The sequence below is a fragment of the Microcoleus sp. PH2017_34_RAT_O_A genome (assembly GCF_020737885.1).
In the GTDB taxonomy this organism is placed as follows: domain Bacteria; phylum Cyanobacteriota; class Cyanobacteriia; order Cyanobacteriales; family Microcoleaceae; genus Microcoleus.
Genome location: NZ_JAEQDD010000061.1, coordinates 1 through 54234, shown reverse-complemented (window position 1 = coordinate 54234; position 54234 = coordinate 1). Strand labels below are relative to the sequence as shown.

Genomic DNA, 54234 nt, shown 5'->3' with positions numbered 1-54234 from the left:
TTGGACTTATTTTATCAAAAATGCTCCCGAACTGGAGGAAATACCGGAAAAATTTGCATCAGTACCCGAAATGCAAACAGCTTTTAATATCGCCAACAGGTCAAGTTTAAACCTTGAGGAATTACAAGCATTAGAAAAACGGGAAATGTTTTTTGAAGACCAACGCGGTGCTGTTATCAAAGGGATGCAAGAAGGTCGCCAAGAAGGCCGTCAAGAAGGTCTAATTGAGGGACAAATAGCATTAATTTTGCGTCAAATCACGCGACGTACTGGTGAAATACCAGCAACAATCCAAACTCGCATCCAGCAGTTATCTTCCCAACAATTAGATGATTTAGGAGAAATTTTGCTAGATTTTACCAGTCAACAGGATTTGATAACTTGGTTGGAATCGATGTCAGCATAAAAGTATGACCCACCCTACAAGTCTAGAGTAGGGTGGGGATCCATCTATAATCTACAAGTTTGTTGAATATCTGGTAGCGACGCACCCTACCAATTATCACCACATAGCTAATCTAACAAGTCTGGTTCTCGGCGCACAATCATGTCATAAAGTGGTTGAAAGCTAAACCATCCCATGCGGTGAGAGCCTACTTGCTGCTGTGTCAAACGAGCACATTCTGGCTTGATGAGAATGGGTTTTCCGGCTGCTTCGGCCATTAACTGCGCCTGACAAGAACGTTCCATTGCAATAAACCACCAAGCTGCTTCATCTACTGTTTCACCTACTGTTAACAGTCCGTGATTTTGTAAAATAATTGCTTTTTTATCTCCTAAAGTTTTGGCGATGCGTTTAGCTTCTTCGATTTCCAAAACAACTCCGGTGTAATCGTCAAATAAAGCGTGATCCTCATAAAAAGAACAAGCATCTTGAGTCAGCGGGTCAAGCAACTTGCCCAAACTCGACCAACTTTTGCCGTAGGGTGAATGGGCGTGGGCTGCTGCGATTACGTCGGGCCGGGCTGCGTGAACTTGCGAATGAATGGCAAATGCTGCTTCGTTTACGGGTTTATTTCCTTCAACAACTTCGCCTTTGTGGTTGACTAAAATTAGGTCGCTGACTCCAATTAAACTAAAGTGCATTCCAAAGGAATTTACCCAGAAATAATCTAGGTGTTCGGGGTCGCGGACGGTGATGTGTCCGGCAATTCCTTCGCTGAATCCGAAACGACCAAATAATCTGAGTGCGGCGGCTAAACGCTGTTTGCGGTGGCGGCGTTCTTCTTCAATTGAGTTGAATGTGGGCGGTTGAAAAGTGACTTTTGGAACTTTTACTGCAATCATATATTTGGGAATTGGGAATTGGGAATTGGGAATTGGGAATTGGGCATTGGTTGTTATTTGTTATTTGTTATTTGAGCCGCGTTTCCTCAGACTTTTGACTGACATCCGTTACCTCCGCTACAGAATCCGTTGCCGAACTTCCTTCGCTCAAGCGCAAACCTACTATGTTTTTGCAGTCGAAAGTGGCGTTATTGCCGGGGCGCCGTTCGATTAATTCGATGATTTGTCCGGCGGGGTTTTGCAGAAACCACTGGGTTAATGAACCGTAGTTTAAAGGTTGATCTGACAGGGGCTTGAAGTTTTTATTTTGCCATATTGTAGCAGCATTCTGCACGTTTTCCACTCGAATCGCGACGTGGTGAACTGCTGCTAATCCTCTTTCTTGCTGGAAGCGGTTTTTTTGGTCGCCGGCTGCGTGGGGCGCATCCAATACTACTAAGCCTCCGGCTGGCATTAATAATGTCATTAAATGCAGCCATAAATCGGAGGGAATGTTAATGTTTTCCGAACAAAAGTTGATTGGGAATAAGTCGGGGCCTTCAACTGTTTTGGCGCCGAAGGGGCGAAAAGATTCGGCGTAGTTTTCGAGTTGAGTGCGACTGGGAAATGTGATGACAAAGTGGTCGATCGCAACTTTTTCGTCGTACAGGTGTGTTTCAAACGTCCAGGTTGTTAAAAATTCGGGAGTGATAAATTTGGGGTTGAATTCCAGTAAGCCGTTGTTTTCGAGGAAAGGTGAGTCAAGGTGGCGATCGAACTTTAGGGTTTGTAGATTCAAGTTTTTCATGTCTCTCACCCGATGTTAAGTACGCAAAACTGCGAATTTTGTCTGCATTCTGAAGTTGACGCACAGTTGATGCGCCTTGATTCAAAAATAACACAAAATTTAATACTGGCAAGCCGATCGCAAGTCCCAAACCTTGATCGACCAATCTCAAAGCCTAAAATAGTATCATTTGCCGATCGCGATTCCAGCCAACCACGCCGTAGTCCACGCACTTTGGAAGTTGAAACCGCCCGTCACGCCGTCGATATCCAAGATTTCGCCAGCAAAGAAAAGTCCGGGACAGCGGCGACTTTCCATTGTCTTGAAATCCACTTCCTTGAGGTTGACACCGCCGCAGGTGACGAATTCTTCCTTAAATGCGCCTTTTCCTGCGATTTGATATTCGCCTTGGACGAGTTCGAGGAGGAGTTTATCGATCGCCTTATTGGATAAGTCAGCCCAGCGTTTTTGTTCGTCAATGCCGATCGAACTTGTCAAACGTTCCCAGAGGCGGCGCGGCATCGGAAACGGACAGCTAGAGACGATTAATCGGTGCGACAACTGCGATTTGACTCCCAGCAGTTGCTGCCGCAAAACCTCTGCATTGTACTGGGGAAGCCAATTAATCAGCACAGATGTTCGATAATGGCGATCGTGCAAAAATCTCGCACCCCAAGCCGAAAGTTTGAGTACAGCAGGGCCACTGACACCCCAGTGAGTGATTAACAAAGGCCCGCTTTGTTCTAATTTTGCTCCCGGCAATTTCACCTTAGCATTCGGAACCGAAACTCCGGCTAAATCTTTGATTCTGTTATCAGCAATATTAAAAGTAAATAGAGAAGGGACTGGCACTTCTACAGTATTACCTAACTCTTTTGCCCATTTGAAACCCGACGGATTGCTACCTGTAGCGAGTAAAATGCGATCGCACTTAAAACTCTCCCCCGACTTCAACTCAACTTCAAATGTAGAGGCAATATCCCCGTGACCGTCTTCTGCGCCATTCCCCATTAACTTCTTTACATAAACGACTGCATCGCCCGTGCGAATTCTCACGCCTGCATCCTCAGCAGCGCGGATCAAACAGTTAACAATTGTCGCCGAATCGTCTGTAATCGGAAACATTCGCCCATCTTCTTCTGTTTTCAATTTCACACCGTGACTGGCAAACCAATCAACAGTATCGCGGGGTTGAAATCGAGTAAAAGCACCGCGCAGAGCTTTTCCACCTCTGGGGTAATTCTGCACTAAAACACCGGGGTCAAAACAAGCATGAGTGACATTGCAGCGTCCGCCGCCAGAAATGCGAACTTTTGCCAGGACTTGGCGGCCTGCTTCTAGTAAAGTGACGCGGGCTTGCGGGTAGGTTTTAGCGCAGGTAATTGCACTAAAAAAACCCGCAGCGCCACCGCCTATGACTGTAATTTTTAACATTCGATCGGACAATTTTTTTCTCGCTTATTCTTCTGGTTCAAAATCGGATTTTGTCACCCCGCAAGTGGGACAAACCCAATCGTCTGGGATATCTTCAAAGGCTGTACCGGGCGCTATGTCTCCGTCGGGGTCGCCTACTTCTGGATCGTAGACATAATTGCAAGTTGTACAAACGTATTTTTGCATTTGCTTCGCTCAATTTTATATTGTTAGCTAGTAAATTGTACATTACAGATCAACTTTGTGCAATACCAGAAAAATTAAATCTTTCACAAGTTACAATTCACAATTATCAAATAGACCTCGGGCAAAAATAAATAGGATGCTGCTCAGAGCATCGTCCCACATTTTTTTGGGTGCAGCGGCTTGTGCAAGCAAATATGTTTGTAGGGGCGAAGCATGACCTCGGTAAATATGGGATTATAACTAATAATTTATATGCGGTCATGCGAGAGTCCTCTTCAAAAACCAGATGCACCCCATAGATTCTGCTTCCAAGCACTCCCACTCAGCATTTTCTGCTGCTATATCCGTGTCGATTTGGTCTTTATTCGCAAAATAGTAGGCTAATGCCCCATGAATTTGTGCTAAAGTCAAGTGCGGTATTTCATCAATGATTTGTTGTGGAGTCATCCCGGCATTAAAATCAATAGCAATGTTTTATACTGTAATTCTAGTTCCTGCAATTCGCGGGCGGCCGCCGCAAGTTCCCGGCGTGCTGACAATTAGCGTTCCAATATCAACGGCAGTTGTCATATTTACCTCGATTGAGTTAAGTTTAATTTATTGTAATGCAGCTTCATTTCTACCCGATCGCACTTTCGCAACATTAACCAATGCCCTTAGCACCTTTGTTTCCTGTCGTTCATCCCATTCTCAAATCGGCTTTTCCCAAATGTCTGTGGACGGGAGATATCAACAGCCGAGAAATTGCCCTAACATTTGACGACGGGCCGCACCGGCTGCACACACCTCAATTGCTAAAAGTTTTAGATAAATACGACATCAAAGCGAGTTTTTTCTGGCTGGGTTTTTGCGTGGACAGGCATCCAGAAACGGCTAAAGAAGTATACGATCGCGGACACTGGATCGGCCTCCACGGCTACCAGCACGTATCGTTTGCCAAACTCAAAACTCACGAACTCAAACTAAGTTTAGCAGACACGCAAAAAGCAATTAGCAAAGCTTGCGATTTAGACCCAAAATTAATCCGCGACGTGCGGCCGCCAAACGGCATTTTTACGCCGCGAACATTAGAGTTATTGCAACAGTGGGAATATCGCCCGGTAATGTGGAGTGTTGTCCCGGAAGATTGGGTGCGGCCGGGGGTGATGAAAGTTACGAGTCGCGTCGTGCAGCAAACAGAAAATGGTTCAATAATTGTACTGCACGACGGTTATTGCGGCGGCGAAGATGTGGCGACTTCTGCTGATAAAATTATTCCATTGCTGTTGTATAAAGGTTACAAGTTTGTAACAATCGATCGCCTTTGGCAACAAATTTCTACCTGATGGCGTCAGTGCGATCGCTCCTGGAAACTCAAAAATCTGGTTTTAAACGGATATTAAGGGTTTCAGCAAGTATTGCGATCGAAAAACCCGGTTTATGTTCAAAAGTTCAATTTAGGAAAGAGGACGCGAAGATGGCACTAAAAGCAGACACTTTTTATAACCCGTCGCGCTTGGTAGGAGACGACACATCGAAAAATGTTACGCTTTTCGTGGGACAACTTGTTAATTTTTCTGGGGGAGGCTGGTTGTTGGGCGGAGAGGATACTGTAACGGGTTCCTCAGATGCAGAATTGATTCTAGGGAATGCTGGTGACGATCACATTTTTGGCAATGATGGCAACGATTCACTTTATGGCGGCAAAGGCGAGGATTTGCTGGTAGGAGAAAATGGCAACGACTTACTCAAAGGCGAAGTAGGCAACGATTCTCTCATCGGTTTGACAGGCGACGACATTTTGCGGGGAGGAAAAGGTAATGATGCACTGTTTGGCGGCTTCGGCAACGATACTCTCAACGGCGATATTGGTGTAGATACTCTCACCGGAGACGAAGGCAATGACGTATTTGTACTCACAAATAAACTCGGCGGTTCTACAGTTGCTCTAGCAGATACTATTACTGATTTTGACAAGGGCGAGGATAAAATTGCCTTAGCAGAAGGGCTTCAGTTTGAAAATCTCAGAATTTTGCCCGACTCTCAAAATCCAAACGATACTGTAATTCAGCAAAATACAGGGGAGTTTTTGGCAGTTTTAAAAGATGTTAGCAGCAGCACTTTAGCTCGATCGGACTTTATTGTTCCCGGCACGTTAGCCTTTAGCACCAATGATTTCATCACCAATGAAAGCAGTGTTTCCAAAACTGTCACCGTGACTCGCACAGACGGCAGTGACGCTGCTGTCAGCGCTACAGTAACGCTGGATTATCCCAATCCATTTGTTGGGGCCAGCCTGCGGCCATCAAACTTAAATGCTGCCTTTTTTCCAGTCAAGTTAGGTACAGTCAATTTTGCCGCTGGAGACACTACACCTAAAACTGTTAATATTCCTTTAGTCGATGATGAAATTCGTCATTATCCTCGATCGGCTTTGCTGACATTGACCGAACCTACGGGCATCACCAATATTAGCACGCAGAATACAGCTACATTAAAAGTTCTAGACGATAGTAACCCACCCTCTCCGATTGAAACCTTCACTTTCGTCAATGCGATCGCAGCCGACGGCGATCGACTGCTCTTCGGAGGCATCGCCCCTTTTGTAAAATCTGCAGGATCTGCTAGCTTGTTGGATACCAATACGGGGAAATACGTGCAGTCTTTTTTTCCGCCGGGGCCGGGATATCCTGTTGTTGTATTTGGCACTCAAGTCGCTCTAGCTAACAACAAAGCCCTGATTGCATCTGACTACAACCAATCATATCTGTTTGATACGAATACAGGTGGCTTACTCCAAAGCTTCAGCACTGACAATACCAAACTTTCTAACTTGGACGCTGCTAGAAAAGTCGCCTTTGTTGGTAACAACGTTCTGATTTCTCCCCCTCCAGACTTACCTTTCAGTTATCAAGAAGTGGCTCCTGCATACGTGTTTGACTCCAATACAGGCGCGCTACTCCAAAGTTTTTTCAGTCCCATCCCGAGAAATCTTTTTCCGATCGAATATGCAAGTGCTGTCGGAAACAAAGTTGCGATCGCAGGCTTAACAGACAAACCGTCCATTAATGCAGCAGTTTATCTGTTCGATAGCATCACCGGTCAACTTCTCCAGACTTTACCAAGCCCAGATCCTGGAGACGGCAGCTTTACTTTCGGCAAGGCGATCGCAGCAGTTGGTAATGATGTTCTCATCGGAGCGCCATTTGCCGATAGCGGTAGGGGTGCAGCGTACCTGTTTGACGGCAATACAGGCTCATTGATCCGAAAATTTTCCAACCCAAACCAACCCGATTTCAACTTATACACAAACGATGGTTTCGGAGGTAGTTTGGCAGTTACAGACAGTGAGATTCTGATTGGAGCCAGCTCTTACGAGTCTCAAGGCGCTGTATATCGCTTTAACAGTACAACAGGGAACTTGATAGAGACTTATTTGGGTACAGTTCCACCAGGAGCAACTTTATCCTTTCCGCCTACAACAGTTCTAAGAGTTAGTTCCTTTGGGGATAACATCGCGATCGCAGGTGACAAAGTTGCTATCACCTATATTATTCCACGCTTCCGTGTATCAGGCGCTACTGCTGCTTTGTTTTAGCAGAGATAGTCAGAAACGAGGGTTTTTTACAATAGGAATTACGCATTCCCACCAAAGAAACCGGGTTTTTCACCTAATTTGAGGGCTACAGCCAAAGATTTTCGTAAAAAAAGCCGGTTTCTTTAATATGAGTGCATAAGTGCTGTAGGTTTTGGTATATTTGCGAATTATGAGGAGGCTGTGGTATGGTTCGATCGCACAAACGTCAAGCTGTCATCGCTTTAGTGGTAGCCCTGGGGATAATCATCGGCAATTTAGTGTTTCCCGGCTTAAATGTAGCGCCAGCATTGGCAGAAGCCAAATTTAAAGATGTTAAAGACCATTGGGCTCAAGCCTGCATAGAAGAATTAGCCGAGAAAAAAATCATCAGCGGCTATTACGAAGACGGCACTTTTCGCCCGAACCGCCCCGTCAGCCGCGCTGAGTTTGCAGCGATGCTGCGGAGGGCTTTTCCTGATGCCAAAACCGTCCGGAATCCGATCGACTTTGCAGATATTCCCACGAATTACTGGGGTTATAAAGCAATTCGAGAAGCATATCAAACGGGTTTTATGTCCGGTTCCAGTGGTAGTATTTTTAACGCGACTTTGAACATTCCCCGCTGGCAGGTTTTGGTCGCCTTAAGCAGCGGCTTGAAATATACGCCTGCTGGTTCAGCGCCTGAGATTTTGAATGCGACTTTTGAAGATGCGCGAGACATTCCCGAATTGGCGAGAAATGCGATCGCCGCCGCCGCCGAAAAACAACTTGTGGTCAACTATCCCGCCGTCAAACAGCTAGAACCGACACGCAATGCTACTCGCGCCGAAGTAGCAACTTTTCTGTGTCAGGCGATCGCCAAACCCGGCAAAACAGCCTTAGTTCCCTCGCAATACATCGCGCAAGTTCCGCCGAATATCGGCCCGCCGAGAACCACAGAAATCTCGGAGTTTGGGAAAGTTAGGGCAGAAGTGTCTTTTGTCAAAGAAGCAGAAAATGCTAAAAATATCCGCATCAAAATTATCCGTGACGGTAAAACGTTACTAGAAGAACCAGTGCTGATTCCCACTCGTTCTCTAGCAGACAATCCCGACAAAAAAGCCAGCGACGAAGTATCCGAAGGGCGTTTGTTATCCGTGCGAATCCGCGATTTGGACGGCGACAAGGAACCGGAAGTGCTGGCAGATTTAGTCTCAATTAAAAGCGGCGTCCGCTGTTGCAATTATTCGTTTATTTACCGCTACGACTCAGCCGCAAAGAAATACACTCACATCAAGCATTTTTGGGGCAATGTGAGTTACGAAATTGTCGATTTTGGCAAAAATGATATCCCGGAGTTCAAGAGTCTGGACGGGCGATTTGCTGAGGCTTTTACCAATTATGCGGATTCTCGCTTACCGCTGCAAATTTGGCAGTACCGGCCAGGTAAAATGGAAGATGTTACGAAGCAATATCCGGTGGAAGTATACACCAATGGTGCTGAGTTGTGGCTGGAATCTCGGAAGCGATCGAGCGAAGATGCAGAGGTAAAAGGCGTGTTGGCGACCTTCATGGCGAGCAAGTATGTCGCGGGCCAGGAGGCAGAAGGTTGGCGGTTGTTGGAGGGAGTTTATCAAGGGCGCGATCGCACTCAATTCTTTGGGAAGTTGCGCGAGTTTTTGGTGAGCACTGGTTATGCGAGTAAGTAGGTTTGGATTTTTTTAACCGCAGATGAACGCGGACAAGCGCGGATAAGATGTAGGGTGCGCTAGGCGCACCTTAACTGGTTAATTATCTCAATCATGGATGCAAATGACACTCTCATGGTGGCTAATTTTTAGGTACGTAGTTGCGCTTCAGCGCTCTTATATATATAATACAAGAGCGCTGAAGCGCAACTACGTACCTTATATTTAATATGACAGTTGCATCTAGGACTTTATTTATTTTGCTTACCATTCAAAGTCTCTCTGCACATATTCCCCTAATTCTCGATTGTGCGGCTGAAAATATTCGTGCAGTCGCTGACAGACAACATCATTCGCCGGCTGATAATTACCACCGTTATATTGTTTGTAGTCGCGGAGTTGATAATCTGGTAAATCTAAAAAATTAAAGACTTGGCTGAGTGTCGCAGCCGGATTCGCATAAAATTCTTCACTCTGCAATATTAAAAACTGTTCCCTGGGAAAAAGATTCATCCACTGTTTGAGACTGCAAACATAAAGACTCTTATAAATATAATGACAATCTTTCCAATAACTTTTATCTGCTAAACTTGTTTCGGTAGCGTCTGCGAGTAATTGTAACTCGGCATCGATCGCCTTTTCAAACGTCCTGGATTCCGTTCCGCGCCTCACCAGCATTTGATAGTGCGACAAAGCGCGATCGACTGGATTTCGCAAAATCACAATCAGCTTAACTTTTGGCAAACATCCGTGCAATCTTGACGCAGCTAGCGGGTGAGTCAGATAAGTCGGAGTTGCTTCTCCTGTCAAAAAATGATGCGCGTCTATTGGCGGCGGAAAGTGCGCTTGATACCAAGCTAATCCTTTGTTGAAATGTTCTGAGAAGAAACAGATTTCTTTATTGGCAGCAGGTAAAATCTGCGGGTGCGAAGTGATATATTTGTAGAGAGAAGTTGTGCCGCACCTCGGAGAACCGATGATGATGAAATCGGGTTCGCGCAATTGGGTTGAATTCCATTTTACTTGCGACAGTTCCGGGCGAGATGCTACAGTTTGCAAGCGGACTGCGGTTTGGAAAAGGGCGATCGACTCCTGGATTTTTCCCTGCTTGCTCAGCGCCACAGCCAAGTTAATGTAGGCTAAGGGAAAATTTGGCAAAATCTCGATAACTTCGCGGTACAGAGCCACCAAACCGTCAATGAGAGGAGAATCTTTGGGGAGGGGCGCGTACATTAACGGGAAGTAAGCGGCGGTAAAGTTTGGTTGCAGGAGAATGGCTTTTTGGTGACAGGCGACGGCTGCGGCAATTTGGCCGTTTTGTTGCAGGGCTTTTCCTAAATCGTAGTAAGCTGAGGGCGAATTGGGATTTTGGACGATCGCATTTTCGTAAAGCGCGATCGACTGTTGCAATTTCCCCTCTTCCTTTAGTGAATCTGCCACAGAACTGTCATCAAAGTTCATACTGGAATCCTGTAATAACCGCGCATCATCACCTTAATATCCAAATGCTTCATATCTGCCGTAGAAGCATCGTGAATCATATTTTCAGTCGGTGCAATATAAGCCTCACCCGGTGCAATTCTCAGCTTCACCACCGGATATTCTGGGTAGCGCTGCATAAACTGATAAGTTAACTGTCGCGTCCAAGGTTTCCCAATATCAGCACCAGAACATCCCAGCATTTGAAAAATGTCCATCTCCGTCAAATTCACAAACAAAAAATAACGGCTGTCCCGCCCTAAATTCACACAAATCCGATTAGTAGCCTCCTGCTTTTTATCCAGCGGCAGATTGTCCCAACTATCAGTATGCAAACCGTTGCGACAACCGCGTTTGTTATCAATTGTCGCCGTACTCAATCCCGGCTGTCGGCCTCCCATACCGCTGATAACTGGCGGCGAATCCGACAGACAAAAAGGCTTAAAATAGTCAATTAGTCGATCGAGTATCTGTCCGCATTTTTTCTGAGACTTAAACTCAGCCACCTGTAGGGGAGTGGTTAGCGAAGCGATAGCAGCATCAGCCAACAAAGCCAAAACATCCGCAGGTAAACGCACAATTCCGACACCCGCATAGTGGGGCGGCGGTTCGTCTGTCCAAAGCAGCGCCGACTCTGCGGGCGTCGGTTCCCTCCAAGGTTCTTTGGGCATAAAAGCACCTTCACAATACTGAAGGCGATCGGGCGAAGTGTCAACAGCTAGCTGCGTACCCGAACTCAGCCACACTCGGGGAATTGTGCACTCTTTTGTAGTTTCTAACTCCCGATTTTGACAGCGATAAATTACTATACTTTGACGGAGATTGCACATTATTTAATATTGCTCAATCGCACTTACTAAAAACCTGTTTGCAGCATCGGACTTTAGTCATATATTCCCTATTTGAAGTTCGTAGTAAGGACTTTAGTCCTATCTTCTAAGTTTCAGGTTCGTAGTAAGGACGGGAGCATCTCACTTTTGCAAAAAAGCAATTTCTTTACAGTGCGAGCGTCCCCGCTCGCGATCTATACTCGCGAGCGGGGACGCTCGCACTGTAAAATCAAAACATCAAAACTGAGATGCTCCCGTAAGGACTTTAGTCCTATCTTCTAAGTTTGTAAAGCAAGGACTGAAGTCCTGACTGCGAACTTTTTAAAGTTGGGAAATCTTGCTTAATGAGTGCAATGAGTGCAGTGAGTGCAGTGAGAACACATCGCCCCAACCTCAAACCCTTCAGCATTCGGGAACTGCCAGAGAGTTTGTGTTAAAGTTGTGCGATCGACATTCTGGCGAGGAACCGAAGAAAAAGTCAAGACGCGGGCTTCATCGTCTGTGCTTTCCACCAAAATTTCGCCCTCAGCAACCTTAATTGCATCTCGGTGCAAAATGCTGATCCCGAACATTCCAGTCATTCCCAATTCTGACAGTTTACCCGCAATTTCATTCAGAAATTCCGAGTTATTGACAACAGCTTCTGACCGTTCAACTGCTGCCAAAACAGCTTCAGTAACGCGGACAAATTCTAAGGGAAACCAAACCCATTCGCCTGATGCTTGATTTTGTTCCACCTTCCACATATAAGGAATAGCATCGCCGTATTCTGCGGTTGGCTTAACATAAGCATTGTTGCCATCAAACTCTTCAACCAACCTCTCGTTATCCGAGAGGTCAAAGTGTTTGTGAAGCAAGCAGATACCAACCTGTTTTTGCAAGCCGTGACTGCGGATGATAGCACCGAGTTCGGTCATGTTGTCTTGGGCTTGTTCCAGCAGGTCTCTTGCCGTGAAAAAATGCTCTAAACTATCGAAAACATCTGGCTTGTAAGATGTCAGCATACAGGTTTAGGTTCCTTCTAAATATTCACTAAGTAGACGATATTTAACTTTTGCTCAAATGTCAACTAATTGCTCGCTATTCGCAGATTAATCTTTCTTATGCGTGAATATACCGGGATTTTATGAAAAATACCAAAACCTGTTGCTGTTTTAGAGCCTAAGCTAAAATAAATATAAAATATCAGATCTAAAATCACTTAAAATGGTATATTCACCTGCTCCTTGGCACCTGCAAGGTTATGCTGTTCAGACTTTGCAATTGGTAGATGTAGCACGAGTGCGCCCCTTGGTTCCCTCTGAGTTAGAAATTGTCTGTTTATTGCCAGGAAAAACGCTAGGTGGCATTTATATATCCTCCTACGGGCTGGGTTCCGTGATGGAGTACAATGAGTTAATTGTAGTTAGCGCGATCGCCAGTTATGCAGGAAAATGGGGCGCTTGGATTTCGCACATCTACGTAGACAACCCTAACTCAGTAGCTGGCGGGCGCGAAATTTGGGGACTTCCTAAAGAATTAGCTCAGTTTAGTTGGGAAGGCAGCGATTCAGTAAAAGCATCACCGCTAGGCTACCGCGTCACAGTTAGCCAAGGAAATCTGCAACTGTGCAGTCTCAATTACAGCAAACAAAGTTTTGGATTTCCCCTACCTTTGAGCGGAAATATTTTTAGCGCCGATCGCACAAATTTGCTAATGTTTAAAGGAGAGTTCCAGTCTCGCATCGGCTTTATCAAAGGCGAAGTAGAAATCTCTGAAGAGAGTCATTTTGCCAATCTAAATTTAGGTCAGCCATTGCTCGCAGTTGGCTGCGAAGAGATGCATTTAATTGCAGGTGCGCCGAAACTTGTAGGGAACATAGCTGCTGAATTCACTTATTAGCTGGAATCGGTAGGTGGGCAATATAAATATATAGCGGCTATCAGAAAGATGAGGTACGTTGTTGGGCTTTAGCCCTCTTTGTCTGGGAGGTTATGTAAGCTGTCAGTCATACCTCATCTTTCTGAGAACCGCTATATAGCCTTTCTTAAAAAGATGAGGTACGTAGTTGGGCTTGGGCCCTCTTCGTTTAGTGGTTATATAAGCTGTCAGTCATACCTCATCTTTCTGAGAACCGCTATATATCTTTTGCAAAATTCCTTTTAATCAAATTTTGGAACGGGCAAGATGCCCGTTCCACAAAAAGAATTTTTTCTGTGGAACGGGCAGAAGAGCCCGTTCCTAGCTATTTTTGCAAAAGGTTTAATGCCCACCTTACTTTACTCAAATTAAATGCCAGCGCCCGGAGCGACTTGGGCACCCATTTCTAAAACTGTACCGCGCAGGAAATCAATTTGCTCTTGAAAGTCCATGCCTTGAATCTTTCCTAATAAAGCTTGTCCAGCTTCGGGAAGTTGATAGTTAGGAGGCACGGGAATAATAGTTCCTTCATCCATTACCACCTTCTAAAGTAGGGTTCGTAGTGAGGACTTCAGTCCTTCTTAATTTTTGCGGACTAAAGTCCTCACTACCAACTTTCTACAGTAAGGTTTGTAGTGAGGACTTCAGTCCTTATTAATTTTTGCGGACTAAAGTCCTCACTACGAACCTTTTTTTACGTAGGAACCGAGATAATAGGATTTCAAAGAAAATAGGCTGGAACACAGCCAGCCTAGAATCAGGAGAACTTTAATGGAAACTTGTGGAAATTCTAGCTAAACAAACCCGAAATACCGCCGACTGCTATTGCTCCAGCCAATGCCGAAACCACCACAGAAGTTAGAGCCGTACCGAACAACCACCAAGCAGCAGTTGCGGCGGCTTCCCGCGCATCTTCTGCTTGCTGTTTGGTCTTGTTCTTGATCTCTTTAATCCGTTTTTTGGCTTCAGTTTGCAGGCGTTCGGCGCGCAATATAACGCTGTCCCGGGCTCCTTCCATTTGGTCAACAATTCGGTGAGCGTCTGTCTCGGAAATATCGGAACGAGAACTCAGTAGCGCTACTAAAGTACCGCGATCGAATTCACCCAAACGCTGTTTAATCGCGTCAAATCCGGCCTGCGGATCGTCAAATACTTTGCGGAAGTCCCGCTTGATTCCTTCGTAATTGAGCTCCGGGCGATCGAGCGAATTGAGGTAATCCCGGATTTTTGAGAAAATACCGTCAATTGTTGACTGGAACTTGTCTTGTACCATTTGAATTTGTTCGACAAACTCGTTGCGGACAGATTCAATACGATCGGCAATTTGGTTCGCTTCCTCTTCGGAAATGTCTTCCCGCTGGGACAGCAAGGCTACCAAAGTACCGCGGTCAAAGTGCTTCAGCCGATCGCCCAAACTTTGCATCCCCGCTCCGGGTTCGTTAAACAGCAACTGCAAATCTCGCTTGATACCGTCAGGATTGAGCTCTTCCTTGTCCGTATTCCGCAAGTAATTTTCCAAACTTCCTTGGAAATCCTTGACAGTTTTTTGAGCGCGAGATGCCAAGCGGCGGGGCGATTTCACGATGCTGCGAATCGAATCTTGCACGCGATCGATCGTCCGATTGATTTGTTCTTCGCTCAAATCTTCGCGCTGCGAAAGCAACTTGACCAAGGTTTCGCGATCGACCTGAGACAGTCTTTCCCGCAGCGCCAAGGCACCTTCTTTCGGATTTTCAAACAATTTGGTCAAATCCCGATTGATGCCTTCAGGATCGAGTTCTTCCAGGTTAGTATGGCGCAGGTACTCGCCAATTTTGGTAGTAACTTCCTCGTACTGCTGCTTAGCTTTGTCTGCAACTATTTGCGGCGCGTGGATAATGTTGTCGCGCACGGATTCGATTTTGTCGATCGCCCCATTTACCTGTTCTTCGCTGAGATCTTGGCGCTGCGACAGCAGTTGCACCAGAGTATCGCGATCGAATTGAGACAAGCGTTCTCTCAGCGCTTTCAAACCAGCTTGCGGGTCGCTTAACAGCGTTTGAAACTCGCGCTCGATCGCTTCAGGATTGAGTTCTTCCTTATTAGTATTGCGGAGATACTCTTCTACCTTTTGGCGCACTTCTTGCGCTTTCGATTTCGCTTGCTCTTGCAATTCTTGTGCTTTGGAAATTACGCGATCGCGCGAACTTTCGAGCCGCCCGATTAACTGATCCGCTTCCTCGGGGCTAAAATCTTCCCGCTGGCCGAGCAATTGTACCAGAGTATCGCGATCGAAGTGTGACAGGCGATCGCGCAAAGCCTCAAAACCAGCATCGCGATCTTCCAACAGCGCTTGGAAGTCCTTCTCGATACCTTCAGGATTCAATTCTTCCTTGCCAGTCGATCGCAAATAATTCTCAATCCGACTACGCAAATCTTGAGACTGTTCCTCACCAGCAGCACCTTGCACAATTTCCAGAACTTCTTGGCGCACGCTTTCAAGCTGTTCAGAAATTTCCGCAGCCTGTTCCGGACTGAAGCCCTCACGGCGCCTCAGAATGCCTGCAAAATACTCAGGATTTAACATCTCTAACTGGCCCAAAACAGCTCCCGGAGAAGCTTCGGCATCGTAAATAACATCCCTAAATTCCTGCTTGATAGTTTCTCGGTTGAGATGCCAAGGTTGAGCATTTAGCAAGTAATTTTCCACATCAGCCTTCGCTGTATTGAAAGGCAGCGCAGGCACTTTGTCGCCCACCTTAGAAGCCAAAGATTTAGCTTGTTCCTTGCCTTTTTCAGTCAATTGCTGCAACTGACCAGAGATTTTTTCCACATCCAAATCCGACAAATCCGTCCGCGACAAAACAGTGCCGACAAGAGCTTCCACACCCAACAGCATCGCGCGCTTCATGCCGCTGCTGGATTCTGATTTGTTTTCCCGAGTTTCCAGAATTTGAGATAGCTTGGCATTGAGTTCATCAGACTTCAGCAAATCTGGAGCCGCAAACTTGAGAAAATCAACCAACTCTAAATTCGGGTCTTTCTTATCTTGCTGCTTGCCGAAAGTTTGCTTCCAAACACCTTCGAGTTGGTCGGCAACTTGATTGATTTCTTCCTTAGAAAAATCGCTGCGGCTGCTAATTAAATCCACAAAAGTCTGGCGGTTAACATTCTTCAGAACATCGCTTCCCGCCAGAGATTTGATATCAGTATCGCCCAGCAACTTTTCAAATTGACCGCGAATTTCCTTAACATCCAGCTTCGGTAACTGCAAAGAACCGACATAATCTTGGATGGTTTCGCGAATGCTATCCGGGTCTACAGCCGAGCCCAACTCGCGGCGGACAGCAGCCACAGACGCCTCTACAGTGTTTACCATTTGGTCGCTAGCCATCTTGCCGCCGATCGCAGAACCAGCAGTACCCATGACACCTTGAATGCCGGAAAAAGCAGTTTTAATCAAGGAACCAATCATCGAACCGACGGCGCTAGAACCGAGCCATACCAGCGTTAAAAAGTACGCCGACCAAATGACCACACCAATAATTGCCGCTCCATCTACCGAGGCAATTGAAGTTAGTTTGACCGCCAGAAAACAAGCTAAGAATAAAGCTAGGTTAACTGTGACTAAAATCCAACCGCCGACTAAGCCTTCGATTTTGCGAACTTTAGTGCCCAAAGTTTCGGACTCATCATCGTCATCGTCGGGTAAAGCCTCGTCCCAGTTGGAGATTTTAGCAGCGATCGAGAAATTTGTTAACAGGAATTGGAAGCCAAAAGCCATGATGACTCCGGCGATTAATGCCACAAAAAACTGAGGGCTCAGAAACATCAGCCCTCCGAGATCGGGGTGGTCAAACGGGACATCTATTTCTATTGGCATTTGAGCAATATTGAATTTGGGGCTGTACAGCGACATTAATAACTCGCTTTCAAACATAAATTACCTCCTAAAGTTTGATGCCGAATTAGGCATATTGAAATCTGCCCCTAACTTTTAAGTAGGGGATTTGCAACTTTTTAGATGGTGGTTTGTTTCGTCAGGCTTTATCTTACAGAAGCCTTGATTCGTGCAATCCGGATGAGTAGTAAATCAGTTCTCTAGCTATGTCATCCTTACTGCTGATTATGGCTCTTGAAGCTGAAGAATAAATCCCTCTAAAGTCAGAAATGGTTTTTTTTGTGAGTGATAGCAGCAGAGTTCGCCCAAAAAAGGCAAATGTTTGTAGGGGCGAAGCATGACCGCAGTGAATATAAGATTATAACTAATAACTTATATGCGGTCATGCTTCGCCCTCTTCAAAAACCAGATGCACCCGGCAAGTTTGAAGCGGGGGCGATCTATAGTAGTAAGGTACGATGCGGCGCACCCTACATATCGTAGAGTGCGCTCTATAGTTAGGATTCCGTTTGATTTTTCCGGGAGAAAACGAGCTAGTAATTCCGGGCGATCGAGCTGCATAATCAGTCGTATGATTTCAAGAGGTTCAAGTTGAATCAAAGGCTCAATTATTGGGGCTAATTCTTCATCGATTTCGCCAAATCTTACTTGTAATATACTCTCAAGAGTCTCGCGTTTACTTTGCTGAATACCTTGCTGAATACCTTGCTGAATACCTTGCTGAGTTGCTTCTTCAAGCCGTTTTAAATAGAGCGGTGACAGTTCCATAATTAACTCCCGATCTTCTCGATCTATGTCTTGGCGGACTTCTCATATCGTTCGCAAGTTGTACAACAATTCTAACGCGTTCAACCGAAACAAATTATCAGACGGTAATTCTCTCAATTCGGTAATAGCTTGCTTTTGCACGTTTCCCTTCCCCAAAACCCTCAGCCACAGCGTTTCGGGAGTGCGGGGGAGTTGGTGAATAGCAATGATTGCTGCTTTCAGAGACACATTCAAAAAATAAACTCCACTTACCCAATTTTCAGGTTCAGAAGTCGCCCCAAATCCAGCTAGCATCGCATCGGAAACAGTCGGCGACAGTATCCAGAGTTGCGGCAAATCAGCCTCTGCAATCCGGGTATTATCTCTAGTGGCGACTCGTTCATATTCGGCATGGACATCAAAGAGTTTACCCAGACAACTGCGAATTTCTCCGGTTTGCACAGGACTGCGGAATGGTTCAATTACAGCGGGTTTTGCTGCAATTTGACCCAGAATGCCGAGGGCTGTGGGTTCTACATCCGGTTCCGCTTTTGGGGCAAAGAAAACGTCAATCTGCCTCACTTCTCCAGCAATGTCATGGCTGGTTGCGACATTACCGAGAGGGGTTAATAGTTCTTTGAGATATTGTTTTGCGAATTGATCGTGAATGAATCTGGTTATGAGAATTATCAGCTATAAACTGTTTAAAAACCTCACGGGCAACTATCAACTAAGAGAGGGTTCTCACGGGGGCACTGCCCCTACCTGTCAACGGGAGCATCTGTGTTTTGCATTTATAGTGCGAGCGTCCCCGCTCGCGTATTGTACAGTACGCGAGCGGGGACGCTCGCACTATGAATAATAAAAAAATGCTTTTTACAAAACTGAGATGCTCCCCCTGTCAACTATCAACTGTCAACCGTCAACTGTCAACTGTCAACTATCAACCGTCAACTGTTTGCAGCATTTCCCCTCACAGTTGCGCCGGCTGCGAATACAGCCGTACTCCTCAAAACGTTCGCTGTGTTTGCGAACAGTAGGATAGGCTACCAGATGTAAAGGAATTCCGATTAATTTGTACAGCAATCGACCAGCAGCATGAAGAATATCCCAAATTTCGCTTAAGTTAGGTTCTCGCACAAATTCTCCAATTTCATCTTGTAATGCAATCCACTGAGATAGGAGAGTAGGATGGTGACAATTATCAAATGCTGCCATACCTTTTTGATAATTTTTCCAAAGTTTATTCATAGATTTCATCAAATCAGGCTGAGTTCTGATAATATCAGAAGTTAATCTGAGATGACAATTATCCGGTATTTTAAGGAAATCAGCCAATGCGACTCTCTCAAATGCTTTTCGTCACCCTGCGGGAAGACCCCGCAGAAGCAGAAATCCCCAGCCACAAACTATTACTCCGTGCTGGATACATCCGACGCATCGGTAGCGGTATTTACGCTTATCTCCCTTTGATGTGGCGAGTTCTTAAAAAAGTATCCCAAATTGTGCGCGAAGAAATGGACGCTACCGGCGCTCAAGAATGTCTCCTCCCGCAACTGCAACCGGCCGATTTGTGGCGGGAATCCGGCCGCTGGGATACCTACACTCAAGCTGAAGGTATCATGTTTGCTATGAAGGATAGGCAGCAGCGAGAAGTGGGACTGGGCCCGACTCACGAAGAGGTAATTACTACAATTGCTAAGGATATGATTCGTTCTTATCGGCAATTACCCGTACATCTCTATCAAATTCAAACTAAGTTTCGTGATGAAATTCGCCCGCGTTTTGGGTTGATGCGCGGTCGCGAATTTATTATGAAAGATGGCTATTCTTTCCACACGAGTGAAGAAAGTTTGAAGAAAACTTATCAGGATATGGCTCAAGCTTACAGCAATATGCTGCGCCGATCGGGCTTGGAATTCCGAGCGGTAGATGCTGATTCTGGTGCGATTGGCGGCTCTGGTTCTCAAGAGTTTATGGTGCTGGCAGAAGCGGGTGAGGATGAAGTTCTATATACTGAAGATGGTCAGTATGCTGCTAATGTGGAGAAGGCTGTGTCGATGCCTGCTGATGCCCAAGCTTCGCCTTTTGCAAGTTTTGAAAAGCGGGAAACGCCGGGAACTGAAACAATTGCTAAACTTTGCAAGTTTTTGAAGTGTTCTCCGACGCAAGTTGTCAAAAATGTGCTTTATCAGGCTGTTTATGATAATGGCATGACTGTCTTGGTGTTGGTAAGCATTCGCGGTGACCAAGATGTGAATCAGGTAAAGTTGCTGAATGAATTGACAAAGTTAGCGGGAAATTATCAAGCTAAAACTGTTTTGTTTTTGACTGTTCCTGATGTGGAAGCTCAGCGGAAATGGGCGGCTAAATCTTTGCCTCTGGGTTATATGGCTCCGGATGTTGCTGATGATTATATCGCTGGAAGTAAGGAGGTAAATTCTAAGTTTTTGCGTTTGATCGATCGCACTGCCGTCGATCTAACAAACTTTGTCACTGGTTCTAACGAGTCAGGATACCACGTGGTCGGCGCCAATTGGGGTAAAGAATTTCCTCTGCCAGCAACGGTTGTGGGCGTCAGAACTGCTAAAAAGGGCGATCGGGCGGTGCACAATCCCGAACAAACTTTGCAAACCGCCAGAGGCATCGAAGTCGGCCACATCTTCCAATTAGGCACCAAATACTCGCAAGCCATGGGCGCCACCTACACCAGCGAACAAGGCGAAGAAATGCCCTTTATCATGGGCTGCTACGGCGTCGGCGTGTCGCGGCTGGCTCAATCTGCGGTAGAACAATCCTACGATAAAGACGGAATAATCTGGCCAGTGGCGATCGCGCCGTATCACGCCATCATTAGCATCCCCAATATTTCCGACGCCCAACAAGTAGAAGTCGCCGAAAAACTCTACAATGAACTCAACCAATCCGGAATTGAAACCTTACTAGATGACCGCGACGAACGAGCAGGAGTTAAATTCAAAGATGCAGATTTAATCGGCATTCCCTATCGCATTGTTCCGGGTCGTTCGGTGAAATTAGGGAAAGTTGAAGTTGTGGAAAGAGCAACTCACAAAGCCCATGAAATTCTGATTGAGGAAGTCAATTCTACTTTAAAACAGTGGATTGATGCTGCCATCAAATAAGTTTTTGTAACGGTAATACCAATTTAATGTGAAGTTGCATATATCTCGATCCCCTAAATTCCCCTGGTGGGAGGGGGGACTTTGACCGGAATCTTGTCCCCCCCTTAATTAAGGGGGGTTAGGGGGGATCGGATTCGGGAGTAGCCTCACAAAAAATTGGTATAAGGTGCTTGCTGCACCTACATTGAGGCTAGCAAGGTGCGCGCAGCGCACCCTACATAAACTTATATAAAACTTAAAACTCGACATGAATCTGAACCTAAATCAGTTTCTTCGATTCCCTCAATCCCGAATAGGGCGCTACTTAGCCCAAGTAACTCTCGTGGCGATCGCTTACGCCGTGGGGGCGAGGCTAGCATTTGCAATTCAAGGTGTCAATCCCTTTGCTTCCTCGGTGTGGCCGCCCGCAGGAATTGCACAAGCCGGACTTTTATTGTTTGGCCCAAAAGCCTGGCCTGCGATTGTTTTGGGTATATTTTTCCTCAATTTAGTTAACCCAAGCGAACAGATATTTGCAATTTGGGTGGGAGGCAACGTAGGAGCAGTTTTGCAAGCTGTTTTTGCAGCCACTGTGCTGCGCTGGCTGGGGTTTCGTCCGTCTCTAGAACGTTTGAAAGATGTAGTTAATTTAATTTTATTGGGCGGTTTAGTTTCTACTCAGATTAGTTGCACTATTGGCGCGTTTTCCATATATTTAGCTGGCAAAGTAGATTGGGCAGAATACTGGTCGCTCCGGTGGAATTGGTGGCTGGGAGATGCAATGGGAGTTTTAATTTTAACTCCTTTGATTTTAATATTTTTGCGTCCTAAGGCAACCGCCGATCGCTTAAAAAGACAAACCGAACTCCCTAAAAATTATTTAATTTGGCGGGGAGTATGGTTAATATTATTAATTGGGGTAAGCTGGCTTGTCTTTGAGTCAAAAAATGAAGCTTCTATTTCTCGCTATCCCCTGGAATATTTGCCGTTTCCTTTGATAATTTGGGCGTCGCTCCAATTCGGTCAGCGGGCCGCTGTCTTAGGATCGTTTCTTGTGTCAAGTATCGCAATTTTTGGCAGTTCTCACGGATCTGGGCCATTTATAGCTAAAGCCGAAAATATTAGTCAGGCTATCTTATTTTTACAAGCTTTTATGGCGGTAGTTACGATTACTTCGTTGTTATTAGCCGCGACGGTAGCCGAACGCGCGGAGGCAGAAAAATCTCTGCGAGTAAGCGAAATTAAATATCGAGAATTGGTGGAAAATGCTAACAGTATTATTGTCAAACTATCTCCCGACGGCACGATTACTTTTTTTAATGAGTTTGCAGAAATATTCTTTGGCTACAATCAGGAAGAAATCCTGGGGAAAAGTGCTGTGGGAACAATCATTCCCATGAGCGACATCGAAGGGAATAACTTAGAGTTGGTTTACAATCAGATTTTACAAAATCCCGATCGCTTTACTAGCTATGAAAATGAAAATATTCGGCGTAACGGATCTCGCGTTTGGGTGTCTTGGGCAAATAAGCCGCTGGTTGATGCAGCAGGAGAACTTTTGGGCATCCTCTGCATCGGGACAGATATCACCGATCGCCGAAAAGCTGAAATAGAGCTGCTTCATCTGAACGAAAAGCTGGAAATCCGAGTTGCAGAGCGGACAAATGCCCTGAAACAAAGCGAACTTCAGCTACAGAAACAGAAATCGGCATTAATTGATTTAGCCAAAAATAAAGCGCTGAATCAAGGCGACTTAACCAAAGCGCTTCAAGAAATCACTGAAACTGCTAGCCGTACTCTGGAAGTTGCGCGATCGAGTATCTGGTTGTACGATCGCCCTAAATCCAAGATGGAGTGCCTGGATTTGTTCGATCGCGCCCTCAACCAGCACTCAGAGGGTATGGAATTAGCAGAAGCAGACTATCCTGTCTATTTTCAAGCACTCCGAGAAGAGCGCGCAATTGCTGCCTTTGACGCCCAAAAAGATTTTAGAACTAGAGAATTTGTGGAAGCTTACCTAATTCCGTTAGGCATCACTTCCATGCTAGATACGCCGATTCAGATAGGCGGAGAAACAGCAGGAGTCCTCTGTTTGGAACACGTAGGAATGCCGCGTTATTGGACTATCGAAGAACAAAGTTTCGCTGTTTCTCTAACAGACTCTGTAACTTTTGCAGTGGAAGCGCGAGAACGCCAGCGCGCTGAAGCAGCCCTGCGACAAGCTGAGGCAAAATACCGCAGCATATTTGAAAATGCGATCGTCGGCATCTTTCAAACTACTCCAGATGGAGAATATCTTAGCGTTAACCCAGCTTTAATTCGCATTTATGGTTACAGTTCCTGTGAGGAAATGCTGGAAAAGTTAACTGATATCAACCGCCAGCTATATGTAGACCCGGAACGCCGCGCCGAAGTCATCCACTTAATGCGAACAAACGGCAAAGTATCGGATTTTGAATCTCAAGTTTACCGCCAAGATGGCAGTATAATTTGGATTTCCGAAAATGCTTATACTGTCTGCGACATACATGGAAATTTGCTTTATTACGAAGGTACTGTCGAAGATATCACAACTCGCAAAGAAGCTGAAGCAGCTTTGCGCTTAGAACAAGAAAAATCTGACCGTCTCCTCCTCAACGTTTTGCCGCAAGCGATCGCCGAAAGACTCAAACAAGACCAAAGCATCATCGCCGATACTTTTGCCGAAGTCACAGTATTGTTTGCAGATATAGTCGGTTTTACTCAAATTAGCTCCCAAATTTCTCCGCCGGAATTAGTTTCCTTGCTTAACGAGATTTTTTCGACATTCGATCGCCTAGCCCAAAAGCACGGATTGGAAAAAATCAAAACCATTGGTGACGCTTATATGGTAGTTGGAGGGCTGCCGATGCCCCGCAGCGATCACGCAGAGGCGATCGCCCAAATGGCCCTGGATATGCAGCAGGCAATTATTGACTTCAGCAATACCAACAATCAAGATTTCAGCATCAGAATCGGCATCAACAGCGGCCCGGTTGTCGCCGGAGTCATCGGCATCAAAAAATTTATCTACGATTTGTGGGGAGACACAGTTAACACCGCTTCCCGTATGGAATCTCACGGCTTACCCGGTCAAATTCAAGTTACATCTGCAACTTACGAGCGATTGCAGGACAAGTATTTATTAGAAAGTCGCGGCACCATTGAAGTCAAAGGCAAAGGCGAGATGAACACTTATTTTCTCACAGGAATCAAGTTATAAAATAAGGAAGATGAAAGAGGCAAAAAGGAAGAAGTAATAGTAGTTGTAGGGTGTGTCGCTAGTGAAAAAACCTCAATTTAAATCAATTTTTTGAGTAGCAACGCACCTGTGCTTAGCCCGTACAAACAAAGCCAACAATTCTATTTAAATAATTAAAAATTCCCTAATAGTTTTGACGGTTGGTATAGTTAGTTAAAAATATAAAAGTCACTATGAACCAAAACAAAAATCAATTTATGCGATTTATTCAATCTATAAATTGGCAATATTTAGGAAAAATAGCTGTCATTGCCTTTGCTTACGCTTTAGGAGCTAAAATAGCATCTTCAATCCCCGGCGTGAATAAATTAGCTACCTGCGTCTGGCCGCCCGCAGGAATTGCCCAAGCAGCAGTTTTATTATTTGGTCGGCGCCTTTGGCCGGGAATAGCTTTAGGCGTATTTTTTTACGAGACTCTCAACCTCAAAATATCCTTAATAAATGCAACAATTAGTGCTTTTTGCGGTTGTTTGCAAGCTTTATGTGCATTTACTTTGCTGCAACAGTTCAAGTTTCGCCCCTCACTGGATCGACTAATTGATGTAGTCAGTTTAATCTTTTGCGGTGCTGTAGTTGCCACTCAAATCAACTGCACTCTCGGCACGCTGCGGCTGTGTTTGACTGGTCTTATTGACTGGAGCGAATATTGGGAAATTCGGTGGAATTGGTATCTTGGAGACACCTTAGGAGTTTTGATTTTTACTCCTATGCTGCTAATCTTTTACCAAAAGATAGCGACACGCAATCAACAAAAAATTAAGATTAAAACACTTGTAAATATAATTTTATGCGCCATATGTTTGCTACTATTAATAATAGTCAGTTGGCTAGTATACACATCAAAAACTGATAGTAATCTATCCGGCTATCCCCTAGAATACTTGCCATTTCCGTTGGTGATTTGGGCAACCATTCAATTCGGTCAGCGCGGAGCTGTTTTAGCATATTTTATTGTATCCAGTATTGCCATTTGGGGAGGCTCTCAGGGATCTGGCCCGTTTATTACCAAAGCCATAAATATTAATCAAGCAATCTTATTTTTGCAGGCTTTCATGAGCGTAATTGTAATTACTTCGCTGCTGTTAGCTGCCACAGTAGCAGAACGCGCATCAGCAGAGGATTTGCTGCGGCAAAGCGAAGTTAAGTATCGGGAATTGGTCGAAAATGCTAACAGCATTATTTTAAAACTAGATACAGAAGGTAATATTACTTTTTTTAACGAGTTTGCACAGAATTTTTTTGGTTACAGAGAAGAAGAAATACTGGGAAAACACGCAGTTGGCACAATTCTACCCCAGACAGATACAGGGGGAAACGACCTGGCCGTGTTATTGAGCAATATTTTAAATAACCCGGAACAGTATACAACAAATGAAAATGAAAGTATGCGGCGCAGTGGATCTCGCGTTTGCGTATCCTGGGCAAATAAACCGCTGTTTGATGCGGCCGGAAAGTTCGCGGGGCTGCTGGCAATCGGTACGGATGTCACAGACCGCAGGCGGGCTGAAATTGCGCTTTGCAAGCTGAATGAAGAGTTAGAATCTAGAGTTGAAGAACGAACTAATGCTCTCAATGAAACTTTAAATGCACTGCGAGTTCAACAAGCACAGTCAGAACGGTTGTTGTTGAATATTTTGCCTGAAGAAATAGCAAATCGGTTGAAGCGGGGAGATAGCACGATCGCAGATACTTTTGCTGATGTTACTGTATTATTTGCGGACATCGTAGGTTTTACTCAATTGAGTGCGCGAGTTTCTCCAACAGAATTAGTTGCGTTGCTGAATGATATTTTTTCGACTTTTGACAACTTAGCAGAAAGGCACGGTTTGGAAAAAATTAAGACGATTGGCGATGCTTACATGGTAGTGGGAGGGCTGCCAATTACTCGCCCAGATCACGCAGAGGCGATCGCAGAAATGGCCCTGGATATGCAGCAGGCAATTATTGAATTCAGCAATACCCACAATCAAGATTTTAGTATCAGAATCGGGATCAATACCGGCCCGGTTGTCGCTGGAGTCATCGGCATTAAAAAATTTATTTACGATTTGTGGGGAGACACCGTTAACACAGCTTCCCGCATGGAATCTCACGGTTCGCCTGGGTGCATTCAGGTGACAGTGGCAACTTATCAGCAATTGCGAGAAAAGTATTTTTTTGAAAGCCGCGGTGCGATCGAAGTTAAAGGTAAGGGGAGGATGACTACTTATTTACTGAAATGCCGAAAATTCCTCTAATCCAGGTTTTTCTCTAAAAGTTAAAATTTCCTGGACGCATCAATGCCCAAGAAACCGGGTTTTTTATCTAAATTTAAGGTTATGATGCAGTGTTTATCTAAAAAAACCCGGTTTCTGCCTCAACTTTTTCAGTATATAAAAGTAAGGGCGATCGCACTTTTAATGTATACGATCGCCCTTTGCTCAACTAACAAGATTATTTAAAGCTTGTAAAGATTAATTCCAGCTTCCTTAGCCATAATTTCCAAACCCTTGTGCTCCAAGGTTTTAATCGCCTTCGTAGAAAGGTGTAACTTGACCCAACGCTTCTCCTGCGGCCACCAAATCCGCTTCCACTGCAAATTAGCGCCTTGCAACTTGTGAGTGCGGTGGTGCGAGTGAGAAACCGCAAAACCGTTGTTCGCCTTCTTGCCCGTTAGCTGACATTTCCGTGACATATTGCCCTCCAGACTACTTTTTTTTGATGCAGCCTTTTATTATATATCAACTGCGTAGAACCCCCCTAGCCCCCCTTGTTAAGGGGGGGACAAGAAAACCTCCGATCGCTCTCTCAGCAAGGGAAATCAACTTTTGCTTCCGCAGTTGGCTTGCGCTTGGGCTAAGGTATGTTGTTGGGCTTTAGCCCTCTTTCCTAATCTTATAAAGAGGGCTGAAGCCCAACAACGTACCTAGTTTGTATAAAACCACTCCCCCTTAGCAAGGGAGGGGGGTTAATTACATTGCACGTTCAGTCAATTTTGTCAAGACGTGGTTCGATCGCTCGACAAACTCCTGCATCCCTTCAGCATCGAAACCCTTCTGGGCCATCAAAGCCAAGTCATAAACGTGGTGACAAATCATGCTGGCCAACTGCGCCGAGGGAGACTCGCCGCCGCCTTGAATAATCGCACCCTGACTCAAATTAGCCAGATTTTGAATCAGCGGGTGAGACGTATTCACCAGCAAAACGTGTTCATCGGGGAATTGCGCTGCTTGCTGCTGCAAAAGCGCCGTCATATCGCGCATCCGGCGCAAAGCTTCTGGTAACAGGACGATCGCAGGTGGCGCCGCCTCAGCAGAGTCAGACTTCAAAGCTTCTGTGCGGATGTTTACTTTTGGCTTGTTGAGAGCATTTTGGAACAGTTCTTTAACTTGTTCGCTGCGAGTTTTATTAGTCGCCGGATCGACAATTTCGGCTTCTTTTTCTTTGTCAATTAGTGTGTCGTCGATGTCGGAATCCACCCGCGAGAATTTAACATCTGAGTATTCGCGTTCCAAGAAACTGATAAAGTGCGTGTCAATGAAAGAATCCATAAACAGCACTTCTAAACCTTGGCTTTTGTGCAGGGCGACGTAAGTTGCTTGTGACGCAGGTTCTGTGCAGTAAAATACGCGGTTTTCGTGGCGTTTTTGATTGCGTTCCAAATACTCTTTCAGCGTCGTGTAAGGTTGCGTCGAACTAGAACTGTCCGATTTGGGAGTGACATCTTGCCACAAATCTCCGTCCTCAGTTTGCACCTGCACTTCTGGCGTTGCAATTTCTGGTTTTTCTGCTGTTGGTTCGTAGGTGCTGCGGTAGATTAAGATATCTTCGACTTGTTTTTTGAACTTATCATCGTTGAGAGATCCAAACTTGACAAAAGTGCCGATATCTTGCCAGCAACGGATGTATTCATCGCGGTCGTCGCGGTAAAGTTCTTTTAGGCGATCGCCCACTTTCTTCGCAATATAATCAGCGATTCTTCTGACTGTGCGATTGCTTTGCAAAGAACTGCGAGAAACGTTCAGGGGAATATCGGTACTGTCAATGACTCCCCGCAGCGGCATCAAGAATTTTGGGATGATTTCTTCGCAGTGATCGCTGACAAAAACTTGGTTGCAAAATAGCTTGATATTACCTTGGGTAACATCGACATCCGGCCGCAGTTTGGGAAAGAAAAGAATGCCGTTGACAATGAAAGGATAATCTGTATTCAGGTGTACCCAAAGTAGCGGTTCGTCTTGAAACGGATAAAGATAGCGGTACAATTCTAAGTAATCTTCTTTCTGCAAATTGCTGGCTGCTTCCCGCCAAATTGCCTTGTGCTTGTTGAGTTCCTCTCCCTCAAATTTGATCGGAACTGGCATGAAATCGCAGTAAGTTTTGATTAGCTGCTTAATGCGAGTGGCTTCTACATATTCTAGTTCTTCGTCTTGGAGAGTGAGAGTAATCGTAGTGCCGCGTTCGGTGCGGGCGGATTCTGATAGTTCAAAAGCGGGTGAACCATCGCAATACCAATGTACTGCTTGTGCGCCTTCTTGGTAAGAAAGGGTGTCTATGTCTACTTTCTGAGCGACCATGAAAGAAGAGTAGAAACCGAGTCCAAAGTGGCCGATAATTGCGTCGTCGCCACTGCCTTGATATTTTTGAATAAATTCTTCGGCGCTGGAGAAGGCGACTTGATTGATGTATTTTTTTACTTCGTCGGCTGTCATCCCGATGCCGTTGTCGGTAATTGAGAGTGTTTTGTTTTCTTTGTCGATCGCAATATTGATTTGTGGTTCGCCAATGTCGCCGCTGTATTCGCCGGAACGGGAAACCATTTTGAGTTTGGCTATGGCATCGACGGCGTTAGAAATTAGTTCCCGCAAGAAGACTTCGTGGTCGGTGTATAGCGATTTCTTGATAATCGGGAAAATATTCTCGGTATGGATTGAGATTGTTCCCTGTTCTAAAACTGTCATAGATTTTCTCTCTGCTGACTGATGATTAATCACTATTTATTGATTTTGGGCGATCGCGCTACATATTGCCGAAGGGATTACCACAAAAAGATGATTCGGTTTTCCTCACATCTTGCACAATTCTCAATAAGCCTTTCACGGGCGGGCAGGATGCCCAACCCCTACTCCCCACAACAAGATTTAGTTTTTGTGGAACAGGCATCTTGCCTGTTCTTGAAAATGGTGCAAACTATCATCGGCGGGCAGGATGCCCACCCCACAACAAGATTTAGTCTTTGTGGAACAGGCATCTTGCCTGTTCTTGAAAATGGTGCAAGATGTCAGTTTCCCCCACATAGTAGCTCACAAAGGCAACCGCAGGAGAAATGTGCTACCAGAACCCAATTCGCTGCGGGCGCTGAGGCTGCCGCGGTGTGCGCGGGCGATCGCGCGGGCGATCGCCAATCCGAGTCCCGATCCGCCGGTATGGCGCGATCGAGATTTGTTGACTCGGTAAAAGCGATCGAATATCCGCCCTAAATCTGCCGCCGCTATCCCAATCCCGGTATCTTGCACCTGAATTATCGCCTCTTGGTGAGTGCAATCTAAGATTACTGTGACTTTTCCGCCAGGGGGAGTGTATTGAATGGCGTTGACAATTAAGTTAGTAACGAGACGGTAAAGTCGATCGGCATCTCCGACAACATTCAATGGATGCTGTACGCGGATTTCGGATGTTAGCGCTACCTGGGAGGATCTCGCCAAAGCAGCCAATTCCTCGACTAAATCGCCCACCAAGTCGTTTAAACAACAAAGCTGAGGGCGATCCTCTTCGAGGGCTTCGCTAACGGATTTCACCTGAGAGTCCATCCGCGCCAACAGCAACAAATCAGTGACTAACTGAGTCAATCGTCGGTTTTGGCGATCGACAGTCTGCAAAATTTCCCGTGCTTCTTTCTCATCCAATTGTGGCATTAACAGCGCCGATTCTACAGTGGCTTGAGATGCCGCTAAAGGCGTTCGCAATTCGTGGGCAGCATCCGCCGTAAACTGTTGGATTTGTCGGTAAGAAGAATAAATCGGTTTCATTGCCAATCCTGCCAGCCACCAACTAGAAAAAACCACCAAAATCAAGGCTGTCGGCAATCCTAATTTCAAAATTAATCTCACTGTACTGAGATAACTGTTGAAGTCTTGCAAGCTCCGTCCTACTTGAAAGTATCCCCAATCTTCCAGGGTGTTTGTGTGCAGTGATACAGAAATTTGGTGATAAATATTCCCTTTGCTGTCAGCGATTGTTTGCCAGTGTTGGGAGTTAAATATCGGCGGCAATGTTTCGGGATAAGCGCCTGCTGTAGCAATCAATTTCCCAGAAGAGTCAAATAAACGAATATAGTAATAGCTTTGGTTGATAGCGCTTAAAATATGGCGATCGGCTAACTGTTCTTTAACGCCGTTAACTCCAATTACGCGGAGGTTTGGCAAAAGTTCATTGACGATTGGTTCTAGGCGTCCGGGTTGCTGTAGCTTGATTTCGAGGCTATCGTGGAGTGTCCCCGCTACCGATTCTAGTTCGCGATCGATCGCAATCCAGTGCGCGTGGGCGATCGCCTTATATACACCAAATCCCAACAAGCTTAAAATCAAACCCATGACTGCGGCGTAGGAAATCGCTAATTGCGATCGAGTGCGGTTAAATAGTTTATTTTGATTCACAATTCATGATTGGGTAATTGGTAATTGGTAATTGGTAATTGATTGGGATGATATTTTTTTATTTACCGCAGAGAACGCAGAGGACGCAGAGAAGGAGAAAAGAGAGAATTAGTAGAAGGGAGGAAAATAAATAGTCTTTTCTGAGTCCGCAAAGGCGGACTTTGTTTGTGTAAATGCGATTTCAACTTTTCTTAGTCCGCGGAGGCGGACATTGTTTGTGTAGACGCGGTTTCAACCGCCGAGTCTAAAAGTAATTTTGAAGGCAGAATTCAACTTTTCATCCGATATCCGACGCCGTGGACAGTTTCAATTAAGTTCGCACAGCCAACGGATTCGAGTTTGCGCCGCAGCAAGCGCACTTGAGCGGCTACTACATTGCTAAAAGTATCTGCGCTGGCTTCCCATATCTGATTCCGAATTTGGTCAGTCGTGACAATTTGGTTCGGATGTTTCATCAAATATTCTAACAATTGAAATTCTTTGTTAGTCAGCGAAATTGTTTGGTTGGTGCCGTTTTGATTGAGATAAAAAGCTGTGCGATTCCCGCAATCTAAGGCGAGATTTCCGATTTGTATCTGTTGGGGCTGTATTTGGGGCGATCGCCTTTGCAGCGCCCGCAACCTTGCTAACAGTTCCGCCATCCCGAAGGGCTTGACTAAATAATCGTCAGCCCCCGCATCCAATCCCGCCACTTTATCTTCCATCCTGTCTTTGGCTGTCAGCATCAAAACTGGCAAAAAACTATGTTTGGCGCGCAATCTTCGCAGCAATTCTATTCCCGACAATCCCGGAAGCAACCAGTCAAAGATGGCTAGGGTGTATTCCGTCCACTGACTGTCTAGATATTCCCAAGCTTCATTCCCATCCTGGGCCCAGTCAACTATGTATTTTTCTTGCTTCAAAGTGCGATCGATCGCCTTTCCTAAATCTGGCTCATCTTCAACTAGCAAAATTCTCATAAAAAGTAACCTTATGTCGCGCTAGGTACGTAGTTGCGCTTTAGCGCTAAAGCGCAACTACGTACCTTTTGAAAAGTACCAATTGCGTTAGGATATAATTAATTCTTCAACTCTAAATTAACAAAACCCCGGTCGATCCGACCGGGTTTTTACAACTAAATTCAACTCAAACTATTGAGTGAATGTAAAACGACCGTCTACTTTTTCTCCCTTAATATCCGCATTCACCTTCACAGGATACTGGCCTGGATCTTTGCCGGGAAATACAACAGCGTAATGTTTGCCTTCAGGATCGTATTTGAGAGCTAGGGTTTGTTGCTTTCCACTCGGCAACTGCACTTGTGCTGACACTTTTGCGTCAGGAACCGGTTCCTTTTTATCGCCTTTTTGCAGGTACAAATCTAAGTGAGTTCCAGTAGCTTGTTTTTCAGGTACAAACTCTAAATGGTAAGCTCCAGCATTGACAACTTGACCGCCTTTAGCTCCTTTTGCACCAGCAGGAGCAGCAGCGGGAGCGGAAGACGCAGGTTTTGAAGCAGCAGGAGGGGGTGTGGGAGTGATTTTTGTATCGCTTGCTTCGTCGCCTTTACCGCAAGCTCCCAAAAACAGCAGTCCGATACTGCCGAGAATAATTAAACTTGATTTGATCGTTTTCATGTGCTTGACTCTTTACGGACAATTATTCGTAAATTATGGCATTTTAAAACAGGGCGTCAATCGATTTTAGATTTTAGATTTTAGATTTTAGATTTTAGAGGCGACTCCACGGATAAATTCGGGGGCTTGAGGATTTTCGATTTGGGATTGATTCCACGGATAAATCACGTGGCGGGTACCATGAAAAAATTCGCTTGTCAAGGAAAATCATCAAAAAATCTTCAGCAATAGCCCGAATCGTTGCTAAAAAACACTTAAACCAGTTTTTTCATCTTCAGCAACAGGCTCAGGTTGTTGAGGTCGTAAAAATTTCCCAAATTGAGCATACAAGGCTGGCAAAACTAACAGAGTTAACGCCGTAGAAGTAAACAATCCTCCTAAAACTACGATCGACAAAGGTTGTAATATTTCTTTTCCTGGCCCGCCTTCTAAGACTAACGGTGCTAAACCCAAAGCTGAAGTTAAAGCGGTCATTAAAATGGCGTTGAGGCGTTCCATCGAGCCTTTAACAACGGCTTCTTGAAAGGGCATTCCTTCAGCAAATTTAGAGTTATAGTTGTCTACTAACAGCAAGCCGTTGCGGGTAGCTACGCCGAATAATGTGACAAACCCAACCAGGGAAGCGACGGAAATTATACCGCCAGTCAAAGCTACAGCAATTACTCCTCCAACTAAGCCGATCGGCAAATTGATCATAATCATCGCAGTTGAAGCGATCGACTTAACGGACAAGTACATCAAGACGGTAATCACCAAAAAGGCGATCGCGCTAAACACCATAATATTCTGCGAAGCCCTTTGTTCCGCCTCAAATTGACCGCCGTACTGGATAAAATAACCAAACGGTAACTGCACCTCCCGTTTGACTTTAGCTTGAATTTCATTCACAACCGATCGCAAATCCCTACCTTTCGCATTCGCCGCCGCCACAATCAGCCGAGAAACATTCTCGCGGTTAATCGTATTTGGGCCCGTACCGTATGTAACAGTCGCAACTTGCGCCAGGGGAATTTTACCCCCCCTTTCATCCCCCCCTTTATAAGGGGGGGAAAGAGGGGGGGTATCAACCAACAAATTTTGAATAGTTTCGAGATTGTTTCTGGCTGACGGCTGCAACCACACAACTAAATCAAAAGTTTGCTGTGCTTCCAACACTTGAGAAACAACTTTGCCATTTAAAGCAGTCTCAATGATTTCCGAAAGTTCTCCGATTTTCAAACCATATCTACCCGCAGCTTGGCGGTTAAACTTAATTTGAATTTGCTGCACCGGCACCTGCGGTTCCAGTTGCAAATCCACAATTCCCTTCACAGTTTTCATTTGCGCTTCAACTTGAGCACCGATAGTACGAAGTTGATTCAAATCCGGGCCAAATATTTTCACAGCAATTTGACTTCTGACACCGGACAAAACCTCATCCATCCGGTGAGAAATAAAACCGCCGATATTTGGTGCAACTCCCGGCAATTTCGCAAATTCCTGCCGCAAATACTCCAAAGTTTTCGACCGATTTTTCATTCCTTCCTCGCTCAAACCAATATCGATGTGAGCTAAATTGACACCCGCAGCATCAGCATCGCCCGGAGCTCTGCCCGATCGCACTTGCACGTATTCAAATCTGCGATCGTCCTTAAGTGCATCTTCCATCGCAAAAGCCGCGCTATCCGTCGTCTCCAAAGACACCCCCGGATAAAGCAGAATAGTATTCACCAAAGTTTGCTCCTGAAACTCCGGCAAAAACACCCGTCCAAAGGAAGGCAAAATAACTAAAGCAGCCACCATACTAGCAGCAGCTAAAACTAAAACTATCGCTGAATACCGCATTGATAATTGGATAAAAAAGTGATAGATGCGCTTGCAAAATCTCGGCAACCAAGGTTCCTTGGCACTCATGCGTTTGTTCGGCAATAAAATAGCACAAAGCGCCGGAGAAACGAACAGCGATTCTAAACTAGAAATCACCACAACCACCAAATAAGTAATCCCCATCGGCGTAAAAATTCGACCTTCTACACCCGGCAAAGTAAAAATCGGCGAAAACACCACAATCCCAATTACCGTTGCTCCAATTAACGAATCGCGCACCTCTTGAGAGCCATCAAAAATCACATCCATCACCGGGCGCGGATGCTCAGAAGCCGTATTTTCTCGTAAATTGCGGTAGGTATTTTCAGCATAAACAATCGCATCGTCGATCGCAGTGCCGATCGCCACCGACAAACCACCCAAAGTCATCGTATTCAATCCCAAACCCAGCCAATACATCGCTAGCAGCCCGAACAGCCAAGTTAGGAAGAAATCGAGCAAAACCACCGTCAGAGTGCGCCAATTCATCAAAAACGGGATGAGAATGATGGTGACAATGATACTGCCTTCCACTAAAGCCGATCGCACATTTTCCACCGAAGAGTTGATATACTCTTCCTGCCGGAAAGTCACTGTCACCTTAATATCCTTAGGTAAAGCTTGCTGTACCTCAGCCATTGCCGCCTCAACCGCCTTCGTTACCGTCGGAGTATCGGCAACGGGCTGTCTGTTTACCATCACAATCACAGCTTTTTTGCCGTTAAAACTGCCGTTTCCCCGCTTGATTGCAGCACCAATCTTGACATCAGCGACATCACCAATTCTGACGGGTGTTCCTTGACGAGAGGCGATCGCAGATTGCTGCAAATCTGCCACCGATTCAATCCGCCCCACGCCTCGAATTAACGTTTCTTTATCCGGTGTAATTAAATAGCCTCCCGGTGCGTTAACATTGGCAGCTTTCGCCGCTTCTGCAACTTGTTGCAAGGACACATTAAAAGCTTTTAGCTTAGCAGGTTCGACTAATACTTGATACTGCCTTTGTTCGCCGCCGTAAGCCACGATTTGAGCAACACCAGTCACTGCCAAAAGGCGATTTGTGACTTGCCAATCTACCAGACGGCGCACTTCCATCAGCGGAGTAGTTTCTGATGTAAAAGCATAGGTAATTACCAAACCAACCGGAGAAGTTGTCGGAGAAATTTGTGGTGTTTCTACTCCAGCCGGGAGTTTGCTTTGAGCTTGTTGCAATCTTTCTGTAATCAACTGGCGGGCTTGATATATTTCGGTTCCCCAATCAAAGATTACCTTAACAGCAGAAATGCCGACAGCCGAAGACGATCGCACTGCTGTTACTCCCGGAGTTCCGTTAATCGCACTTTCGATCGGGAGTGTTACTAAAGACTCGATTTCTTCCGGTGCGAGGCCCGGTGCTTCTGTCTGAATTTCGACTTGCGGCGGCGCAAAAGGTGGGAAGACATCAAGGGACATTTTGGGGATGATATATAATGTCCAAAGACTAATAATAATGGTGGCGAGAACGACTAGCCAGCGGCGATTAATTACCCATCTCAGAATAGTGCTGAACATTTAAACAGTTGACAGTTGACAGTTGACAGTTGACAGTTAAATAGCCATTCAATCTAGATTGACACCCAAGAATGAAATTAGGATGAAATCGTTTCTCTTTTAAGTCTGATTTATAAGTTATAGCGGTTCTCAGAAAGATTCGCGGACGTTGTTGGGCTTCAGCCCTCTTGGTTTAAGGGTTATGTAAGCTGTCAGTAGCTGTAGGGTGCGTCGCCATCTACAATCCTCAAAAAAAACGACAATCTCGTAGCGACGCACCTTACAAATCCTTTAAATAACCAATCGAATGTTCATCATAGTTATTATGAAAGCACCCAACAAATACTCACAAACTCTAAAAAACTTTGGCGAAACAGACTACAATCCAGTCCCGCCAAAGCGCTCAAAACGAGTAATCATGCGCGCTCAGTTCAAAGGGCGTAAAAAACCTATGATGTATATTTGTGATCGAGAAGAATCGCACAGATTTCTAGATGCAGATAAATGAATCAACTCTCAGACAAGGTGATTACTTGTAAACAAAAATTTTACTTTAAACTCTGGGTTTCTGCCTCCTGGCTTTTAACACGGTGGTTGTCATCATGCGGCAATTCATCTACTTTACTCGCATTGATTGCCACTGCGGAGGTAGAAAAACCATTTTTGGCATGACTTTGAGATGCTGCTAGTGCTGGAAATTTGCGCCGTTTTCCCAAAAATACCCCGGCTGTGAAAGTCAAGGATGCGATCGCAATTCCTCCCCCAACTCCCGCCCACAATAAAGACACAGGCAAATTATTAAAGTTAACCTCTGTTACCTTAGGACTTACCTCTTTCTTTTCCTCGCTTGTTGATGGCTTACTACCGCCTCGCAGAGATTGTGCGTAAAGTTGAGGCGCCCGCTGGGTTACAATCAAATCTCCATCGAATAAACCGCTCTTAATTTCTACTAAATCCCCCGCAGTTTGACCGACTTCAATGTCAACCGCTTGATAAGCATCGCCATTTTGGACGTAAACGGTTTTTTTACCGCTAACATCTACTACCGCTGTAATCGGAATTGCTAAAACATTAGTAACATTTTTGTTAGTTAAAATTTCCAACTCAGCAAACAATCCCGGCTTTAACTCGCCGTTACTATTATCTAATTCTGCTTTCACTGGGATAACTCGCGTTTCTCCTTGCACGGATGAGCCAATTAAGGTGATTTTTCCCTTGAAAATACGATCGCCCAAATTAGCAACTTTCACCCTGACTTCCTGGCCCTGTTTTACCTGATTCAAGTCTTTTTCGTAGATGTTGGCGGTGGCAAAAACCCGGCTGTCATTTAAGACGCTCATCAACGGTTTTTCAGCGCTTACAGACTCTCCTGGGGTGATGGCGCGATCGGCAATCGTACCAGAAATCGGAGCAATTACGGTGACAAGTCCTCGATCGTTCGCAACAGTGCCTAATTGTTGCAGCCGCGCTTGATAGGCTGCGTCGGCTAAGCGAATGCGCGACTGAGCGACTGCGACGGCAGTTTTGGCGCGTTTGACCTGATTCTCGGCTTCCAGCACTTCCCGGCGGCTCTGAGCCTTGGTGAGTTGAGCTTTTGCCTCGGCTACCTTGCTTTGGGAATCGCGCAATTCCCGCACCGGCAGATCTACTTCGGCTTGTTTAATTTCGGTTTCGGCTTTAATAACTTCGGGACGGCTTTTTGCCTTGGCAACATTGGCTTTAGCTTCGGCGAAGTGAGATTGCGACTCTAGCATTGTACGCCGCGCGATCGCCCCTGACGCAACTAACTCGCGATCGCGATCGAACTGTTCCTTAGCCACAGTCAGTTCAGTTTCCGCCCGCGCTATCTCTGCTTGCGCTATTTCAATCTGACGTTGATAATTTTCCTTAGCAACTTTGACAACAGAACGCTGATTGACTAATTCTTGCTCTCGCTTGTACTGTTGAGTTGTTGCTGCTAATTGAGTTTGGGCTTGTATTATTTCTGCTTCAGAGATTTGAATTTGGCGATCGTAATTTTCTCGTGCTAGTTTCAAATCGCCTTGTGCTTGCTGCAAATCTGCCTCAGCTTCCGCTCGTTTCGAGAGAGATTCAACGCGCAACTGTCCTAATTCTGAACTCGACAAAACCGCAACCGGTTGACCTTTTGATACCTTGTCTCCAGGCTTAACTAACAACTCTACCACTTTGCCAGCTACCGAAGCCGTTACTTCTACCTTTTGGTTTGGCAAAGTTTCAATTTGTCCTGTGGTTTTGATGCCGATATCTAGTCGCTGTCGGGTAGCCGGAGAGACTTTAATTCCCAACCGTTTTGCTGTTTCGGCATCTACAGAAATAGCAGCAGGAGTTTGAGTTGTTTCGCCGCTTTGGTGAAATTCATTTCCGTGTCCCGCGTGGGCGAAAACTGCGGTAGGAGAATTTAGCAAAATTAGGCTTAACAAAGTTATTGAAAAGCTGCTAATAATTGCCGGAGATTGAGAATATTTGTGAAATATCATCGTTGGCATTTTCCAGGAAATGAGGTTGAGTGCCACAGGCTTAGCGGTTGGTATTTTGCCAAAAGAAGTAAGTCAACCGAATTAACCGGAGCTACTTATTAGCATTTTTCAAGAAACGACTGCTAAGCAATGACCAAGAGCTAAAATTTATCTCCTCAACCTAGTCTTTCACTGCCAAATGAAATTAGGATGAAATTTCGGCTCAGCAGCCCAGATACCCTCCAGATTCTAAAATCCGAAGATAAGTTTTACCTAATCCCAAGGAATTGCGCTGTAGATTTTTTGCTCGTTTCTCAAGTTCTTTCGCTTCAAGTTTCTTTGTTAAAATGCTCATGAACTCGTCCCCGGCTGCCTTTGATTTATGAGTTGTGTTTGATTCCAAGCTGTTCAAGATCATTGACTACCCCTGTATATAGCTTTGTAGTGATTCTCATACTTTAGAGGTAGCGCTGCTGAATTGTCTACAGTATTTTTACGTAAAAAATGAAATGATGTGAATTCAGACAACTTCTGACAGCCCTGTTCGAGCTATATTAATGTTATACGAAGGTTGTTACCACTTTTTTATTAGCTAGATTTCAGGCTTTTGTGAAGCAATTATTTCCTGAACAATTGACACCCTGTGATTCCTATCACTTGTTTTGTGTTGTGGCTTGGTGTCACATATTGCTTGGTGGAGCTAAATTACTGCTTGTACTAAGCTTGGTGCCACTCTTTCCTTTGCTCAATTTCTGCTTGTTCCGAATTCAAAATTTATTGATCTAATTTCTTTGTTTCCGGCTGTTTCGACTTTTTGAAAGTATCTTCAGCCATCAATAAAGTGGGTGCATCTGGTTTTTGAAGAGGGCGAAGCATGACCGGATATAAGTTATTAGTTATAATCCCATATTGATTGCGGTCATGCTTCGCCCCTACAGATATATTTGCTTGCATTGAGATGCACTCAATAAAGCTTCTTCGCGGTGGAGAATAATCGCAGTTTTTCAGTATATAGTGGAGCGAGCGAAAGATGAAGTATTGACCAATCAATCCCTCAATCCCTCAATCCCTCAATCCCTCAATCCCTCAATCTAAAATCTAAAATCTAAACTTCTGCCTCATCTTTTTGATAAAGACTATACAAGGGGCGGGTTAAGCAAGCCAACTTCCAGACAACAGATAATTCCCGTACAAAACCCGCCCTCTTAAATTAGCCTCCCCAAACTTTCTTCAAAACCTCTTGAGGAGAAATGTCAGCCATTTTACCAGTAGGAGATTTAATTCCCAAAAAGCGATCGCTCTTGGGCAGCAATTTTGCAGGTTCAGTCGGGCCGAACAAAGCTATTGTATAAGTTTGAACCGCCACAGCTAAGTGCATCGGCGCACTGTCAGTACACATCATCAAATTAGCAGCAGCAATGGTGGCCGCCAACTTGCCGACATCATCCGGCGAGATAACTTTTACACTCGGACAGAGTTCGACTAACTTTTTCACGAAGGCTTCATCTTCGGGCCCTTTCACCACCACAACGGGTAAATTTGGCTGCCGCTGCTGGCAGTCTTTGATGATTTGCTGCCAGTTGTCTATTGGGTAAATTTTGTCAATACCTTTAGACAAAGCTAGCTGACTCGAACCGCCGTGAATTAGAATGTAACCGCTTTCTTTGATTCCCAACCGCTGCTGTTCGGCTTCCGCCCACTGAATATCCTGTTTTGGTACACTAATTGCGATCGCAGGACTTGGATTGTTAATGTTGAATCCTTGGAGCAAATCGTGGTACATTGAAGCCGCGTACTGGTCTGTTTTCAGAGGTACCGAATCGGTGAGAAATCGAGCGCCGTTGGTTCCAGAATACCCAACTCTCTGGGGAATGCCTGTCAGCCACAGCAGAAGTCCTACAGTCCACCGCTGGCCGAGAGAAACAACTGCTTCGTATTCGCGATCGCGAATTACGCCCAGTAAATTTCCCAAATCAGCCATCGCATTGCGATCTTTGAAATTGTACGTCAAGACTTCTTTGACAGACTTGCAGACTCGGTAAGCGCCCTTCGCCCTCGGTTCCACGATGACATCAATCTGAGCCTCAGGATAAGACTGCTTGAGGTCATCAAGGGTAGGGAAAAATAAAATTTGGTCGCCAATCCCGCCTGGGACAAGTGCTAGTATTCGCATCATAAACGATCGGGCTATTATCTATCGAGGTAGCTCTCAGCGATCGGCTTTCAGCTATCAGCTTATAGTATTTTAAGACGTTAAAAGCTACTGGCTGACAGCAAAACAACTGACTGAAAATTACAGGACGCTTTTAATATATACCTAGTTGGGTGAAGAAGGGTTAGTTAATGCACTTATTAATTCCTGCGGCGGGTTCGGGGCGACGGATGGGTAGTCAGCGGAACAAACTGCTGCTGACTTTGCTGGAAAAACCTTTGCTGAGTTGGACTTTGGCCGCCGCTGAAGCTTCGCAGCAGATTAGCTGGATCGGCATTATGGGCCAGCCTGAAGATTTTCCTGATTTTAAGGCAATTCTGGGCGATTTAGCTTTGCTCAAGCCCGTGGAACTGATTCAAGGAGGGGCTACCAGGCAAGAGTCAGTTTACAACGGTTTGCAGGCCTTGCCGCCAAATGCCGATCGCGTGTTGATTCACGACGGCGCCAGGTGTTTAGCAACTCCTGAATTGTTCGATCGATCTTCAGCAGCTCTCTTAAGCTGTCCGGGCTTGATTGTCGCCGTCCCGGTCAAGGATACGATTAAGGTGGTGGATGAGTCTAGAATCGTGCGAGACACACCGGACAGAAGCCATTTGTGGGCTGCCCAGACTCCCCAAGGATTTGAAGTGAAATTGTTAAAGCAGTGTCACCAACAAGGGCGGGAGAAAGGTTGGGAAGTTACAGACGATGCAGCTTTGTTTGAAAAATGCGGTTTACCAGTGCAAATTGTGGAGGGGGAAGAGACAAATTTAAAAGTTACAACGCCCGTTGATTTAGCGCTAGCTGAATTTATTTTGCGGCAGAGAACAGATAAGAGTAAATAAAATTTGTTGACTATTTTTAAGAACGGGCTTTCCGGCCCGTTCCACAATCAATAATTTTATTAATTGTGGAACAGGCCGGAAAGCCTGTTCCTTCTGTTATCCTAGAAATATCATAGCTGGAAGTAAAAAAATATGATTTCTGTTGCGCCGATCGCACCACCGTTACTCCGAGGCGAACAGCGAGTGGTGTTTAGAGATATTACTTGGGAGGGTTATCAACAACTGCTCCAGATTTTGGGCGATAAACGAGCGGCTACATTGACATTCGATCGAGGGACTTTAGAAATTACCATGCCTTTAGAAGAACACGAATTTTCAGCACGCTTAATCGAGTTTTTGATTCGGATTTTGGTGAGAGAACTAGGTTTAAAGATAAAAACAATGGGTTCGACAACCCTCGATCGATCGGATCTAGAGCGCGGTGCAGAACCCGATAATGCCTATTACATCCAAAATCAGCCCCTCGTAGCCGGTCGTACAGTAGATTTAGCAACAGATCCGCCACCCGATTTAGTCGTAGAAATAGATATCACCCATACTGATATTAACAAGCCTGCTCTCTATGCCAGTATGGGAGTACCGGAGTTGTGGCGGTACGATGGTAGAGAATGGCGAATTTATAAGCTGGAGAATGATGAGTATTTGGAAGTATCTGTTAGCCCCACTTTTCCGATTCTCCCCAAGTCCAAGCTCTACGAATTTTTGGCGGCAGCACAGGTAGATGAGGTAGAAGCGGAGGTGAATTTACGCAACTGGGTGAGAGAGAGCACTGATGGTTGATTCATATTATTGGTTGTTCGTAATTATGGAGCTATATTTTTTTTTAACCGCAGAGGAACGCAGATAAACGCAGATAAAATCCCATCCGCGTTCATCCTTGTTCATTCGCTGATATCTGCGGTCAAAAAATCCAAATCTATGCAATAACCAATAACTTAGGTTTATCATGAAGGATTAATCGGAAAATCAGTATCATATTCAATCTCTGTCGCACTTTTAACTAAATCCAAAAACGCAAACACGGCCGGAATTAACAGCGCATCCTTCAAAACAGCCACTCCAATTACCCTTTCAAAAGCCGCTGGTAAACTGCAAACTTTTACCTCAGCAGGTATCGGTTCGGCCGCCAAACGCGGCATAATTGTAGCACCCAAACCGCCCATCACCATACTGACGATAGTTGAATCTTCGCTGAGTTCGTAAGCGATATTTAAGGGGAAATCCGAAGTTGCTAAATATTTGCGTAGCGGTATAGAACAAGCAGTTTCCGGCGGCTGCAAAATCAGCGGATGATTTGCTAATTCTTCCCAAGTAATTTTTCCACTTGATAATTTAGCAGTTGGTGGCAACAACACAACGTATTTATCCCGCAAAATTTCTCTACTTTCAAATTCATCTGAGATGGGAAGAGAAACAAAGCCGATGTCTGCTTTGCCCGATCGCAAAGCTTCCTCCACAGCCTGGGTATAATACACTTCGGTAATGCTGACAGCAATCTTGGGAAAGCGATCGCGAAATTGAGCAATAATACCCGGTAGGATATGAGTTGCGACGCTGCGAAACGTCACTATCCGCACCTGGCCTCCCTGCAAACCTTTCTCTAAATCCGCTTCTTTTACCATCATTTCTAACGATCGCACAATTTGACGCCCGTGAAGCACCACTCTTTCCCCCACCGGCGTCAGTTGAGCACCGTGTCGCCCCCGATGGAACAATTGCACACCCAATTCTGTTTCTAAAGAGGCGATGGCGTGGCTGACTGCGGATTGTGAAAGTTCCATTTGCAAAGCCGCTTCGCTAAAGTTTTCACAGTCGGCTACTGCTATCAAAGCCTGAATCTGGGAGAGTTTCATCCGCCGTGTGTTGATGTCATTCATAGCGTTTCCTAGAAGGAAGAGTTGACAGTTGACAGTTGACAGTTGACAGTTGACAGTTGACAGAGGGAAGAAGGAAAAAAGAAGCATCTCAGTTGTGCATTTACAGTGTTCCGCTCAAAAAAGGTTCGTAGTACGGACTTTAGTCCGCTCTTTAAAAAATGCTTCTTGAAAAACTGAGATGCTCCCAGGAAAAAGGACTCGAAGGCAAGGTTTTCAGCAATTAATAACGTCCTACTAACTGTCGGGTGCGGTTGATATATTTATCTATCGATTTTATTCATACAACCTATGCAAGTAATGATTTGATTGTTGTTTTGCCCAGAGCTAGGGTGGATATATTAGCTAAAAGATTTAATTGTACAGGAGTTGCAGAGCTATCAAAAGTGCTGTAATTGCGAGCAAGTTATTGCTTCCTTTTAGCTGCGATTTTTGATTGTGCAATTTTTGTTTAATTAAGAATTTGAAGGTGTTTGTTATGTCAACTTACGAAAAAGTGCGGTATCCCGAAAAAACAAGCGTTGTTTCGATTAACGAGCGAGCTAAATATGCCAAAAAGCCAAAAAGCCGATCGCTCTTTTCAGCTATCAATCAACTTTGGCAAGGTTTGCTCACCGCCGCTGCTGGCGAAAACGAGGTCAGAATTTGGCAAACCTGCGATCGCAATGGTAACACTTGCTGGCACGGTTGCGATCGCGCGACTGGTCGCTCTAAGAGCGCGGCGACAGATGACGAAATACGCGCTTGGATCGATCGGCGTTATTGCCAATAGTAGATTATTGCTTGTGTGGGGGAGTTTCGATTGTTTGCGAGCAGCCAAGATTTTGATAAACCAGCCCGCCAGAAAATTCGGGGAAATTGTTGATTTTGGATAATTAATTCCAAAGGAGATGCTATGCTTCAAAGATATTCCGAATGTGCAGCGCCAGATCGCATAATCCTCATGAAAAACGAGGTGTATAGGTTGCCTCAAAATCATCGAGAAGTTCAAGTCTTGTCAGGAATTGCTTGGATTACAGTTGACAAACAGGACATCATCTTGCACAGTCCAGAAAAAATATCGCTTCCACCGAGCAAAAACTTTGCTGTCATCTCCGCTCTCAACTATATGCCGCTGATTATGGCAGTCTGTTCAACAGTTGACAGTTGACAGTTGACAGTTGACAGTTTGAGAGCTACCTCTACCCTTAAGTCCGAGTATTGGAGTAATGAATAGTCTGATTTTAATTTCTCCCGATCGGGCGGGCTTTCAACCAATTCTTTATGGTAAGACATAAGCCAAGCCAAGCCATTTTCGATTTTGGATTGAAGAAGTGGAATTGACTGCTTGTGCATGAGTTTGCAACTTGGTTAAAGTTGCATTCTTTGTTGAAACTGGTATCAGAGGCTAGCGACACAGAAAAAAACTTGGCAGAAACACCCCAAAGAGGTCTATCTTATTTATAAATGGGCTTTTGGAGGACTCGATCGGTGTATTGCCACTCTTACCGCTTCAGCTATCTCGCAGCTATAAGTATTGTGGTATCGCCCGCACTCAGCTTGCTGGAAATTTCAGACGCTCGGGCATTTGCCCCTATTATAAATGCCAGGCCAGCTCGATCGGGCGATTCCCTACGGGATAGCTTCGCCCCGCGTGCCCAAGCAACAGATCCCAAAACGGAAGCAGACAAACTCTTTGAAACAGGAGTCAAACAGCACCGTGAGGGTTTGTTTCGAGAAGCAATCCAGACTTTTGAGCAAGTTTTGGCAATTCGCAAGCAACTAGCCGACAAACCGGGAATCGGAGAAACCCTCAACAATATCGGGGAAGTTTACACCGAAATGGGTTCGCAGTCCAAAGCTTTGGAAGTTTTGCGACAAGCTTTAGCCATTCACCGAGAAATCGGCGAAGGGCCCCGCATTGCCCACACTCTCAATCTCATCGGTTTCGTCAACCGACTTGCGGACAATTTTGACGAAGCGATGAAACTGCACCAAGAAGCTTTGGAACTTGCAAAAATTGCCAACGACCAAATTCAAATAGCAGAATCTTTTCACAACATCGCGGCAGTGTACGCAGAGCAGGTAAATTACGCAAAGGCGATCGAATTTTACCAGCAAGCGCGGACGATTCGCACCACAGAGGGCGATCGGCGCGATTTAGGCCGTACCCTCAATAACATGGGCGGCGTCTATTACAACATCGGCGACTTTAACAGAGCGATGGAATTTTACCATCAAGCCTTAGCAATTCGCCGGGAAATCGGAGACAGGGCTGGCGTCGCCCGCCTCCTCAACAACATGGCACTTACCTGTCGCAAACAAGGCAAAGATACTCAAGCGTTGATCTATTTTCAGCAAGCAATACCGATGTTTGAAGCTATCGGTGACAAGACAAGTATGGGACGCTTGTTTAACAATATGGGCGCGATTTATGAAAGTCTCCGTCAATATCCTAAAGCTCTCAACTCCTACGAGCGAGCTTTGAAAATTGCCCGCGATGGCGGCGATAAAGCTGGAGAAACTACGGCGATGGAAGGCATTAAACGATTGTCGTCCGGGCAGTCTTTGCCACAATAATCGCAGGATCTAATTATCATATTTCTTGGTACGTAGTTGCGCTTAAGCGCTCTTTCTTAAGCGCTCTTTCTTGGATTATTCAAGAGCGCTTGCATCGCAACAACATACCTTTCTTGGTACGTAGTTGCGCTTAAGCGCTCTTTCTTGGATTATTAAACAGCGCTTGCATCGCAACAACATACCTTTTCAATCCTTAAGAATCTCCCGGTAACAAACCGGGAGACTTGAAAATTATAACCTAACCAACTAGCCCGATCGCCCTTTTCGTCAAAGCATCAGCCGTCAACCCATTAAACGCCATCAACTCACCAGCACTAGCAGTCGTTTCCCCCCGCTTCCAAGCGAAAGTATCGCGCGGACAATTGCTGCGAAGCATCACCGGCTCCAACATCCCAGAAGCACCGCCTGTCACGCCAATCAAGGCATCTCCACCAAACATTTCGGCAAATTTCTCATCGCTCAAAAAGCCACCGTCAGCTTCCGAACAAGTATTCCAAGCAACATCGCTGGAACGGTACAAACGGCGGGGATTCACAACAGAAACAATCCGCACTCCCAAGCCTTCTTTCTCCAATGATGCCGCCGCTTCAAACACCGGCGTTAAAGTCATATCGCCGACAACAGCAAACACAACTTTCTTATTTCCGGTTGTTTCGTGCAACACAATTCCACCATCTTCTAAACCTTGGCGAGTCTGTGCAAAAGTAGTACGAATTGGCAGCGGCGACTTGCTCGCAGTAATCACAACTCCCTTATTTCTGGCACTCAAAGCCCAATCGTAACAAGCTTGAATGCTGTTAGCATCCGGTGGAAACAAAGGAAACACATTTCCGTTACGCATCATCGCCGCAAAATAAGCCTCAATTTCCGGGCGTTGGTGCGTCCAACCGTTGCGGCCTTGCTCCAATGCACCCGCTGTAAATAAGGTGACAGTTGCCGGAGTTGCACGGCGCAATTCTGCCATTGCTTGCGTTACAGTTTGCCAAATTGGTAAACCGTTGATGGCAAAAGATTCGTAGGAACACCACAAACTCCGCGCTCCAAATAGCGACAATCCTACTGCCAAACCCGCGCAAGCATCTTCGCTCAAAGGTTCGTAAACTTGACCGTTGGGCGATTGATTGTACAAATCATCCGTCGTCGGGTGAATGATTTTGAGAGCTTGGTTGATGTTGGCAATTGCCGATGCTTCGTTGCCGTCTGCATTGGTGACAAGAAAAGTGCGATCGCGCTCGCCGACAGTTCCCACCAAACGTCCCATTGCAGTTGTCGAAATCTTCGCTTCTCCACCAACCGCAAATTCTTCTAAAGGCAACTCGCCCAAATCTGCCAGCGGCAATGTAAACTCAGTAACAACGGTTTTCGCAGCAGGCCCGCCGCCCGCGCGCTCGCAATTTGTCCGCACCAACTGCCATGCCTCAGCAGTCAAAGCCCGCTGTTTTAAGGCGCTGACAATGTGCGGAGCATCCAGCGTATCTTTCGGATAAAGGTTGTGAGATTTTGCACCCAATGCGTGTACGCCTGCACCTTTTAACTGTTTGATAATAAACACAGTTAATTTGCCGCCGAGAGCAGATTTGGCTGCTTTGTCAACTCCTTCTAAAACAGCTTTGGTAAATGCCATCCGCTGTTCGAGGGAAAAAGCCGTGCTGTCAACATAAGCTTCCGGTTGATTTTTGTCATCAAATTCCTTAGCGTCAACTAAGATGACTTCTTTAAAACCGTTTCCTTGCCAATAAGCAATCATTTCAGCATTGGTTTTAGTCGAAACCATACTGTGATGTTCTTGGGAATATCCGTTCCAAACTAACACTGGCAAAAAGTTAGTAGCTTTCGGATAAGCTGTGTGAAAATGTCCCATGCTGCTCATCGGATAGGGTTCGCCCATCCCACCGTCGCCCATTGTGAAAGCAAACAGTTTGTCGGGGTGCAAAAGTGCGCCCGCCATTGCAAAATGCTGTCCTTGTCCGAGGGGGCCTGCTGGTGCTAAAAGGCCGGGAATGAAGCCGGAAAGATGTCCTAATAAACCGTCTTTTTCGCGGAATTTATCGCGCGCTTCCTGCACTTTGACAATTCCCATGTCTTCTAAAGATCGATCGAGAAACATGGCACTATAAAATCCTGGCGCGTGGTGCCCGACTTCGGTGACAATGTTCTTGTGTCCCAACATCACCAACGCAGCGTAGGCCTCAGCTTGGCTGGCAAAACCCCCCGGATGTCCCGATGCCTTGCTGGCTGTGATTTGCAGCGTTAAGTAGCGCAGGGCGTCTGCTCCGAGCATCGTTTGAAAGACGGCGGCTGGATCTGCTGGATCGGCGATCGAATTGCTTCCTTGGGCGATCGCAGGTGTTTTCCCGTAAGTCTCAAAACCCGGCACATTCTCCGAGAAATACTGGATTCCTTCACAAAAACTAGGAATTGCTGACGTTGCCTTCGGCGTAGTTGCAGTCATGCTTCTTTATACCTGAAAAATTTGACTTGGATTAAGTAACAGTAATTTTATAGCTTTTGTGTTGCAAAAAATCATCACTTCTGCTATGTCGAATCATAAATCTGTCAAATATCTCAAATTTTTATAGCAATCCCCAAAACGGTGACAACTTTGTTGATTGCTGAAACCATTAATTTTATTCCCTCTTCCTTCTTCCGTCTTCCTTCTTTTTACCTTGAGCGAAGCCGAAAGGCTATCTGCTTTTTTTACTCTGAGCGCAACCTTTCTATCGCGTCCGATCGATTGACTCCAATAAGTAAGGTTTGTAGTGCGGACTTCAGTCCGCAGCATAAAGCGGACTGAAGTCCGCACTACAAACTGTTTCTTTAGGGTTCGGCAATATCTACATCTAGTCGTTCCCCAAGATTAATATAAATCGGAGCGCCGCTTTCAAAAAGAGACGGTCTAGCCTTTTGATTCGCCAGCCAAACGAAGAAAGTGCTAAGTGCAGGAGCTGGATCTTGATCGCGACGCAACGTGTAGATCAAACCTTCGCAGGGCCCGTTAATCCGGCTGCTCGTGCAAATCGCTTTTTGATTGTTTACCAGACCGACAGTGACATAATTAAGCTGTTTGTTGCGGTTATAATTATCTAGGCGTTGAGTCACTTGTTGACAGCGAGTCAGAGGATCGTAGCCAGCACTAGAAAAGAAATTAGAATTCCAGCGAATCCAAGGCTCTCTAAACCCTTGGGGATTTTGATATACAGTCACTGGTTCTCCTGTTGAGGTATCGCACACAAATCCCCCCCGCTGGAGATTCGGTTGAGTTTGGGGAGAGCTGCGGTTGATGGCAATATTGCTGAGAATATCAAACCCGTTAGGCTTGGTTTGCGATCGCAACGCCGTAAAAGCATCGATCGGGATTGCAGCATTCAACCCAGTTTTAATTTCCTCAGTCTGACCGTTCCACTGGCTCTGCACCGTACCAACAGTATCACCCTGGCCGTGAATTCCCACAACCCTGCCATCAGCATCAAATACAGGCCCGCCACTCATCCCACGCCTTGTCACAGCTTGATAGCGCAATCCGTACCCGGATGATGCGCGACCGACGCGAGAAGAGATAATACCAGCAGTAAATTCGAGTTTTCTTTCAGATCCAGAGGCGACTGGTAGCGGATAGCCAGCAACGTAAATAGTAGAACCGACAACAGCACGTTGCGATTCACCGATCGGCGCTACTGGATACCGATCTCGGCTCTGAAACTGGATCAAAGCTAAGTCTATATCGCGATCGTTTTTCGGGAGTCGCTGTATTCTGATTGCTGTATAGCTTTTTTCCGAATGAGTGCGAATGCTGTATTCTTGGGCGAGACTTGCCACTACGTGATTCGCCGTCAGAACAGTGTAAATATTCCCCTGTTTAGCAATAATTACTCCTGAGCCACCAGCCGCAAAACCCAGCGTGTTGTTCACTTCTACAGTTGTGAACATCGCTACCTCTGCAATTTCTTGGGCTGTTTTAGCACAAGCAGCATATTGTGGGCCGACAATTGCTGCCGCCGTTACTGCACCGGTCAAAATGACTGTCAGCGCATCAAACCGCAAACCCCACGAATTCATCGCTAACTCTCCACATGAGACGAGACGAACTGCAAATATGTACTGATAGGAATTCCCCAACTAGATTTAACCATCTTTTCCAATAATTCCGGCGTCGGTTCACTTCCATCTTCAAAAGCATAGACGCCAAAACCGGGATCTCGATACTTACCTCGACCGTTAATCCCAACCAAGAAACCTTTGGCATTAAAAATCGGGCCGCCGCTCATGCCAATTTTAACCTCATTTGTATAGCCCAAGCTATAGCCTTCAGGTAAAGATTTTGGCAGCAGCAGTTCTACGAACCCCTGCGCTACGGCCAACGCCCCAGTCTCCGCAGGGAATCCGGCCGCCAGCAGCGGCTCTCCCACCGCTGGCTGCTGCGCGCCAATCGGCGCTACTTTATACTCGATCGCGCTGCGAAATTTAGCGATCGCCAGATCCGTATCGCCCAGTCGCTGCGGAACTCCCAACAGTTGGTGGATCTGGCCGTCGCTCGTGATAATTGTGCGATCGCCCTTGTCGAAAGCCACAACGTGCCAGCTAGTCAACACAGTATACGTTTGTCCCTGGCGCTGGACGATCGCCCCAGAACCCGAGGATTTCGAGGTCTTGATGCGTATCGTCGCCTGTCGCGCCAAGTTTTCCACGTCACCCCCGGGAATTGGCAATGAGATTGGCAATTTTCCAGTCTTTACCGCAGTTCCGAGGGCCCAGAAAAAGGGGGCAGTTGCGCCCGATCGCCCATATTTTCCCCTAGTTTTTCCCCTAGCTTTTCTCTCACATCAATGTAAGGAATTTGGCTGCTTTCCTCCGTAGAGGGCATCCCCACCTGTCCTTGACGCCAAGCTAACAAATTATACAAAGAGCCGATCGGGTCTTGGCCCGGCCGCAGGGTATAAATCAAATTTTGGCACACACCATTGACTTGATTCGCCGTGCAGATGACATTTTGGCCGTTCATCTGACCAACGGTAATGTACCTCAGCATTCGGTTGCGGCGATAGCTTTCGAGGCGTTGGCTGACCAATTGACACCGAGTTGCCGGATCGTAGCCCGAACCGGAAAAATAATCAGAAGTCCACTCAATCCAAGGCTCTACTGCACCTTGAGGGTTTTGGTACAGCGTCACCGGCGCACCTGTCGAGGTGCTGCACCAAAATCCGCTTTCCCCCACTGTCGGCCGGGCATAACTTGGCGCAGAAGCCACTGTCAGAGCGCACAGGGCGATCGCTGCTGTCGCCAAAACTTTTGTTAATTGCTGTTCGATCATGTTTTCGCTCGATTTTTAGTAAATTTGTTACAAAAAGCACCTGATTCTGCGATAATAATCTTGATACGCAAGTTAATTAGAGATCCAAATCACAGCAAATTTCAGCTCGATCGACTGCACATCAGAAACTCGGAATCATGGCCGACACTCACAGGTGCAGCCTTACGGAAACCAGTTTTTTTTGTACTTCAGTTTGCTGAAATCTTCTGTATGTTGTTCGCTACTTGTACATTCCTTATCGCGGTGCTTTCGGCGCGGTTGTTGAACCATGCCACAATACGTGGCCAACTCTAAATTCTGTCGTCATTACTACTATCAAACTCAAGCTTTCGCCAACCGGAAAGAGGCTGTTACCTCAGACCTTGGGATAGCTAAATTTGCATGGGGTACATCACACCACTGACAAGGTATTTGATCTAACTTGCGATTTAAATCGCGAGGTCGATCTGCGGAGATACGGAGATGGCAGGGTTGCACCAATGAGGGGAGATACCCCCTCTTGTCTTATTTAACACTAAAACAAAGGTATTAGCAAGCAACATTTCGGACATTTTTGATTGCCGACCGTAGAATAAGGGTTTCATGGCGATCCTCTGCGAGGGCTACGCTAACGAGGCACACGATACGCTTTCGGGTAAATCAAGGGTTTCAGGCTGCGATCTAAAAACTGTCCGGACTATTAAACAATAACTCTGAACTTATTTTCGTCTTCATACTGCGGAAATACTTCTAAGTGAGTGTAATTAGGGATTAAGTGCTTGCTACCACCAAAATTCTGCCCGACCTACACTGACGTTTAGTTGAGTATTAAAAAGTTATGAACCTTATCTGCAAACAGTTCGGGTATTTAGCGACTGGATTAATTTTGATCGGGGGTAGCAGTTGTTCTAGCTACGATGCAGCAGCTAAATCAGCCGAAAACCAGAGCCAACCCTCAGCAAGAACCCGTCAGTTCCCGCACCTACAGCTAACCGGCAATCAACTTGATAGTCGATCGGCCCCACCGGAGCCCTCTAACTCTGTTAGCTCGGTTTTACCGAGTACCAAAGTACCAGAAAGCACAGCTACAGTTACGGTTTATGAGGTAGACAATCTTTGTCAAAGTCTGAAGCCAGCAACAGTTACAGGCCCAGATAACCAGTTAATGTCATCGGCCGTTAATGAAGTATTAAAGCAGGAGATTTTCGCTAGTCTGGGTTTAGTTGGTTATCGGCTTAAAATCGATCGCGACCTCGGCATCGCTACCGTAGATTTACGGGCCTCAGGGAATTCGCGCCAGAAATTGCAAAATCTGTCAAGCTGTCAGATGTTAGGTTTGTTCGGAGGCGTGCGCCAAACCCTAACCAGTTATGCTCCTTGGCAAATTAAAACAGTCCGTTTTACAGAGCTCGGACAGGACATTGTGAGTACCGTTCGAGAATAATCTCTTAAAATTATGGGAGAGCGTACAACCCGCTTTCTGCGGGATTCCTATGGATGTTACCCGCGTCCTCTAACAGCGCCATAATTTTTATGACCCTACCTGACGGTCCCAAAACCCCCCGCTTCTTGCAGCTAATTCAATGGATTGGCGATCCGCTGACATACATGGACGGCAACGCCAAAAAGTACGGGGAGATTTTCACGACTCGATGGGGCAACCTTGAACCCTTCGTGATGATCCACAGCCCGCAAGCGATCCAGGAAATGCTCAACAGCAAGGCGCTTGATGCTCCAGGCGATATCAACGGTATTCTCAAACCAGTCCTGGGGGAACAATCGATGATTGTAATCTCCGGAGAAAAGCACAAACGGCAACGTCAATTATTGATGCCACCCTTTCACGGGGAACGGATGCGAAACTACGGCCAGCAAATTTGCGATATTACCCAAGATGTTGCTAGCAAGTGGAAGGTCGATCGACCTTTTGTCGCCCGCACAGCCATGCAGGAAATCACCATGCGGGTAATTTTGCAAGTAGTCTTCGGACTGAATGAAGGGCCGCGGTTGCAGCAACTTTCCCCGCTGCTGGCTTCAATTATCGATATGACCGGCTCTCCGGTGCGATCGAGTATCCTATTTCTGCCCTGGTTGCAGCAAGATTGGGGCCCTTGGAGTCCTTGGGGACGCATGAAACAGCAGCGCCAAAAAATTCACGAACTGATGGACGGCGAAATAGAAGAGCGCAAACAGCAACCAAATGCCGATCGTACCGACATTCTCAGCTTAATGATGGCCGCCCGCGACGAAAACGGCGAACCAATGACGAATGAAGAATTGCGCGACGAATTAATGACGCTGTTGTTTGCTGGCCACGAAACCACAGCAACAGCGCTAGCTTGGGCCTTTTACTGGATTCACAGTTTGCCCTCGGTACGCCAGAAACTGCTGCAAGAATTGGACAGTTTGGGCGAAAACCCCGACCCAATGGAGATTTCCCGCTTGCCTTACCTGAGTGCAGTTTGTCAAGAGACACTGCGAATTTACCCAGTGGGAATGCTGACATTTCCGCGAGTAGTGCGGGAACCCGTGGAACTAATGGGCCATCAACTCGAACCGGGTACGGTGGTTTTCGGCTCAATTTATTTAACCCACCGCCGGGAAGATTTGTATCCAGAACCGCTGCAATTCAAGCCTGAACGGTTTTTGGAGAGGCAATTCTCGCCTTACGAATATTTGCCCTTTGGGGGCGGTAGTCGCCGTTGTATCGGCTTAGCGCTGGCGCAGTTGGAAATGAAACTGGCGATCGCAACCATTTTGCGCGATTTCGACTTAACCTTAGCCGAGAAAAAGCCCGTACAAGCCAAACGCCGAGGGGTGACTTTAGGGCCGGCGGGCGGTGTGCGGATGGCCTTCCTGGGGCGACGGATGCGGCAGCAGATGCCTGAACCTGTTGCTACTGGGGTTTGAACTCGCAGCACCCAAGCGGGGGCGCAGCCATCGCACTTTTGCTCTTTGAATGCAAACAATTTAGGCCGATCGGGCGATCGACCCGCCTTTTTTATGTAGCGAGTGCTACATAAAAATAGCTAGAATCCTTAACCTGTAACCATCACCGCCCTCAAATTTCAAAATTCCAGTCTAAAATAGTAGAAGCCTTGCAAACATACCCAAAAAGTAAAAGTGGGTGATTGCAATAGTCCTCTTGATATCTAGAAGACTTGCCTGCCATACTTTAAAAACATATGCATACCCTGTTATTCAGCAAAGGTCGGAAGCGTGTTGGCAATGCCAGCAATCTT

Annotated in this window: 40 protein-coding genes and 2 pseudogenes; 15 read left to right on the top strand and 27 right to left on the bottom strand. The window is 45.9% G+C overall.

Going from position 1 to position 54234, the window contains the following annotated elements; genetic code table 11:
- Positions 1-406 (top strand): DUF4351 domain-containing protein (locus JGK11_RS20650; protein ID WP_293181163.1); only part of this gene is annotated, 406 nt, incomplete at its 5' end.
- 107 nt (positions 407-513) lie between these two features.
- On the opposite strand, the gene JGK11_RS20645 is transcribed toward JGK11_RS20650, so the two are convergent.
- The 5 genes and pseudogenes from JGK11_RS20645 to JGK11_RS20625 form a co-directional block, all read right to left on the bottom strand.
- Positions 514-1287 (bottom strand): class II aldolase/adducin family protein, encoded by a 774-nt coding sequence (locus JGK11_RS20645; RefSeq protein ID WP_293181160.1) that lies wholly within the window; start codon positions 1285-1287, stop codon positions 514-516.
- 67 nt (positions 1288-1354) lie between these two features.
- On the bottom strand, positions 1355-2074 hold the full coding sequence (locus JGK11_RS20640; protein ID WP_293181157.1) for a hypothetical protein: 720 nt from the start codon (positions 2072-2074) through the stop codon (positions 1355-1357).
- A 165-nt stretch (positions 2075-2239) separates the two neighbouring features.
- Positions 2240-3487, bottom strand: a complete 1248-nt coding sequence (locus JGK11_RS20635; RefSeq protein WP_293181154.1) for an NAD(P)/FAD-dependent oxidoreductase — start codon at positions 3485-3487, stop codon at positions 2240-2242.
- Positions 3488-3511: 24 nt separating this feature from the next.
- Positions 3512-3673, bottom strand: coding sequence for a rubredoxin (rd, locus tag JGK11_RS20630; protein ID WP_293181151.1), 162 nt, complete (start codon positions 3671-3673; stop codon positions 3512-3514).
- Positions 3674-3931: 258 nt separating this feature from the next.
- Positions 3932-4243 (bottom strand): annotated as a pseudogene (locus tag JGK11_RS20625) (DUF433 domain-containing protein).
- An 80-nt stretch (positions 4244-4323) separates the two neighbouring features.
- On the opposite strand from JGK11_RS20625, the gene JGK11_RS20620 reads away from it, so the two are divergent.
- From JGK11_RS20620 to JGK11_RS20610, 3 genes are all read left to right on the top strand, one after another.
- Positions 4324-4998, top strand: coding sequence for a polysaccharide deacetylase family protein (locus JGK11_RS20620; RefSeq protein ID WP_293212649.1), 675 nt, complete (start codon positions 4324-4326; stop codon positions 4996-4998).
- A 131-nt stretch (positions 4999-5129) separates the two neighbouring features.
- Positions 5130-7250, top strand: coding sequence for a hypothetical protein (locus JGK11_RS20615; RefSeq protein ID WP_293212647.1), 2121 nt, complete (start codon positions 5130-5132; stop codon positions 7248-7250).
- 185 nt (positions 7251-7435) lie between these two features.
- Positions 7436-8917: an S-layer homology domain-containing protein gene (locus tag JGK11_RS20610; protein WP_293212645.1), complete on the top strand. Its 1482-nt coding sequence runs from the start codon at positions 7436-7438 to the stop codon at positions 8915-8917.
- A gap of 243 nt (positions 8918-9160) precedes the next feature.
- Here the strand turns inward: JGK11_RS20610 and JGK11_RS20605 are convergent, their stop codons facing one another.
- From JGK11_RS20605 to JGK11_RS20595, 3 genes are all read right to left on the bottom strand, one after another.
- Complete coding sequence (locus tag JGK11_RS20605; protein WP_293212643.1) at positions 9161-10357, bottom strand: tetratricopeptide repeat protein; 1197 nt, start codon at positions 10355-10357, stop codon at positions 9161-9163.
- On the bottom strand, positions 10354-11205 hold the full coding sequence (locus JGK11_RS20600; RefSeq protein ID WP_293212641.1) for a hypothetical protein: 852 nt from the start codon (positions 11203-11205) through the stop codon (positions 10354-10356). The genes JGK11_RS20605 and JGK11_RS20600 overlap by 4 nt, the downstream gene beginning before the upstream one ends.
- 341 nt (positions 11206-11546) lie before the next feature.
- The gene (locus JGK11_RS20595) at positions 11547-12209 is read right to left on the bottom strand and encodes a glycerol-3-phosphate ABC transporter substrate-binding protein (RefSeq protein WP_293191017.1); all 663 of its coding nucleotides are present in this window, start codon (positions 12207-12209) and stop codon (positions 11547-11549) included.
- Positions 12210-12411: 202 nt separating this feature from the next.
- On the opposite strand from JGK11_RS20595, the gene JGK11_RS20590 reads away from it, so the two are divergent.
- A complete protein-coding gene (locus JGK11_RS20590; RefSeq protein ID WP_293181127.1) occupies positions 12412-13086 on the top strand; it encodes an acetoacetate decarboxylase family protein in 675 nt (224 codons plus the stop codon).
- Positions 13087-13472: 386 nt separating this feature from the next.
- Here JGK11_RS20590 and JGK11_RS20585 read toward each other — a convergent pair whose 3' ends face one another.
- The 4 genes and pseudogenes from JGK11_RS20585 to JGK11_RS20570 all read right to left on the bottom strand — a co-directional run bounded on the left by JGK11_RS20585 (position 13473) and on the right by JGK11_RS20570 (position 18982).
- Entirely contained in the window at positions 13473-13640 is a 168-nt protein-coding gene (locus JGK11_RS20585) for an orange carotenoid protein N-terminal domain-containing protein (RefSeq protein WP_293181124.1), read from the bottom strand.
- Between the two features lie 254 nt (positions 13641-13894).
- Positions 13895-17023, bottom strand: a complete 3129-nt coding sequence (locus JGK11_RS20580) for an MFS transporter (RefSeq protein WP_293212639.1) — start codon at positions 17021-17023, stop codon at positions 13895-13897.
- A gap of 486 nt (positions 17024-17509) precedes the next feature.
- Positions 17510-18412, bottom strand: a pseudogene (locus JGK11_RS20575) (hypothetical protein); the annotation flags it as partial.
- 255 nt (positions 18413-18667) lie between these two features.
- Positions 18668-18982: a hypothetical protein gene (locus JGK11_RS20570; protein ID WP_293181117.1), complete on the bottom strand. Its 315-nt coding sequence runs from the start codon at positions 18980-18982 to the stop codon at positions 18668-18670.
- 86 nt (positions 18983-19068) lie between these two features.
- On the opposite strand from JGK11_RS20570, the gene proS reads away from it, so the two are divergent.
- The 3 genes from proS to JGK11_RS20555 all read left to right on the top strand — a co-directional run bounded on the left by proS (position 19069) and on the right by JGK11_RS20555 (position 26370).
- Positions 19069-20874: a proline--tRNA ligase gene (gene proS / locus JGK11_RS20565; protein ID WP_293181113.1), complete on the top strand. Its 1806-nt coding sequence runs from the start codon at positions 19069-19071 to the stop codon at positions 20872-20874.
- Positions 20875-21121: 247 nt separating this feature from the next.
- On the top strand, positions 21122-24094 hold the full coding sequence (locus JGK11_RS20560) for an adenylate/guanylate cyclase domain-containing protein (RefSeq protein WP_293181110.1): 2973 nt from the start codon (positions 21122-21124) through the stop codon (positions 24092-24094).
- Positions 24095-24306: 212 nt separating this feature from the next.
- A complete protein-coding gene (locus JGK11_RS20555) occupies positions 24307-26370 on the top strand; it encodes an adenylate/guanylate cyclase domain-containing protein (RefSeq protein ID WP_293191023.1) in 2064 nt (687 codons plus the stop codon).
- A 200-nt stretch (positions 26371-26570) separates the two neighbouring features.
- Here JGK11_RS20555 and rpmB read toward each other — a convergent pair whose 3' ends face one another.
- The 9 genes from rpmB to JGK11_RS20510 form a co-directional block, all read right to left on the bottom strand.
- Positions 26571-26807, bottom strand: coding sequence for a 50S ribosomal protein L28 (rpmB, locus tag JGK11_RS20550; protein ID WP_293150949.1), 237 nt, complete (start codon positions 26805-26807; stop codon positions 26571-26573).
- A 277-nt stretch (positions 26808-27084) separates the two neighbouring features.
- Positions 27085-29073: a molecular chaperone HtpG gene (gene htpG, locus JGK11_RS20545; protein ID WP_293196844.1), complete on the bottom strand. Its 1989-nt coding sequence runs from the start codon at positions 29071-29073 to the stop codon at positions 27085-27087.
- Between the two features lie 342 nt (positions 29074-29415).
- Positions 29416-30768 (bottom strand): two-component system sensor histidine kinase RppB, encoded by a 1353-nt coding sequence (gene rppB / locus JGK11_RS20540; protein WP_293212637.1) that lies wholly within the window; start codon positions 30766-30768, stop codon positions 29416-29418.
- A 269-nt stretch (positions 30769-31037) separates the two neighbouring features.
- Positions 31038-31727: a two-component system response regulator RppA gene (gene rppA / locus JGK11_RS20535; RefSeq protein ID WP_293181098.1), complete on the bottom strand. Its 690-nt coding sequence runs from the start codon at positions 31725-31727 to the stop codon at positions 31038-31040.
- Positions 31728-31898: 171 nt separating this feature from the next.
- Complete coding sequence (locus tag JGK11_RS20530) at positions 31899-32384, bottom strand: hypothetical protein (RefSeq protein WP_293212635.1); 486 nt, start codon at positions 32382-32384, stop codon at positions 31899-31901.
- A gap of 243 nt (positions 32385-32627) precedes the next feature.
- Positions 32628-35780, bottom strand: a complete 3153-nt coding sequence (locus tag JGK11_RS20525; protein ID WP_293212633.1) for an efflux RND transporter permease subunit — start codon at positions 35778-35780, stop codon at positions 32628-32630.
- A 527-nt stretch (positions 35781-36307) separates the two neighbouring features.
- Positions 36308-38257, bottom strand: a complete 1950-nt coding sequence (locus tag JGK11_RS20520; RefSeq protein WP_293212651.1) for an efflux RND transporter periplasmic adaptor subunit — start codon at positions 38255-38257, stop codon at positions 36308-36310.
- Between the two features lie 753 nt (positions 38258-39010).
- Entirely contained in the window at positions 39011-39190 is a 180-nt protein-coding gene (locus JGK11_RS20515; protein WP_293181086.1) for a hypothetical protein, read from the bottom strand.
- Between the two features lie 256 nt (positions 39191-39446).
- Positions 39447-40409, bottom strand: coding sequence for a glycosyltransferase family 9 protein (locus tag JGK11_RS20510; protein WP_293181175.1), 963 nt, complete (start codon positions 40407-40409; stop codon positions 39447-39449).
- Between the two features lie 170 nt (positions 40410-40579).
- Here JGK11_RS20510 and ispD point away from each other — a divergent pair, with 170 nt between their 5' ends.
- Both ispD and JGK11_RS20500 read left to right on the top strand, forming a co-directional pair.
- Entirely contained in the window at positions 40580-41272 is a 693-nt protein-coding gene (gene ispD / locus JGK11_RS20505) for a 2-C-methyl-D-erythritol 4-phosphate cytidylyltransferase (RefSeq protein WP_293181083.1), read from the top strand.
- A gap of 132 nt (positions 41273-41404) precedes the next feature.
- The gene (locus JGK11_RS20500; protein WP_293181080.1) at positions 41405-42052 is read left to right on the top strand and encodes a Uma2 family endonuclease; all 648 of its coding nucleotides are present in this window, start codon (positions 41405-41407) and stop codon (positions 42050-42052) included.
- A 164-nt stretch (positions 42053-42216) separates the two neighbouring features.
- On the opposite strand, the gene JGK11_RS20495 is transcribed toward JGK11_RS20500, so the two are convergent.
- A complete protein-coding gene (locus JGK11_RS20495; RefSeq protein WP_293181077.1) occupies positions 42217-43149 on the bottom strand; it encodes a LysR family transcriptional regulator in 933 nt (310 codons plus the stop codon).
- A 475-nt stretch (positions 43150-43624) separates the two neighbouring features.
- On the opposite strand from JGK11_RS20495, the gene JGK11_RS20490 reads away from it, so the two are divergent.
- The 3 genes from JGK11_RS20490 to JGK11_RS20480 all read left to right on the top strand — a co-directional run bounded on the left by JGK11_RS20490 (position 43625) and on the right by JGK11_RS20480 (position 45705).
- On the top strand, positions 43625-43918 hold the full coding sequence (locus JGK11_RS20490) for a hypothetical protein (RefSeq protein WP_293191035.1): 294 nt from the start codon (positions 43625-43627) through the stop codon (positions 43916-43918).
- A 123-nt stretch (positions 43919-44041) separates the two neighbouring features.
- Positions 44042-44296 (top strand): hypothetical protein, encoded by a 255-nt coding sequence (locus tag JGK11_RS20485; protein WP_293181071.1) that lies wholly within the window; start codon positions 44042-44044, stop codon positions 44294-44296.
- A gap of 320 nt (positions 44297-44616) precedes the next feature.
- Entirely contained in the window at positions 44617-45705 is a 1089-nt protein-coding gene (locus JGK11_RS20480) for a tetratricopeptide repeat protein (protein ID WP_293181068.1), read from the top strand.
- A gap of 238 nt (positions 45706-45943) precedes the next feature.
- Here the strand turns inward: JGK11_RS20480 and JGK11_RS20475 are convergent, their stop codons facing one another.
- The 5 genes from JGK11_RS20475 to JGK11_RS20455 form a co-directional block, all read right to left on the bottom strand.
- Positions 45944-48157, bottom strand: coding sequence for a phosphoketolase (locus JGK11_RS20475; RefSeq protein WP_293212631.1), 2214 nt, complete (start codon positions 48155-48157; stop codon positions 45944-45946).
- Positions 48158-48250: 93 nt separating this feature from the next.
- The gene (locus JGK11_RS20470) at positions 48251-48508 is read right to left on the bottom strand and encodes a hypothetical protein (protein ID WP_293181062.1); all 258 of its coding nucleotides are present in this window, start codon (positions 48506-48508) and stop codon (positions 48251-48253) included.
- Between the two features lie 14 nt (positions 48509-48522).
- Entirely contained in the window at positions 48523-49761 is a 1239-nt protein-coding gene (locus JGK11_RS20465; protein WP_293212629.1) for a COP23 domain-containing protein, read from the bottom strand.
- A gap of 2 nt (positions 49762-49763) precedes the next feature.
- On the bottom strand, positions 49764-50423 hold the full coding sequence (locus JGK11_RS20460) for a serine protease (protein WP_293203224.1): 660 nt from the start codon (positions 50421-50423) through the stop codon (positions 49764-49766).
- Positions 50424-50434: 11 nt separating this feature from the next.
- Positions 50435-51013, bottom strand: a complete 579-nt coding sequence (locus JGK11_RS20455; protein WP_293181053.1) for a COP23 domain-containing protein — start codon at positions 51011-51013, stop codon at positions 50435-50437.
- 817 nt (positions 51014-51830) lie between these two features.
- Between JGK11_RS20455 and JGK11_RS20450 the strand changes: the two genes are divergently transcribed.
- On the top strand, positions 51831-52436 hold the full coding sequence (locus JGK11_RS20450; RefSeq protein WP_293181050.1) for a hypothetical protein: 606 nt from the start codon (positions 51831-51833) through the stop codon (positions 52434-52436).
- An 89-nt stretch (positions 52437-52525) separates the two neighbouring features.
- Positions 52526-53902 (top strand): cytochrome P450, encoded by a 1377-nt coding sequence (locus tag JGK11_RS20445; protein ID WP_293196836.1) that lies wholly within the window; start codon positions 52526-52528, stop codon positions 53900-53902.
- Positions 53903-54234 lie beyond the last annotated feature (332 nt).

Coding starts and splice junctions, on each gene's coding strand:
- JGK11_RS20600 (WP_293212641.1), bottom strand. CDS start 11,205: ATGTGCAATCTCCGTCAAAGTATAGTAATTTATCGCTGTCAAAATCGG.
- JGK11_RS20500 (WP_293181080.1), top strand. CDS start 41,405: ATGATTTCTGTTGCGCCGATCGCACCACCGTTACTCCGAGGCGAACAG.
- JGK11_RS20615 (WP_293212647.1), top strand. CDS start 5,130: ATGGCACTAAAAGCAGACACTTTTTATAACCCGTCGCGCTTGGTAGGA.
- JGK11_RS20610 (WP_293212645.1), top strand. CDS start 7,436: ATGGTTCGATCGCACAAACGTCAAGCTGTCATCGCTTTAGTGGTAGCC.
- JGK11_RS20635 (WP_293181154.1), bottom strand. CDS start 3,487: ATGTTAAAAATTACAGTCATAGGCGGTGGCGCTGCGGGTTTTTTTAGT.
- htpG (WP_293196844.1), bottom strand. CDS start 29,073: ATGACAGTTTTAGAACAGGGAACAATCTCAATCCATACCGAGAATATT.
- JGK11_RS20560 (WP_293181110.1), top strand. CDS start 21,122: ATGAATCTGAACCTAAATCAGTTTCTTCGATTCCCTCAATCCCGAATA.
- JGK11_RS20605 (WP_293212643.1), bottom strand. CDS start 10,357: ATGAACTTTGATGACAGTTCTGTGGCAGATTCACTAAAGGAAGAGGGG.
- JGK11_RS20455 (WP_293181053.1), bottom strand. CDS start 51,013: ATGATCGAACAGCAATTAACAAAAGTTTTGGCGACAGCAGCGATCGCC.
- JGK11_RS20640 (WP_293181157.1), bottom strand. CDS start 2,074: ATGAAAAACTTGAATCTACAAACCCTAAAGTTCGATCGCCACCTTGAC.
- JGK11_RS20590 (WP_293181127.1), top strand. CDS start 12,412: ATGGTATATTCACCTGCTCCTTGGCACCTGCAAGGTTATGCTGTTCAG.
- JGK11_RS20580 (WP_293212639.1), bottom strand. CDS start 17,023: ATGTTTGAAAGCGAGTTATTAATGTCGCTGTACAGCCCCAAATTCAAT.
- JGK11_RS20530 (WP_293212635.1), bottom strand. CDS start 32,384: ATGAAAACGATCAAATCAAGTTTAATTATTCTCGGCAGTATCGGACTG.
- JGK11_RS20515 (WP_293181086.1), bottom strand. CDS start 39,190: ATGCAAGCAAATATATCTGTAGGGGCGAAGCATGACCGCAATCAATAT.
- JGK11_RS20520 (WP_293212651.1), bottom strand. CDS start 38,257: ATGATATTTCACAAATATTCTCAATCTCCGGCAATTATTAGCAGCTTT.
- JGK11_RS20445 (WP_293196836.1), top strand. CDS start 52,526: ATGACCCTACCTGACGGTCCCAAAACCCCCCGCTTCTTGCAGCTAATT.
- JGK11_RS20585 (WP_293181124.1), bottom strand. CDS start 13,640: ATGGATGAAGGAACTATTATTCCCGTGCCTCCTAACTATCAACTTCCC.
- JGK11_RS20645 (WP_293181160.1), bottom strand. CDS start 1,287: ATGATTGCAGTAAAAGTTCCAAAAGTCACTTTTCAACCGCCCACATTC.
- JGK11_RS20555 (WP_293191023.1), top strand. CDS start 24,307: ATGAACCAAAACAAAAATCAATTTATGCGATTTATTCAATCTATAAAT.
- rppA (WP_293181098.1), bottom strand. CDS start 31,727: ATGAGAATTTTGCTAGTTGAAGATGAGCCAGATTTAGGAAAGGCGATC.
- JGK11_RS20525 (WP_293212633.1), bottom strand. CDS start 35,780: ATGTTCAGCACTATTCTGAGATGGGTAATTAATCGCCGCTGGCTAGTC.
- rd (WP_293181151.1), bottom strand. CDS start 3,673: ATGCAAAAATACGTTTGTACAACTTGCAATTATGTCTACGATCCAGAA.
- JGK11_RS20510 (WP_293181175.1), bottom strand. CDS start 40,409: ATGCGAATACTAGCACTTGTCCCAGGCGGGATTGGCGACCAAATTTTA.
- JGK11_RS20490 (WP_293191035.1), top strand. CDS start 43,625: ATGTCAACTTACGAAAAAGTGCGGTATCCCGAAAAAACAAGCGTTGTT.
- rpmB (WP_293150949.1), bottom strand. CDS start 26,807: ATGTCACGGAAATGTCAGCTAACGGGCAAGAAGGCGAACAACGGTTTT.
- proS (WP_293181113.1), top strand. CDS start 19,069: ATGCGACTCTCTCAAATGCTTTTCGTCACCCTGCGGGAAGACCCCGCA.
- ispD (WP_293181083.1), top strand. CDS start 40,580: ATGCACTTATTAATTCCTGCGGCGGGTTCGGGGCGACGGATGGGTAGT.
- JGK11_RS20465 (WP_293212629.1), bottom strand. CDS start 49,761: ATGAATTCGTGGGGTTTGCGGTTTGATGCGCTGACAGTCATTTTGACC.
- JGK11_RS20495 (WP_293181077.1), bottom strand. CDS start 43,149: ATGAATGACATCAACACACGGCGGATGAAACTCTCCCAGATTCAGGCT.
- JGK11_RS20475 (WP_293212631.1), bottom strand. CDS start 48,157: ATGACTGCAACTACGCCGAAGGCAACGTCAGCAATTCCTAGTTTTTGT.
- JGK11_RS20620 (WP_293212649.1), top strand. CDS start 4,324: ATGCCCTTAGCACCTTTGTTTCCTGTCGTTCATCCCATTCTCAAATCG.
- JGK11_RS20570 (WP_293181117.1), bottom strand. CDS start 18,982: ATGAATAAACTTTGGAAAAATTATCAAAAAGGTATGGCAGCATTTGAT.
- JGK11_RS20485 (WP_293181071.1), top strand. CDS start 44,042: ATGCTTCAAAGATATTCCGAATGTGCAGCGCCAGATCGCATAATCCTC.
- JGK11_RS20450 (WP_293181050.1), top strand. CDS start 51,831: ATGAACCTTATCTGCAAACAGTTCGGGTATTTAGCGACTGGATTAATT.
- JGK11_RS20595 (WP_293191017.1), bottom strand. CDS start 12,209: ATGCTGACATCTTACAAGCCAGATGTTTTCGATAGTTTAGAGCATTTT.